The sequence below is a fragment of the Streptomyces sp. NPDC059371 genome, from assembly GCF_042751995.1.
In the GTDB taxonomy this organism is placed as follows: Bacteria; Actinomycetota; Actinomycetes; order Streptomycetales; family Streptomycetaceae; genus Streptomyces.
Genome location: NZ_JBHYXD010000008.1, coordinates 18,833 through 65,532, shown reverse-complemented (window position 1 = coordinate 65,532; position 46,700 = coordinate 18,833). Strand labels below are relative to the sequence as shown.

Annotated in this window: 35 protein-coding genes and 3 pseudogenes; 17 read left to right on the top strand and 21 right to left on the bottom strand. The window is 69.9% G+C overall.

Annotation, left to right across the window (positions count from 1 at the left end; translation table 11 throughout):
- Positions 1-143 precede the first annotated feature (143 nt).
- Positions 144-1,232, bottom strand: coding sequence for a phosphatidylinositol-specific phospholipase C domain-containing protein (locus ACFXGX_RS07195; protein WP_384785870.1), 1,089 nt, complete (start codon positions 1,230-1,232; stop codon positions 144-146).
- Between the two features lie 266 nt (positions 1,233-1,498).
- Positions 1,499-1,903, bottom strand: coding sequence for a Rieske (2Fe-2S) protein (locus ACFXGX_RS07190; protein ID WP_384785867.1), 405 nt, complete (start codon positions 1,901-1,903; stop codon positions 1,499-1,501).
- Here ACFXGX_RS07190 and ACFXGX_RS07185 point away from each other — a divergent pair.
- The 3 genes from ACFXGX_RS07185 (at position 1,865) to ACFXGX_RS07175 (ending at position 4,304) form a co-directional block, all read left to right on the top strand.
- Positions 1,865-2,029 carry a hypothetical protein gene (locus ACFXGX_RS07185; protein WP_384786175.1) on the top strand — a complete coding sequence of 55 codons (165 nt, stop codon included), beginning with the start codon at positions 1,865-1,867 and terminating at the stop codon, positions 2,027-2,029. The two genes, ACFXGX_RS07190 and ACFXGX_RS07185, sit on opposite strands and share 39 nt — an antisense overlap.
- A gap of 348 nt (positions 2,030-2,377) precedes the next feature.
- On the top strand, positions 2,378-3,742 hold the full coding sequence (locus ACFXGX_RS07180; RefSeq protein ID WP_384785864.1) for a hypothetical protein: 1,365 nt from the start codon (positions 2,378-2,380) through the stop codon (positions 3,740-3,742).
- 124 nt (positions 3,743-3,866) lie between these two features.
- Positions 3,867-4,304, top strand: a complete 438-nt coding sequence (locus tag ACFXGX_RS07175; RefSeq protein WP_266309316.1) for a VOC family protein — start codon at positions 3,867-3,869, stop codon at positions 4,302-4,304.
- A gap of 49 nt (positions 4,305-4,353) precedes the next feature.
- Here ACFXGX_RS07175 and ACFXGX_RS07170 read toward each other — a convergent pair whose 3' ends face one another.
- Complete coding sequence (locus tag ACFXGX_RS07170) at positions 4,354-5,544, bottom strand: IS110 family transposase (protein WP_384785859.1); 1,191 nt, start codon at positions 5,542-5,544, stop codon at positions 4,354-4,356.
- Positions 5,545-6,251: 707 nt separating this feature from the next.
- On the opposite strand from ACFXGX_RS07170, the gene ACFXGX_RS07165 reads away from it, so the two are divergent.
- Together ACFXGX_RS07165 and ACFXGX_RS07160 are read left to right on the top strand one after the other, a co-directional pair.
- The gene (locus ACFXGX_RS07165) at positions 6,252-8,228 is read left to right on the top strand and encodes a lamin tail domain-containing protein (protein WP_384785856.1); all 1,977 of its coding nucleotides are present in this window, start codon (positions 6,252-6,254) and stop codon (positions 8,226-8,228) included.
- A 105-nt stretch (positions 8,229-8,333) separates the two neighbouring features.
- A pseudogene (locus ACFXGX_RS07160) lies at positions 8,334-8,962 on the top strand (nucleotidyltransferase domain-containing protein); the annotation flags it as partial.
- Between the two features lie 47 nt (positions 8,963-9,009).
- Here ACFXGX_RS07160 and ACFXGX_RS07155 read toward each other — a convergent pair.
- From ACFXGX_RS07155 to ACFXGX_RS07145, 3 genes are all read right to left on the bottom strand, one after another.
- Complete coding sequence (locus ACFXGX_RS07155; protein WP_384785853.1) at positions 9,010-10,395, bottom strand: glycosyltransferase family 4 protein; 1,386 nt, start codon at positions 10,393-10,395, stop codon at positions 9,010-9,012.
- A 57-nt stretch (positions 10,396-10,452) separates the two neighbouring features.
- Positions 10,453-10,863, bottom strand: a complete 411-nt coding sequence (locus tag ACFXGX_RS07150; protein ID WP_384785849.1) for a DUF4913 domain-containing protein — start codon at positions 10,861-10,863, stop codon at positions 10,453-10,455.
- 502 nt (positions 10,864-11,365) lie between these two features.
- Positions 11,366-12,688, bottom strand: a complete 1,323-nt coding sequence (locus ACFXGX_RS07145; RefSeq protein WP_384785846.1) for a DUF1479 domain-containing protein — start codon at positions 12,686-12,688, stop codon at positions 11,366-11,368.
- Between the two features lie 85 nt (positions 12,689-12,773).
- On the opposite strand from ACFXGX_RS07145, the gene ACFXGX_RS07140 reads away from it, so the two are divergent.
- The 3 genes and pseudogenes from ACFXGX_RS07140 to ACFXGX_RS07130 form a co-directional block, all read left to right on the top strand.
- The gene (locus ACFXGX_RS07140; protein WP_384785843.1) at positions 12,774-13,916 is read left to right on the top strand and encodes an ROK family protein; all 1,143 of its coding nucleotides are present in this window, start codon (positions 12,774-12,776) and stop codon (positions 13,914-13,916) included.
- A gap of 40 nt (positions 13,917-13,956) precedes the next feature.
- A complete protein-coding gene (locus ACFXGX_RS07135; protein ID WP_384785840.1) occupies positions 13,957-14,814 on the top strand; it encodes a Cof-type HAD-IIB family hydrolase in 858 nt (285 codons plus the stop codon).
- Positions 14,815-14,840: 26 nt separating this feature from the next.
- A pseudogene (locus ACFXGX_RS07130) lies at positions 14,841-14,960 on the top strand (ornithine acetyltransferase); the annotation flags it as partial.
- A gap of 44 nt (positions 14,961-15,004) precedes the next feature.
- Here ACFXGX_RS07130 and ACFXGX_RS07125 read toward each other — a convergent pair.
- From ACFXGX_RS07125 to ACFXGX_RS07115, 3 genes are all read right to left on the bottom strand, one after another.
- Positions 15,005-15,748, bottom strand: a complete 744-nt coding sequence (locus ACFXGX_RS07125) for a hypothetical protein (RefSeq protein ID WP_384786172.1) — start codon at positions 15,746-15,748, stop codon at positions 15,005-15,007.
- A gap of 72 nt (positions 15,749-15,820) precedes the next feature.
- On the bottom strand, positions 15,821-16,735 hold the full coding sequence (locus tag ACFXGX_RS07120; RefSeq protein WP_384785837.1) for an endonuclease/exonuclease/phosphatase family protein: 915 nt from the start codon (positions 16,733-16,735) through the stop codon (positions 15,821-15,823).
- Positions 16,736-16,946: 211 nt separating this feature from the next.
- Complete coding sequence (locus ACFXGX_RS07115) at positions 16,947-17,666, bottom strand: hypothetical protein (protein ID WP_384785833.1); 720 nt, start codon at positions 17,664-17,666, stop codon at positions 16,947-16,949.
- A gap of 546 nt (positions 17,667-18,212) precedes the next feature.
- On the opposite strand from ACFXGX_RS07115, the gene ACFXGX_RS07110 reads away from it, so the two are divergent.
- Entirely contained in the window at positions 18,213-18,995 is a 783-nt protein-coding gene (locus ACFXGX_RS07110; protein ID WP_384785830.1) for a hypothetical protein, read from the top strand.
- A 94-nt stretch (positions 18,996-19,089) separates the two neighbouring features.
- On the opposite strand, the gene ACFXGX_RS07105 is transcribed toward ACFXGX_RS07110, so the two are convergent.
- Complete coding sequence (locus tag ACFXGX_RS07105) at positions 19,090-20,232, bottom strand: abortive phage infection protein (protein ID WP_384785827.1); 1,143 nt, start codon at positions 20,230-20,232, stop codon at positions 19,090-19,092.
- A gap of 470 nt (positions 20,233-20,702) precedes the next feature.
- Here ACFXGX_RS07105 and ACFXGX_RS07100 point away from each other — a divergent pair, with 470 nt between their 5' ends.
- The 4 genes from ACFXGX_RS07100 to ACFXGX_RS07085 all read left to right on the top strand — a co-directional run bounded on the left by ACFXGX_RS07100 (position 20,703) and on the right by ACFXGX_RS07085 (position 27,245).
- On the top strand, positions 20,703-21,647 hold the full coding sequence (locus ACFXGX_RS07100; protein WP_384785824.1) for a M28 family metallopeptidase: 945 nt from the start codon (positions 20,703-20,705) through the stop codon (positions 21,645-21,647).
- 714 nt (positions 21,648-22,361) lie between these two features.
- Positions 22,362-23,177: a hypothetical protein gene (locus ACFXGX_RS07095; protein ID WP_384785821.1), complete on the top strand. Its 816-nt coding sequence runs from the start codon at positions 22,362-22,364 to the stop codon at positions 23,175-23,177.
- Positions 23,170-23,556 carry a GntR family transcriptional regulator gene (locus tag ACFXGX_RS07090; protein ID WP_384785818.1) on the top strand — a complete coding sequence of 129 codons (387 nt, stop codon included), beginning with the start codon at positions 23,170-23,172 and terminating at the stop codon, positions 23,554-23,556. The genes ACFXGX_RS07095 and ACFXGX_RS07090 overlap by 8 nt, the downstream gene beginning before the upstream one ends.
- Positions 23,557-23,744: 188 nt before the next feature.
- The gene (locus tag ACFXGX_RS07085; RefSeq protein ID WP_384785814.1) at positions 23,745-27,245 is read left to right on the top strand and encodes an NB-ARC domain-containing protein; all 3,501 of its coding nucleotides are present in this window, start codon (positions 23,745-23,747) and stop codon (positions 27,243-27,245) included.
- Positions 27,246-27,388: 143 nt separating this feature from the next.
- Here ACFXGX_RS07085 and ACFXGX_RS07080 read toward each other — a convergent pair whose 3' ends face one another.
- The 4 genes from ACFXGX_RS07080 to ACFXGX_RS07065 form a co-directional block, all read right to left on the bottom strand.
- A complete protein-coding gene (locus tag ACFXGX_RS07080) occupies positions 27,389-29,605 on the bottom strand; it encodes a bifunctional serine/threonine-protein kinase/ABC transporter substrate-binding protein (RefSeq protein ID WP_384785811.1) in 2,217 nt (738 codons plus the stop codon).
- Complete coding sequence (locus ACFXGX_RS07075; RefSeq protein WP_384785808.1) at positions 29,605-32,034, bottom strand: bifunctional serine/threonine-protein kinase/ABC transporter substrate-binding protein; 2,430 nt, start codon at positions 32,032-32,034, stop codon at positions 29,605-29,607. The genes ACFXGX_RS07080 and ACFXGX_RS07075 overlap by 1 nt, the downstream gene beginning before the upstream one ends.
- Positions 32,034-32,645: a hypothetical protein gene (locus ACFXGX_RS07070; RefSeq protein WP_384785805.1), complete on the bottom strand. Its 612-nt coding sequence runs from the start codon at positions 32,643-32,645 to the stop codon at positions 32,034-32,036. The genes ACFXGX_RS07075 and ACFXGX_RS07070 overlap by 1 nt, the downstream gene beginning before the upstream one ends.
- A gap of 1,211 nt (positions 32,646-33,856) precedes the next feature.
- The gene (locus ACFXGX_RS07065; protein WP_384786154.1) at positions 33,857-35,656 is read right to left on the bottom strand and encodes a S8 family serine peptidase; all 1,800 of its coding nucleotides are present in this window, start codon (positions 35,654-35,656) and stop codon (positions 33,857-33,859) included.
- Between the two features lie 1,174 nt (positions 35,657-36,830).
- Between ACFXGX_RS07065 and ACFXGX_RS07060 the strand changes: the two genes are divergently transcribed.
- Positions 36,831-37,673 carry a CAP domain-containing protein gene (locus ACFXGX_RS07060; protein WP_384785802.1) on the top strand — a complete coding sequence of 281 codons (843 nt, stop codon included), beginning with the start codon at positions 36,831-36,833 and terminating at the stop codon, positions 37,671-37,673.
- A gap of 198 nt (positions 37,674-37,871) precedes the next feature.
- On the opposite strand, the pseudogene ACFXGX_RS07055 reads toward ACFXGX_RS07060, so the two are convergent.
- The 3 genes and pseudogenes from ACFXGX_RS07055 to ACFXGX_RS07045 form a co-directional block, all read right to left on the bottom strand.
- Positions 37,872-38,261 (bottom strand): annotated as a pseudogene (locus ACFXGX_RS07055) (transposase); the annotation flags it as partial.
- A 13-nt stretch (positions 38,262-38,274) separates the two neighbouring features.
- Positions 38,275-39,960, bottom strand: coding sequence for a ribonuclease J (locus ACFXGX_RS07050; RefSeq protein ID WP_384785799.1), 1,686 nt, complete (start codon positions 39,958-39,960; stop codon positions 38,275-38,277).
- Between the two features lie 508 nt (positions 39,961-40,468).
- The gene (locus ACFXGX_RS07045; protein ID WP_384785796.1) at positions 40,469-40,822 is read right to left on the bottom strand and encodes a hypothetical protein; all 354 of its coding nucleotides are present in this window, start codon (positions 40,820-40,822) and stop codon (positions 40,469-40,471) included.
- Positions 40,823-41,108: 286 nt separating this feature from the next.
- Here ACFXGX_RS07045 and ACFXGX_RS07040 point away from each other — a divergent pair, with 286 nt between their 5' ends.
- Together ACFXGX_RS07040 and ACFXGX_RS07035 are read left to right on the top strand one after the other, a co-directional pair.
- Positions 41,109-42,191 (top strand): AraC family transcriptional regulator, encoded by a 1,083-nt coding sequence (locus ACFXGX_RS07040; protein WP_384785793.1) that lies wholly within the window; start codon positions 41,109-41,111, stop codon positions 42,189-42,191.
- The gene (locus ACFXGX_RS07035; protein WP_384785790.1) at positions 42,188-42,568 is read left to right on the top strand and encodes a hypothetical protein; all 381 of its coding nucleotides are present in this window, start codon (positions 42,188-42,190) and stop codon (positions 42,566-42,568) included. Before ACFXGX_RS07040 ends, ACFXGX_RS07035 begins: the two co-directional genes overlap by 4 nt.
- A 140-nt stretch (positions 42,569-42,708) precedes the next feature.
- Here ACFXGX_RS07035 and ACFXGX_RS07030 read toward each other — a convergent pair whose 3' ends face one another.
- The 4 genes from ACFXGX_RS07030 to ACFXGX_RS07015 form a co-directional block, all read right to left on the bottom strand.
- Positions 42,709-44,373, bottom strand: a complete 1,665-nt coding sequence (locus tag ACFXGX_RS07030) for a hypothetical protein (RefSeq protein WP_384785787.1) — start codon at positions 44,371-44,373, stop codon at positions 42,709-42,711.
- 120 nt (positions 44,374-44,493) lie between these two features.
- Positions 44,494-44,649, bottom strand: coding sequence for a hypothetical protein (locus tag ACFXGX_RS07025; RefSeq protein WP_384785784.1), 156 nt, complete (start codon positions 44,647-44,649; stop codon positions 44,494-44,496).
- 788 nt (positions 44,650-45,437) lie between these two features.
- On the bottom strand, positions 45,438-45,881 hold the full coding sequence (locus ACFXGX_RS07020; RefSeq protein WP_384785781.1) for a hypothetical protein: 444 nt from the start codon (positions 45,879-45,881) through the stop codon (positions 45,438-45,440).
- A gap of 44 nt (positions 45,882-45,925) precedes the next feature.
- Positions 45,926-46,249, bottom strand: a complete 324-nt coding sequence (locus ACFXGX_RS07015; RefSeq protein ID WP_384785778.1) for a hypothetical protein — start codon at positions 46,247-46,249, stop codon at positions 45,926-45,928.
- 206 nt (positions 46,250-46,455) lie between these two features.
- Here ACFXGX_RS07015 and ACFXGX_RS07010 point away from each other — a divergent pair, with 206 nt between their 5' ends.
- The gene (locus tag ACFXGX_RS07010; RefSeq protein WP_382785311.1) at positions 46,456-46,659 is read left to right on the top strand and encodes a cold-shock protein; all 204 of its coding nucleotides are present in this window, start codon (positions 46,456-46,458) and stop codon (positions 46,657-46,659) included.
- Positions 46,660-46,700 lie beyond the last annotated feature (41 nt).

Below are 46,700 nucleotides of genomic sequence, written 5' to 3'. Positions count from 1 at the left end.
GGGGCCCTAGTGTCCGGCGGGGGCCGGGGGTTGTGGTGTGTGCCGGCGGGGGGGGCCGGGGGGGGGGGTCGCGGGCCGGCGGGCCCCCCCGGTGGGTTGAACGGAGGAGCGATTCAGTGGCAGTACCGCGAAACAGCCCTGGCTCAGCCGCGGGGCAGGACCAGTGACTGCACGTCCGGCAGGCCTCGCCAGTCGTTCGACGCGACCGTGGCGTGCGCCTTGGCCAGCAGGGCGACCCGGGCCGACGCGTCGGACGCCGACGGGCTGACGTCGTCGAGAGCCGGCGACACATTCTGCGAGTCCGTCATGAACAGCAGGTAGTGGTTGGTGTCGTACCAACTCGTGTCGATGCCGTTGTTGATGTAACCGGCCGCGTCACCGTCGAACGACACGAACCAGGGTCGCAGCGTCGTGTCGGAGTAGCGGGTGCGCGGGTCGCCCGAGGCGGCGTTGTGCACCGAGGGGAAGATGTTCGCCTGCGCGGTGGTCCCCGCGGTGTGCAGGTTGCGCAGGTACGTCGCGTACTCCTTGTCCGTCCACAGGGTGTCGGTCGGGTTGTTCTCCTCGACAGTGCCGGGGATGATCTCCAGCAGCACCTTGCCCGCCAACTGCGCCCGGGTCGGCCAGTTCCCGGCCTTGGCGGCCTCGTCCAGGGTGGCGTACTGGCCACCGCCGGGCTTGTTCAGCAGGTCGTTCGGCTTGTAGACCAGGCTGCCCAGGTGCGCGGTGATCGACTTGTCCAGCTTGGCGGGGCTCATCCCGAGGTTGGCCTGCAAGCCGGCCTTCATCTCCAGCTTGATGATCAGCGGTCCGTGGCCGGGATGCGCGCCGAGCCACACCCGGACGTCGTCCAGGCAGGTCTCCAGGTCCTTGTTGGCGCCGCCGGTGTAGAGGTCGGCGGCCGAGGAGGCGTTGACGCAGTTGTTGCTGTTGCTGGTCAGGCTGCTGTGACTGACCTTCCACTCCTGCGTGAAGAAGTCGTCCCAGACGTCCAGCTCGATCATCGAGGTACCCGTGTCGAGACCCTGCGCGAGGTAGGCGAACGAGCCGGGGTCGTACGTGTTGTGGATTCCGGACGTGGTGCTGCCGGACAACTGCAGCGAGTCCGTGTCGGCGGCCGAGGCGGTGGAGCCTCCGACTCCGCCGGCGCCGAACGCCAGCGACAGACTCAGCACGCCGAGCAGTCCGGCACGCAGTGCGAGTGGGCGGAGCGCGTGTCTACGGCGGTTCATCGAACCGGTCAAGGTTCCTCCATCGTGGGGGTGACTCTCCGTCTGGACGGTGACGGCCATGTATGAATCGACGGAGACATGACACGTAACGCGATCGAGAATCCCGCTGTCAGCTACGAATCCGGCCGATCTTCGCTCACCGCCGACTGACGCCCACGGCCGGTGCGTTCACGTTCCTGATGGCGTCGCCGTGTGCCGCCCGCCTCACGGCGGCGACAGGGCGGCCCTCAACTGTCCGCTAGGAGCTTGACGTTGTCGTCGCGGATCTATATCACGCGGCTGGGCAGGCCTGTTGTGGCCGGACCGTCGAGCACCGAGCCGTCCGCGAATCCGAAAGTGCCGCCGTGGCAGGAACATCCGATCTCACCGTTTCGGATCGTGCTGACCGGGCAGCCCGCGTGCGTGCAGAACGCCCGGAACGAGCCTGGTTCCAACTGGGTGACGACGACCCTCTCTTGCGCGAAGGTCCGGCCGCCGCCGACCGGGATCTCCGCCGTTCTGGCGATCGCCTCCCGGGCCGGGGTGTCTTCGGCGCGCTCCGCGGTGGCGCTCGTGCCGGTCGTGGGGGTGACAGACGGGGTCGTGCCGTTCGTGCCCGCGGGCGGTGAACCAGGTGAAGTCCGGTCACCGGCATGACCGTCGGTGGGATTCCCCTCCAGGTTCGAGGCCATCCCGTCGCGCAGCTCTGCGATGGGAGTCAGGTGCCGCTCACCGGTGCGTACGGCTTCCGGAGCGACGTCGAGTCGCGTGTGGACCGGATCGCGCCGCGGCTCAACACGCCGGCCGACCAGGCCTGACTGTCGGGACGCGCGTACCCGCGTAGGTCCACCGCGCCGATCCGGTGCAGCAGCCCTCCCAGCAGGTGACTTGGGCTGTCCCGTTGCCTTCGAGGTGGCAGGTGGCAGGTCTTTGACGTGCGAGGCTGTCAGTTGGCATCGGAATGGCGTCCGGTGGGGTTTTCAGGGGCGTTGCCCTTCGCGCAAGCGGGGCTCTCGCGGCTGGTGGAGTGCTGGTGGAGGGGCTGGGCTGCGAGTGCGGTGGACGTCGACGAAACGCGGCGGCGTAGCTCGGTTGTGCTTGGCCGGCGAGTTTGCGGGCTCTCCTCGGCGGGCCGGCGGGCCGGCGGGCCGGCGGTCTGATGCGGAATGGGGGACAGAAGCGTGGACGGGACGGAGTTCGACAGTCGGCTGAGGTCGGCGGTTCGGGCGGGGGACGCTGAGGCGGTGCGGGATCTGCTGGACAGGGGCGCGGACCCGGACGCGGTGGACGCGGGCGGGTTGCCGGTGCTGTGCGGGGCCGTGGCGGCTTGCGACGCGCCGGTGGCCGAGGCGTTGGTGGAGGGCGGTGCGGATGCCGACCGGGTGTTGCCGGACGGGACCACTCCGCTGTGGCGCGCCGTCGACGGTGGCTCTCCGGCGCTCTTCTCGGCGGTGCTGGGCAAGGAGCCCCGGTTGCGGCTTTCGGAAGCCGCCCGTGAACGGCTGCTCGCCTTGGCCCGGGACTGGTACGAGAGGGGCGCGGTCGAGGAACTGCGGCGCAGGACGGGCGCGCAGGGTCCGGCCGCGACGGTTCGCGTTCAGGACGGCGAGTACGACTGGGTCGATCTGGTCTCACTCGGCGGCCTGACCGTACGAGCCGGCCATGGGGCCATCCTGACGTCGCTGGAGTGGGCCTTCCGCATCCTGACCCCCGTCGACGAACTGATCGCCCGTGCCGTCGGCCGGTATGACGAGGACCATGTGAACTGGTCGACGGTCTGCTGGATCCTCACCGAGCGCCGCAGCCTTGAGACCTGGTCGGCCGTGGTGGCCCATCGCCACGACCGTGACCCGGCGCATCGCCGGTTCGTGGTGGATTACCTGCGGATGCGGGGGTTCCTCGATACCAGCCCCTACTACGAGAATAAGGAGGGCGAACTCCTGGGCGCCTGGGCGGCCGAGGAAACGGACGGCGAGATACTCGCGAAGGTGCTCCACGCCTTCACCGGCCGCGACCATCCGGGCCAGGAAGCCATCGGTCTGCGCTACTGCGACCATCCCGACCCGCGCGTACGCCGCGAAGTGCCGTACGCCCTCTCCACGGACGACGTTCCCCGCACCCCGCCGGCCAGGGCCGCCCTGCTCACCCTCATGCGCGACCCGGACGCCGAGGTGCGGCTCAGAGCGTGTACGGCGAGCATGCGAGACGACGCCCTCCTCCCGGAGATCACCCGAGCGCTGCTCCTGCTGACCGAGGACCCGGATGCCGGCCCACGGGGTGCGGCCGTGGCGGCACTGGCCGGCTCCCGGGACCGTACGCCCGCAGTCGCCGACGCCCTGGCAGGACTGCTCGACGAGGACGACCAACTCGTGCGTCTGGAAGCCGCCTACGGCCTCGCCCTGCGCGACGACCCGCGCACCGCCGAGGCCATCGAGCGGGTGGGGCCTCTCGGTGACGGCTTCGAGCACGACCACCGGGCCGACGAGCTCTGGAGGTGGCGGTGGCGGAAGGAGAACGCGGCTGCCGAGTGACGGCCGGTCAGCGCGAGCACCGATTCCTAATGCCGTTCGTCAAGCCGCGGCGCACGCTTGAGGTAGCGGGCAGGATGTGTCGGAGGTGCGCGGTACAGTCCGTTCATCCGACTGGGGAGGGCTCATGGCGACCAAGTGGAGCTTGACGATCGACTGCGCGTACCCGGCGAAACTGGCCGCGTTCTGGGCGCTGGCGTTGGGCTACGAGGAGAAGCCCGCGCCCGCAGGGTTCGGGAGCTGGGAGGAGTGGTTCTCGCATCATGAGGTTCCGGAGGACGAGTGGGATGACGGGGCGTACCTCTCAGATCCGGACGGCGTGGGCCCCACCTTGTCCTTCCTGAAGGTGCCGGAGCCAAAGGTGGCGAAGAACCGGCTGCATATCGACGTGCAAGTTGGTGGCGGCCGTGAAACCCCGTGGGAGGTGCGCTGGCCGCGCGTGGTCGAGGCGGTGGAGCGGTTGACCGCTGCGGGCGCGACCGTGGTCCGCGAGGACGAGTTGCAGGGCAGGCCGGATCACGTGGTGATGGCAGACCCGGAAGGTAACGAGTTTTGCCTGGTCTGACGGGGTCGGGTCAGGCCAACTGGCCGCGCGCAGCGTGTCGCGTCCCTGCCTATGCGGCAGCCCTTGCCGGCGGAGCCGGCTCGTAGCGCCGTCCGTCGCGCAGAAGGGCCCAGAGGACGTTGACGCGGCGGCGAGCGAGAGCCAGGACGACCTGGGTATGACGCCTACCCTCGGCACGTTTGCGATCGTAGAACCGCCGGGATTCCTCGCACGTTCGGATGCTGAACAAGGCGGAGGTGTAGAAGACGCGTTGGAGTCTGCGGTTGTATCGCTGGGGGCGCCGTAGATTGCCGCTGATCTTCCCGGAATCTCGTGGTGCTGGGGCGACGCCTCCGAAGCCGGCGAGGCGGTCGGGAGTGCCGAAGACGCTCATGTCGCCGCCGGTGGCGGCCAGGAACTCGGCACCGAGGATGATGCCCAGGCCGGGCATGCTGGTGATTACTTCGAAGTGGTGGTGCTCGCGAAACCGGGCCTCGATGAGCTTGTCGATCTCGGCGACTCGCTGGTTGAGGCCCATCACCTCCGCCGCCAGCGTATGCACCATCCGGGCGGTCAGTCCCTCGCCCGGCAGGCTGGTGTGCTGGCGCTCGGCCGCTTCAAAGGCGACCTCGGCCAGCTGGTCGGCGCGGAGGACCTTGCGGTTGCGCAGCCACGTCTCCAGCCTCTTGCGGCCGATCCGGCGGAGGGCGGCCGGCGTTTGGTAGCCGGACAGCAAGACGAGGGCGCCGACGTTGGTGACGTCGAGCGCACGCTCCAGACCGGGGAAGATGCCGGTGAGTTGAGCACGGAGCCGGTTGACGGTGCGGGTGCGGTCGGCGACCAGGTCCATGCGACGGCCGGTGAGAATCTTGAGGTCGGTGACCGTCTCGTCGCCAGCCCGTAAGGGGTGAAGGTCGCGGCGGATACGAGTCTGATCGGCGATGACGGCGGCGTCTTTGGCGTCAGTCTTGCCTTCGCCGCGGTAGCCCTCGGAGGCCCGGTGGATGGCCCGGCCGGAGAGGTAAAGACCGGCTGGCCGTGATTGAGGAGGAGCGTGATGGCGAGGGCGGCTCCGCCGTCGGCCAGATCGATGCCCCCAGGTCACCGTCTCGCCCAGGGCCAGGACGTCGGCGAGGAGTTGGAGAAGTTCGGGTTCGTCGTTGGCGACGCGCCGGGACAGCAGCCGACGGCCGCTCTCGTCGATCGCGACGCAGTGGTGATGGGTCTTGCCTGCGTCGATGCCGGCCCAGATCCTGGCCATGGTGCCTCCGTGCGGTGGGGTGTGCTGGTGCCTCCCGACGGACGACCTCGCTGTCGATTCCCTACGGAGCGATCATTCGCAATTCCTAATTGGCAGCCGAGTCGTCGTGGGGCATCGGGCGGCCAATCGATGGAAGCCACAGACGGCAGAACCTTGAAAGCCACACCCGACGCCCCTGGGTGGGCCAACCATACGAAGGGCTCGCCCGGTCCCGCAGAACAACGTAGGGAACCTTGACCGGTAGAGGCATCGCCGATGCCGCAGGGCAGCCGTCGCACCATCCGGCGATCGGTCACGTTCGACAGCGGTTCGCAGGCCTTGAGGGAGCAGATCATTCCGGCCCTGGGCGAGAGCGTGGCCCTCGAACGCCGGCTTCGCGCCGCGCGGCCGAAGGGCGGCTCTCGACGCCTGATCCGGGCCCTGACCGACCAGGCCTTCGGACACTTGGCCGTCGGTGCGAACTCGACGGCGGGTGGGAGCCTCCGCGAAGCTCATGACCTGTCCGCGGCCGCCGGGTGCGAACCGAACCGACCCGCCTTACGTCTTCCAATCCGCGGGACGAACGGGGTTGTTGGGACGCGGCGAGATCAGAGAGCACGATGCCAGGTCGACCAGCGGCGCCGAACGTCTGACGTTCCGGTGGCCAGAAGTTGCCGTTCAGCCGGAGTACACGCCGTTTCAAGATCGTCTAGCCAGAGTTCCCCCTCGTGCCTACCTCACCTTCGCGTGCCGGCGTCGCCTCTGTGTGCGCCGTGTCCCTGACGCTCTCCGGACTTCTCGTCACCGGATTGCTGGCCGCTCAGCCGGCGGCCGCCGCCGACCCGGTCGGCTATCAGAACGTTCGGATCAACGAAGTCACCTCATCGAACAACGACACGGTGGAGCTGTACAACTCCGGCTCGACCGCGGTGAGCATCAGCGGCTGGAAGATGTCCGACGACAGCTTCTCGCAGCAGTCGTTCAGCCCGTCCGCCGCCTCCATCCCGGCCGGTGGCTTCGTCACCTTCAACTCGCCCAAGGGGCTGGGCGATTCGGACAAGCTGGTGATCTACACGTCCGGCGGCACGGTGGTCGACCGCGTCGAGTGGGCGACCGGCAAGGCGAAGCCGGCGATGGCGCGTTGCGGCGGCGACGGCACCGGAGCCTGGGTGACCGCGACCTCGGCGGCCACCTTCGGCACCGCGAACGCCTCGGGCTGCCCCTCGTCGATCCCGGCGGCGAGCCGGGTACGGATCAATGAGGTCACCTCGGACGGCTCCGACACCGTGGAGCTGTACAACGGCGGAACGAGCGCGGTCAGCGTCGGCTCGTGGAAGTACGTCGACGCCGACACCTCCCACTCCGCGGTGACGATCTCGTCCTCCTCGCCGAGCGCGAGCAGCATCCCCGCCGGTGGCTACGTCACGTTCAACTCCACCATCGGCCTGGGCGACAACGACTCGGTCTTCCTCGTCGACAGCAGTGGCAACACCATCGACTCGGTGACCTGGACCACCAACGCCGCCAAGCCGTCGGACGAGCGCTGCGCCAATGGCACCGGCTGGTTCCAGACCGCCGCGACCGCGACGCTCGGCAGCGCGAACTCCTGCTCGGGCGGCTCGGGTGGCGGAGGCGGTTTGCCGACCGGCCAACTCCTGGGCGGGGGCGGCTCGCTCACCAGTGGGTGCGCGCCCGAGGCGCCTTCCGGTACGGGTTCCACCCCGACGGGCACCGCGGCATGGCCGGGCGGGCTGGACGTCACGATCGTGGACAACGTCTGCGCGTTCACCACGTCCACCGGCCCGGAAGGCCGGGATGTGAGCGGCCTGGCGTTCGACCCGGCGAACCCGTCCGTGCTGTGGGCCGCCAAGAACAAGAACTGGCTGTACAAGCTGGTCAAGAGCAACGGCAAGTGGATCCCGGACGCGACCTGGAGTGCGACCGGCAAGCAGATCCGCTTCGCGAGCGGCTCCGGCGAGCCGGACTCCGAGGGCCTGACCGTCGGCAGCAACGGCCACCTCTACGTGACGTCCGAGCGCGACAACACCAACAACACGGTTCCCAAGGACACGATCCTGGAGTTCGACCCGGCCGCGACCGGATCGACGCTGACGCCGGTCCACCAGTGGGACATGACCTCGCAGTTCCCGCAGCTCAACACCGGTAGCAAGGACGACGCCAACCTCGGTTTCGAGGGCGTCGGCTACGTGCCCGACAGTTGGCTGACCGCGAACGGCTGGGTCAACCCGCTCACCGGCGCCGCCTACAACCCGGCGAACTACCCGCTGCACGGTTCGGGTCTGTTCTTCGCCGGCCTGGAGTGGGACGGCTCGCTGCACGTCTACGGCCTGAACTCCGACGGTACGTTCACCACGTTCGGCACGATCGCCACGGGCAAGGCCTCCGTGATGGACGTGACGTACGACGCCGGCACCCAGCGCCTCGTCGCGACCTGCGACAACACCTGCGGTGAGACCCACACCTTCATGAAGGTCAACGCCTCCGGCGCGATCGTGCCGGACGTGACCTACACGAACCCGGCCGTCATGCCGGCCGACAACCTGGAGGGCTTCGCGCTCGCCCCGACGTCGACCTGCGTCAGCGGCTTCCGCGAGGCGGTCTGGAGCGACGACGGCATCTACGGCTTCGGCTCCGGAACCTCCTCCTACGGACACGCCCTCTACAGCGGCACCTTCCCCTGCTGATCGTGCCGAACGCCGGGAGGCGGCTCCTTCACGGGGCCGCCTCCCGCACTCATGTCCGGTTCCAGCGGGAACGATCGCAGTGGGCGGCCCCCGTAGCTTGTGGGGATGAACGACTCCTTGCCGCGTGGCGGCGTAGTACTCGAAGAGGACGAACTGGTTGCCCGGTGGACGGTGCCTGGCGGCCCGAACAGGTCGCGGAGCGACTGGATGCCGTCTCCGCCCCCTGGTGCGTCGCGGCGGGATGGGCGCTGGACCTCTTCCGCGGCGAGCAGTCACGACCGCACGGGGACCTGGAGATCGCGGCGCCCGCGGCAGGGTTCCAGGAGATCCGGGACCGCTTCCCCGGGTACGCGTGTGACGCTGTGGGTTCGGGACGGATCTGGGCCGGGGCGGGAGCCGAGGCTCTGGCCGCCACGCACCAGACGTGGGTCCGGGACCCGGTGAACGGTCAGTTCCTGTTCGACGTCTTCCGCGAGCCGCACGACGGTGGGACGTGGATCTGCCGACGGGACGAGAGCCTGCGGCTGCTGTACGACAGGGTCATCGAGCGGACGGTGGACGGTATTCCCTACCTGGTACCGGAGTTGGTACTGCTCTTCAAGGCGAAGGCGTCGCGCCCCAAGGACCAGGCGGACTTCGACGGCATCCTGTCACTACTGGGCCGCGTGCGGCGGGCCCGTCTGAGCGGGTGGCTGGAGCGGATCCACCCTGGGCATCCGTGGCTGGCGGAGCTGACCGGCGCGTACCCGGACCGGCCCACACGCCCGTCGGGCCGGTCCGTTCAGAGCACCGCCGGTTTGGCAGTGGGTTTGGGGGATCCCTGCACGGGGGCCGCCGCTGGCTGATGGTTCCCCGACTGCCCCGTGGTGGCGTTCGGAGAGGTGAGGCTCGCGGCACCGGCTACGAACTGCAGCTGACCGCCCTGCAGTTGCTTCGTGCCCCGCACGTTGCCGTCCTTGGCCTCCATTCCCGCTTGGACCAGTGCCGTCCCGGCGTTCTCCCAGGTGTAGTCCTTCAGCACGTTGTGCAGTTCGCGGGCGCCGATCTTGCGCTCCGACCAGTTGTCCGCGACGTTCCCGATGGCGTCCGCCCAGGCGATGTGGCGCTGCGAGGCATCCTCGGGCGTCATGACCACACTGTCCTTGCCCAGGTGGGCCGCACCGCGCGCGGGATCCTGGAGGAACTTGGCCGCGCCACTGTCCCGGTTCACCAGGATCGGAATGCAGTGCGCGGCGGCCTCGGTGGCCACCAGGCCGAAGCCCTCGGTCTTGGACGGCATGATCACCACATGGTTGGCGTGCATGTCGTTGACCAGGTCCTGCTTGTCCTTGGTGAAGGGCTTGACGGTGACCCTTCCCGGTCCGCCGGCCTGGCTGTCCGCGCGAGCTTGCGTCTCCTGGAGCTTCTCCGGATTCGCGCCGCGGATGGTGAGATGCACCTTCTTGCCGTTGTCGTTGAGGTGCTTCACCGCTGCCAGGGCGTCGCCGCCGCCCTTCATGGGGTCATCCATGCGCCCCATCAGCAGAACGTTGAACTGTTCCTTCGGCGAGGGCGGACTGAAGGTCTTGACCGTTTCGCCACCGGGCACGAGATCGTGCCAGCTCTTGGCCTCCGCGTTCATCGCCTGAATCCGCTGGACGTCCTCGGTCAGTGCTCCGCCGACACCGACACCGACGCGGGCCTTCCTGAGAATGTCCTTCTCGATCTTCACCTTGGCCTGGCCCGCGTCCGTCCGCATCTGAACCATGGCCGGGTCGTTCGGATCGGTGATCTTGGCCTGCTCCAGCTTCTCGGGCGAGGTGTGGAGAAAGTTCATGTGCACGGCGTCCGGATACCAGGCGGACTGCATGGCGGACGCCGCAGGTCCGGAGAACCGGCTGTGCCCGATGACGATGTCATACTGGCCTTCCCCCTTGGCCGGGAGGCCGAATTCCGTCGGATCCCGCTGCGCCGCTTTGAGGATCGTGTCCATCTTGTCCTCGCCCTCCACCGGGGGAACCGTGCGAACGGTCGCGGCTCCGTGGACCTGCGGCTTGTCCGTCACATAGAGCAGGTCAACTTTGTGGGCCTGGTTCTCCGCGAGCCCCTCGGTGATGAGCTTGTTGAACACGGGCACTCCGCCGAGCCCCATGCCACTCTCGTTGGAGACAACAAGGATGCGTGCCATGCCGGTTTCTCTTCTCTTCTGTGCTCGGAAGGTATGTGGTGGGGATCAGGACCTGGATCAGCCGTCGTACACGTCGACCCGTGGCGGGTCCTTCGGCCGGTGGCTGCCGGGCTTGCAGCCCGAGAACGGTCCCGAGGGATCGCGCAGAAACGTCATCGCCGGTCCCAGGAAGTCGCGGTGCCACATGGCGGGCCCGTTCATGCCGGCCTTGACGGAGGTCATTTCCTGCCATGCCATCCACAGGCCGTAGAGGTGGGCCACCGCGTCGGGGTGCTCCCACCAGCGCGGGCACCACGGGGCGCGGGACGACTCCTCTCCGGCGTAGACCGGCAGCAGGAGGTTGTGCACCCAGATGACGAGGCCGCGTTGAGCGGTCGTCAGGTCGTCACCCTGCTGGTAGAGGATGAACGGGGGTGGGCCCTGTCCCGCTTCCGCTCCCTCGCCGCCGCCGGTGGTGTCGTCGTTCATCCGGTACGCCTCTCCTCTGTCATCTCGTCGGCCCCGTCGGGCGCCGATGCGGCCTCGGACGGTCCCTCATGGCTCTCAGAGATGTGGGAACGTGGTTGGGCGTACTTCTGCGAGTAGAGGCGTCAGCTCGTCGGTCGCGGATTGCCGGACTCCCGTGTCGATGTACCGGCGCCGTTCTTCGGCAGCGGCAGTGTCGCCGCCTCGATGGCAGTCCGTTCGGTATCGGGCATGGACGTCCCTTCCCTCGGCGCGACCCTTCGGGTTCGCGTGATGCCCCACTGGTGCGGGGTGCTCTCGCAGGACTACAACGGGGCCGTGGTGCGGGGAGGTTCAACGCCCGGAGGGGCTTTCTTCGGCCCTCCCACGACCCCCGACCATCGCTGAACCAATTCCCCGGCGGACCCGGACGGAGCGATCGGAACGGGAACGCTTCACATGCTGTTCGCTGCGACTGCGAAGCCGATCGCCGACGGCATCGGGCTGGGTGGTGCCCCGCGATGCGCTAACCGACGATCCTCGAAGCCGGACCCTCGCTCAGGCCGAGGCCCCGACGGCCGGTTTCATTGAGCTGGCCGAGGGTGAATCGGCCGTTCCAGGCACGCTCGTAGTGCTCGTCGGGGAAGTCGCTCGGGCTGGAGCCGGTGGTGAACGCCTCCCTGACGTCGGCCGCGTATTTCTCGTTGCGGGGGCACCAGGGCGCGGCGGGTATGTACATGACGTTGCCCCAGCCCTGCTGGTTCTCGACGGGCGCGACGCTGTGGATCATGTCGCAGTGCCACCACACGGAGTCGCCGGCGCCGACGTCGGGGATCGGTGTCAGGGCCCGGTGGAGGACCGGGTGCCAGCGCTCGGTGACGGGGAAGACCTGGTTGGGTCGTACGCCGCACATGGAGTCCTCGGGGACGTCCGGCAGCAGCGGACGCAGCAGGAGGTAGGCCATCACCTCCGGGATCGGGACGGTGTGCAGCACGCCCTGGTCGGCGTCCATGTCGGACAGGGCGGTCCAGCCCTGGAAGGTGCGGAACGCGGAGCACATGGTGGAGCCGGAGTACTGGGGCCCGTCGGTGCGGTGGGCGGCGTCCCAGGGGTCGTACCGCTCGACATCGCCGCTGAAGAGATGGCGGAACGCCCTCTGGTACTCCTGGGTCATCCACAGGTCCAGGGTGCCGGGATCGCAGTGGGTGCCCAGGCCGGAGGAGTCCGTGCCCGGCGGGCGGCGCCTGATGCGGTCGGGGTAGAGGGCGCCGCGGTCGGGGTCGAACCACTGGGTGCCGTCGTCGTCGGTGTGCTTCCAGAACGAGTTCAGGAAGGACTGGACCGTGGCCATCCGGTCGGACTGGCGGGCCTGCATCTGCGCCTGCGACCAGTAGATGGGGTAGATCTCGGGCTTGGACCCGACGCTGCCGAAGAAGTCGTCACCCGGGCCCGTGTACGTCTCGAAGAACTTGTTGCGCTCGACGTAGCCGACGATGTCCTGGTCCCAGGCCAGTGCCTGTTCACGCGGGAAGAGTCCTCGCACGACGAGGCAGCCGCGCGTCTTGAGCTTGGCCTTCTGTGCGGGCGTGACGGTGCCGGCGGCGATGGCGTCGTAGTCCAGGACGGGCCAGACCTCCTCGCCGAGCCCGCGGTCGGCCTCTATCTCCGCGACGCGCGCCTCGATGCGCTGTTCGACGGCGGCGAACGCCTCCTCCACCGTGCGTCCATGGGCTTCGATGCGAGCGCGCAGGGCGGGCTTGAACTCACGGATGGCCGCGGCGATGTCCTCGGGGGTCCGGTTCCAGTGCGGCAGTGAGGGCACGGGGCGCCGCACGGTGGTGAACGTCATCTCAGCTCCTTTAGTCAGGACTCCTTACTAGAGCAACGTAGGCCCGGGTGCATGTTTAGGCAAGAGTCCTTACTAGAATGCTCGTATGACCGCGCCGAAACCGTCCCTGGAACTGCTGCGTGCCCTGACGGACGAGAACGTGCTGCGCGCCCTGATGGCTCACGACCGGCTCACCCGGGCGGAGATCGCCACCAGGACAGGCCTCTCCAAGCCGACCGTCTCCGAGAGCGTCCAGCGCCTTGAGCAGGCACGACTCCTCGTCGACACGGGCGAGCGCACCACCGGGCGCGGCCGGGTCGGCTCCTACTACGCGCTGGCCCCGCACCTCGGCAACGCCCTGGTGGCGAGCATCACCCCGCACGGTGTCGTCGCCGAGGCCGTGGACGCCCTCGGGCGCACCCACGGAGAGGTCCGCATCGCGTTGCACGCCGAGGCGGGACAGGAAGCGGCCGCCCGGGCGCTCGGCGAGGCAGCCGTACGGCTCGACAGTGAGGCTGGTGGCCCGCTGCGTCTTGCGGTCGTGAGCGCCGCCGACCCCGTCGACCGGGCGACCGGGCGACTGGTGCACCTGCCGGACGCTCCGTTCCTGGTGGGCGCACTCGATCCGCCCGCCGTCCTGGCCGGCACGGTGACCGGCCCGGTCCTGGTGGACAACGACGTCAACTGGGCCGCCCGAGCCGAGTACGAGCACGGCTGCGTGCAGGGCGTCGACGACTTCGTCTACCTCCACCTCGGGGAAGGCCTCGGCTGTGCCGTGGTCGGCGACGGCGTCGTGCGCCGGGGACATGGCGGTCTCGTCGGGGAGATCGCCCACCTGTACACGGCGGGGCCGGACGGACAGGCCATGGCCTTCACCGAGGTGTTCGCCGCGCTCGACCTGCGCCGGGCCTCCTCCACCGCCATCGACGTGCCGAGACTGCTGGAAATCCTGGAAGCCCCCGACGCCCCCGCCGAACGGGTACGCGTCGCACTGGCCCACGCCATCGGCGGTGTCCTGTCCGCGGCCCTCTCCTTCGCCGACCCCCGGACGGTCGTCGTGGGCGGAACCTGGGGTTCCCACCCCCTCCTGATCGCTGCGATCGAGGAACACCTCGCCCGCTCGCCACGGTCCGTCCCGGTCAGCGCGGCCGCGTTGCCCCTGCCCGAGCTGACCGGAGCGCGCGCCCGCGCCGTCGAGGAGCTCGGTTCCCTGATCGTCCGCTCCGCCCACCCCGCCACCCAGTGGTGACCGCCCTCAGCCCCTTTCCGCACCGACCCACCGGAACACGATGACCACGCAACCTGCCCTTGCCCCCGCCTCCGCCGCTGCTTCCCTCTCCGGCCGCCCCGACATCCGGCTCGTCGTCACCGACATGGACGGCACCCTGCTCGACGCCGACGGTCGTGTCCCGCACGGGCTGTGGCCGCTGCTCGCCGACCTGCGCCGCCGGGGCGTCGTCTTCAGTCCCGCCAGCGGGCGCCAGTACGCCACGCTGGCGCAGCTGTTCGCCGGCGCGGACGACGGCATGGTCTACATAGCGGAGAACGGCGCGTTCGTCGTCCGCGACGGCACGGAGGTGTCCTCGGACCCGCTCGACCCCGCTGTCTCCGCCCGCCTGGTCAAGTCCGTCCGGCAGCTTGCCGACGAGGGCGTGGACGCGGGCGTCGTCGTGTGCGGCAAGCGCGCGGCCTACACCGAACGCGGTGACCAGGCCTTCCTCGACGAAGTCGGCCGCTACTACAACGCGCACCGCCTGGTCGACGATGCCACCGCGGTGGACGACGAGATCGTCAAGGTGGCTGTCTTCGACTTCGGGCCGATCGAGCGCACCACGGCGCCCGCCCTGGCCTCCTTCGCCGACACCCACCAGGTGGTCGTCTCCAGCGAGCACTGGATCGACGTCATGAATCACAGCGCCGACAAGGGAATCGCCGTACGCCGCCTTCAGGAGCACCTGAACGTCTCTCCGGCCCAGACGATGGTGTTCGGGGACTATCTGAACGATCTCGGCATGCTCGACGCCGCCGAATGGTCGTACGCGATGGCCAACGCCCACCCCGCCGTCATCGCCCGCGCCCGCCACCTGGCTCCCGCGCACACCGACGACGGCGTCATCCGCACCATCAGGAGCGTCCTGGACATCTGACGCCGTCCCCCGACAGGGGCCAACGCGTCAGCGGGGTGTCCACCCGTTCCAGGCTGGTCGGGCCGAGTGCGCTGCTGGGCCGCGAGGCGGTCGCCGACGGCCGGGCGCGGGGAGTCGTGGTGCTCGCCCGCGACACCAACGAGGCATGCCACGGCCGGACTGACGCCACAAGACCCGATGATCCAACCTGTCAGGGCCCGAAGCGCTCAGGCCACGGATATCCCAACCGGCCGGCGAACTCGCGCGAACCACCGCAGACTTCGCCGGTCGCCCGGGGGTCGGCCTCGAGCAGATCGCGCAGCATGCGGTCGGCCTGGCCGATCGGAGCGTCGTCGGTGACGGACAGGACCTGGCGGAACTGCAACCAAGGCTGCTCGTCACTGCCGGCCGGTGGGCCGGGATGGAAGAAGGCCACGGTGACGCGGTCGCGCTCCGAGGGCAGGGCGCTGACCCAGGCGAGCCGACACCTCCATCGATCGAGCCACTGAGTCTGCCGCCGGAGGCTCTCTTCAAGAAGCCGGGCGACGGTACGGGCGGGCCATTCCCAACTATGGTCGGCAACGGCACGCTCAACCTCGGCCTCGTACGGCCGCATGTCGAACCGGTACGAAGGAAGATCCACGGCGCCGTCTGGGTTCCGCCAGTTGCTCCAGACGACGGCGTCTTCCTCGCGTGTGATCGTCACATAGACGGCGCCGCAACAGCCCTCCGTGCACTCGGCTTCAGCCAGCCGAACCTCCTTGGGCTCGTGCGACGGCATCAGTGGGCGGGAGGGCGCGAGGAGCTGTCCAGGGTCTTCTGCTGGGCCCTGGTCGAAGGCGGTGGCCAGGATGTCCTGACCGTCGATGATCGGCCGGACCTCGACCGCATCCCCGCGCTGAGTCGGGTCCGGTGCGACGACGCGGAGAGCAAGGTGATTCATTTCGGACGGCACGCCACGATGGTCGCTGGCCCACCGTCGCCTGTCACGTCGTTTCCCGCGGGGTGTTCCTGTCGGCGGTCCTCGTCAGCGTGCTTGGTCCAGGGTGATCCGGGCGATGACGGGGAGGTGATCGCTGCCGGTGGCGGGCAGGGTGCGGAGATGGCCGACGGTTGCCGAGCGGGCCATGACGTGATCGATCCGGGCCACGGGGAAGGCGGCGGGGAAGCTGAAGGCGAAGCCGCGCCTCGGCACGTTCATCTGGGAGGTCAGCGGATTCAGCCCGCGGTCGTCGAGCGTGCTGTTGAAGTCGCCGAGGAGTATGGCCGTGCGCAGTTCGTCGGCGGCGATGGCCTTGCCCAGCAAGCCGGCGCTCTCGTCCCGCCAGGACGAGGCGAGCCCGGTCGAGCGGATGCGAACCGAGGGCAGGTGCGCGACGTAGACCGCGATCTCACGGTGCTGGGCGTGGACGACGGCCCGTAGCCCGCGGCTCCAGGGTTCCGTGATCTCACCGGGTCTGATGTCCACCTTGTCGACGTCGGTGAGCGGGTGTTTCGACCAGAGTCCTACGGTGCCCTCCACCGCGCGGTAGGGGTAGCGCGGGGCGAGGGCCCTTTCGTAGACCGGCAGCGCCGCGGGCACCAGTTCCTCCAGGGCGATGAGGTCGGGCCCGGCGTCGGCCAGGGAGCGAGCCGTGCCCGCCGGGTCGGTGTTCTCGTCGCCGGCGTTGTGCTGCACCACGACCAGGTCGTGCGCACCGGACTTCGTCTCAGGCAGCAGCAGTCCGCCGAAGAGGTAGGTCCAGGCAGTCACCGGCAGGAGAAGGGCCACGAGCGCGAGCGACGAGCGGCGCAGCAGCGACAGGCCGAGCAGCACCATGATCGCCAGCCCTGACCAGGGCAGGAACGACTCCAGCAGGCTGCCCAGGTGTCCGGGGGAGTTCGGAACGACCCCGTGGAACGCGGGCAGGATTGCTGTCAGTACCGCCGCCGCGGCGAGCACCCGCCCCCGCGTCCACGACGTCCGGACCCGCCCCCGCGTCCACGACAACGGGCCCTTCGCGGTGCCGCGCCCCGGCCGTCTCCAGCTTGCCTTCCGCGGCGCTGCTGCTTCCTCCGTCGTCGAACCACCGGCTCGCTCTCCCATGGATGTCCGTCCCTTGCCTTGTTCCTTTCCCCTTCAGGACGAGCCGCCAGTGAATCGGGTTCTGTTTTCAGCCGGAGGGTTGGGCCGTCGTGGCGTTGTCCTGCGGTGGGAAGCCGCCCCACTGGGGGGAAGGGGACGGCGCCGGTGTGGTGATGGGTTGCCCCTTGGACCAGTCGCGGTACTTCACGGAGAAGGGGTCGGAGGAGTACTGGGACAGATAGTCCGAGTCGTCGTGGTGGAAGGGGACGGTCATCTCCAGGGACATCGGCAGGTAGTTGCTGGTGGTGGCGATCGTGAAGCTGAGTTCCTTGCCCGGGCCCGCCTTGGCGTAGGGGCGGTAGAAGAAGGCTCCGGTCGGGTCGGATGCCAGGGTCGCGAGGGAGACTCGGCCGGTGAGGACCCGTCCGGCGTGATCGGTTTCGCGGTAGTGATCGGCGTGCGCGATCAGCGCCGCGAGATGCTCCGGCGATGCCAGCCAGCGAGTCTGCAGGGCGTTGCCGACGTCGAGGTTGTCCGTCGCGGCGCCGGCATCGCCGACGTAGGAGGTCGGCCCGTACGTGACCGTGTCGGTGTTGGGGGAGTTGTCCGGGGTCACCCAGGCGTGGTTGCCGATCACCACGACGTCCGGGGGAAACCACGGGTCTTCGCCCGGCTCGTAAAGGACATGGGTCGCGGCGGCCTTCGTACCGCCGGAGGACATGTCGATACGACCTTGGCCATGGAATTGAGCGGGGTCGCTCAGATTGCGCGCGTTGATGTCGAAGGCGGTGACGGAGCGGCTGACCATGGCCTGCTCGACGGCGCGTGCGGCTTGTTCCTGCCGGGTCGGGCTTGACGAGCCGGCAGTTCCGTCCGCACCCGGAGCCGAAGGCACTGTTGAGGCGGTGCTCCCCTGCGTATCAGGCGTCGTTTCCGCCGCGCATCCGGTCGCCGTGGTGGCCACGACCACGGCAAGGCCGATCCATAACCCTCGTGCACGCACCGATATCCCCCGTTGTCTCATGCTTCAACTGCCTGCCTGCCTGCCTGCCTGCCTGCCTGCCTGCCGACGTACCGGACAATGCCGGTGATACGCGGTCGGGGCATGAACCTATAGCCCAGATCCCCTTTTGATGCGGGTATAGCGAAATGCGCGGTGTGACGCGGACAGACCTGCAAGGGGCAAGGGGCAAGCGGCTCGGACGCTGTGGCGCGGGGCGGGCGTGGACCGGAGTCACGGAAATCCAGGGAACCTTCCCCATATCGTCAGTGTGACGATATGATGAGGACTCGTCGGGCAGGCCCGTCCGCACGCCCGTCCGCGCTGCCCTGAAACCGTCCTTCGGAGGATCCTGTGACACTCGGCGAAGACACCCCCGGCACGGTGGACGTGCGCTGCGAACGGCTCGTACCGGGCGACCCCGCGTGGCTCTGGCACTTCCACCGGGCGCAGACCATGCTCCTGGCCCCCCTCGCTGCCGCGGCCGAGGAGCAGCCGACGCAACTGCCGGACGGCGTCGACCCGGTGGCGGCCCTGGCGGCGTGGGAGGCGGTGTGTGCCACGCTCCCCGAAGCGCTGCGTAACCACGTCCCCGAGCCCGTCGAGTTCACCGAACCCGAAGAACCCACGGACCCGGCGGAACCGGTGGTCGACCGCGTGGTTCGGCAGGCCGAGGAAGAGCGCGACCGGGTCGCCCGGGGCAGCGGCCTGTGGGGACCCGACGGACGCGAACACATACCCGTGCACCTGGTGGAGATCGCGGAGCGCGACCTGGACACGCTCGCGGCCGTCCTGGACCGCCTGACGCAGGCTCTGGCCGGGCGGCTGCGCGGGGCCGCGCTGCTGTACCGGATCGCCGCACTCCACCCGTACCCGCTCGGCCCGTCCACCGCCTTGAGCCTCTGCGGCAACCTGCGGATTCTGCTGGACACACTCCGTCCCGAGCCGGCGCCGGAGGATCTGGCACTGCTGCGGCCGCTGCTCGCACCGGCCGCGCGGGCGGACGCCGGCGAACCGGCCGCGCGGGTGCTGACCACCGAGCAGGAGGCCGCCTACCGGCGCTTCGCGTACCGGGTCGCCGACATCGTCTGCCCGGGCGACATCCGGGAGAGTGCCTCCTTCGCCTGGCGGTACTGACGGAACGCTCCGTGACCCTCTCCGAGGTCAACTCCCGTGGCCCCGCCGTTCGCCCGAACCGCCTCGGGTGACGGTACGACACGATCGCCGGGCATCAGCCGCGGCGGGCGCGCCCGTACTGGCGGGCCAGTGCGTGGAAGGCCTCCTTCGGTTCCCAATGAACGCCGGAAGCCGGGTCGCCGGGACGGTCCTCGATCGTCTTCACGATGCTGTAGCTCGCCATGTCGAGGTCGTGGCGCGGGTCATGGGGGCGGTGCGGTGCGTCGCGGCTGACGAAGGTGTACGCCATCGCCGAGTACAGCCCCATCGCCTCGAACGCCGCCAGCACGTCCGTCAGATACGCGGCCTGAGCATGCTCGCCGCGTACGAGACCGGCCTTGATCTCCGGAGGTTCCTTCGTGTAGTCGACGACGTCCCAGCCCATGCCGCCCCGCTCGGGCGCGCCCTCGAAGGTGCAGCAGCCGAACTCCATGACGGCGACCGGCTTCCCGAAGCGTCGGTAGGGGGCGAGATCGCGAAGGTAGTCCGAGGGCCGTCGGAAGTACGAGTAGTAGTCGATGCCCACGAGGTCGAAGAGCCCCCAGTCGACGTCCTCGTCCTGGGCGGCGGAGTACGTCAGACGTCCATGGAAGACGGACCGGCCCACCTTCGCGGCCTTCGCGGTGAACCGGCGCAGTCGCCGGGCCGTCAGGACCGGGTCGAAGTCGCCCTTGAGCAGGTTCTCGACGCGCTCCCGGATGTCCGCGCCGGGCACGATGCCGGGGACGTACAGCACGAACTCGCAACCGACGCTCAGATGCACCCCGGCACCCTGCCGGCGCAGTCGTTCGGCATGCCGGCCGGTCTCCGCGAGATGCTCCAGGATCTCCCGCTCGGGCACGTCCCCGAGCGCCGGTTCGAGCCAGACATTCAGTCCGCGCTCCGCCGCCTCGGCCGCGGTCGCGGTGAGCCGTTCGACACCGTCCCCGGTGACCTTGACGGAATTGGCGTGCAGATCACGGGAGATGGCCCGAAGGTCCCCGCGCATGTCGTGGACGTTCCACGCCGTCGCGGGCGTCTCCCCGGCGCCGACCTCGTACACCACGCCCCGGTAGCTCAGCCCGCGTCGGCCGTGCGTCACCCGCTCGTCCGAGGCCGGTGCCTGCCCCGCCGCCCCGACGGGCAGCGCCACCGCGCCGCCGACCGCCGCGGCCATTCCCAGAAACCGTGCCCGGCTGATTCCCGGCGTCCCCTGCATCGCGCCTCCCGACTCCCCGCACCGGCGTCCTTCGCCTCGGAACCAGTCTCGGAAGCCGTCGACGCTCCCGCCGTCCGCCGAAGGCCTACGAACCCGGTCCGAAGGTCTACGAAGTCGGTCCAAAGGTCTGCGAGGCCGGACCGAAGGACTGCGAGGCCGGACCGAAGGAATACGAGGCCGGACCGATGGACTACGAGGCCGGACCGAAGATTCGCGAGGCGGGACCGAAGGTCTACGAAGTCGGTCCGAAGGCAGGAATCCGGGTGCGCTCCGCCCTCGTGTCGGACAGGGCTCGGCGCGCGGAGGCCGGGCTGTCCGGAATATGAACGGCCGTGACCGGATACTGCTCTTGACGGTCAGTCAGTCCCACCTTCACCATCCAGGCACCCCATTCACCGTGGAATCCCCGGACACCCCACGCCCCCTCGTGGGAACTCCGCCCGGATTCCCTGGAATTCGGAGCCCCCCACATGAAGCTCTCCATTCCTGGGCGTGCCTCGGCGACCGCTGTCGTCGCGGCCGCCGCGCTGCTCACCGGCGGTTCCACAGCCGGGGCGGCCCCCGCCCCCGTGGCAGCCGCCGCACCGGACATCCCCGTGGCCAACGTCAAGGCCCACCTCACCCAGCTCCAGTCCATAGCCACCGCCAACGGCGGCAACCGCGCGCACGGCCGCACCGGCTACAAGGCGTCCCTCGACTACGTGAAGGCCAAGCTGGACGCGGCCGGGTTCACCACGACCGTCCAGCAGTTCACCTCGGGCGGCCGCACCGGCTACAACCTGATCGCCGACTGGCCGGGCGGCGACACCGGCCAAGTCGTCATGGCCGGCTCCCACTTGGACAGTGTGACCGCTGGGCCCGGCATCAACGACAACGGCTCCGGTTCGGCGGCCGTGCTGGAGACGGCACTCGCCGTGGCCCGGTCCAACTACCAGCCCACGAAGCACCTCCGGTTCGCCTGGTGGGGCGCGGAGGAGCTGGGCATGGTGGGCTCGCGCTACTACGTGAACAGCCTCACCACCGCGAACCGTTCGAAGATCAGCGGCTACCTGAACTTCGACATGATCGGCTCGCCGAACCCGGGGTACTTCGTCTACGACGACGACCCGGCCATCGAGAAGACCTTCAAGACGTACTTCACCGGGATCGGCGTCTCCACGGAGATCGAGACCGAGGGCGACGGACGCTCGGACCACGCGCCCTTCAAGAACGCGGGCATCCCTGTCGGTGGCCTGTTCAGCGGCGCCGACTACATCAAGACGTCCGCCCAGGCCGCCAAGTGGGGTGGCACCGCGGGCAAGGCCTTCGACGCCTGCTACCACTCCTCGTGCGACACGTCGTCGAACATCAACGACACGGCGCTGAACCGGCACGCCGACGCGTTGGCCTACGCGGTGTGGGACCTGTCGGCGTAGACACGCGCCGACCGCAGGTCATCCGTACGGTGGGCCGTCGGTCCCCGTGAGTTGTTCCGCGAGCGCGGGTAGGGGCCGTCGGGCCCGTACCCGCGCTCTGCCCGGTGTTCGGCGCAATCGTCGAGAGCGTTCAGCGCAATCGTCGAGGGTGTTCGGCGCAGGCATCGAGCCGGGGTGCCGGTATTTGTACAGGCGGCAGTTGTTCGTGCTGCGGCATGATGGCGACCATGGGCAGACACACTTCCGACTGGGTGACTCTCTTCCGTTTCGAGAACGTCCCTGGCCGCCCGCGACCCGGTCGGCTCATCGCGGTTTGACTGCGTGACCGGGGGATCGACTGGTACCCCTTCGCCGAACACGACGTTCTGATCGACCATATGTGCGGCGTGCGGGCCGACGGGCACTGGCACGGCACGATCGTCGTCCGTGTTCGCGCGGACGTCCTGCGAGGGCTCGGACTCCACCCCGATCAGCCGACATCGGGGCCGGCCGACCCACTGCCGCCCAAGTGGTGGGGCCCGTGGGCGCGTTGGGGGAGGAGGCCGGATCCCGGGTCCTGATGAAGTCGAGGCCGGATCCCGGCCCTGATGAAGTCGATCGCAGGTGACAAGGAACCCCCGCACGCCGGAATCCGTCTCCCTGTGCGTCATCTTGTATCGAATGTTTGACACAAGATTCCGCCTACGGCATCTTGTACTAGCAGCTTGATACAAGATGACCCGAGGGGACCTCTCCATGCTCGACGCCGCCCCGCTCCAGCGCCGCTTCCTCGAGCATGCCGACTACTACGCGCGCTGGTCAGGCCTGGCCATCGGCATCATCGCCGCACAGGCGATGTCCACAGTGGGGCAGCATGTGGAGTTCGAGCAGCGCGTCGTGTTCTGCATCACGGCCTTCGGCCTGTGTGCGGTGGCGGGTGTCCTTCTCGCCGACGCGCTGACTCTGGTCCCGCAGGACGTGGTGCGCACCGCGAGTCTCGCCCCGCGCCTGGTCAGAGACCACGTGCCTCCGCGCATGGGCCCCCTGATCGCCCTTCAGGGGGTCTCGCTCGCCGTGCTGCTGACGATCACGGCCGCCACCGCCTCCGTCGACCCCGACCGCGTCTTCAGTACGGGGAAGGTCGTCGCCGTCACCTGCAACGGGATGCGGACCTCGCTGGGCCCCTGGCCCGGCCTCTACTACAGCCTCCCCATGTTCGGCGCGCTCGCCATAGCCACTCCGACCTGCGTGTGGGCCCTGCGCCGGATCGCCGACGGGCCGGGTGGGGACCAGCAGCGTCGCGACCGCGCGTGGGCGGTGACCGGGGCCTGGGGGCTGTTGGTGTCGAGCCAGCAGTTGTACGCCGTACTCATGGTCTCCGTCTCGCTGACGGACACGGGCTGCGCCGGTGCGATGGGCGCACTCACCTTCTGGGTGTTCTACCCTCTGGCCCTGCTGAACCTGTTCACCCTCGTCTGGTCCCTGGTCACCTTGGTGGCACCCCGAGCCGTCGGCGACAATACGGCGGAGGAGTTGTCCGGCAATGAATGAGCTCGCCGTCCGCGTCGACACGACGAGTCAGGTGCCGCCGTACGCGCAGATCCGCGCCCAGCTCGGCGCGCTGATTCTCACCGGACGGCTGGTCGAGGGCGACCGGCTGCCTACTGTGCGCCAGTTGGCCACGGACCTCGGCCTCGCACCCGGCACCGTGGCCCGCGCCTACCGCGAACTGGAGGCCGCCGAGCTCATCCGCACCCGCCGCGGAGCGGGCTCCCGGGTCGCGGCACCCCCGTACGGCCCGACCCGCCCGCACGCCTCCCAACTCACCACCCTCGCCCGCGACTTCACCTCCGCCGCCCGCGCCCTGGGCGCCGACACGGAGACCATCCTGGCCGCGGTTCGCATGGCCCTGGACGCGGACCGTCCCTAGGCGTTGTCCGACGCGTTCGGGCAGCCGTGGTCGGCCCGCAGCGGAACCGGGGACGAACGGACTGGGGCGCCGTCGGATGTCACGGATGACTGACTCATCTCGGGCACTTGTGCCCCATTGTTCCGGTTCGGTGTCAGGCGCGCCAAGTCGCTGGCCGGGGGTGTGCGCGGCGGCGAGGATCATTTGTCATGACAGACGGGGGTCGGCGGCTCGGACAGGCCATGGTTGCTTCGAGTGCGGCCGCCGGGATGTGGCTGTTGGCGACGGCACTCCGCGGTGGCTGGGACGCCGCCGATCCCGTCGCAAGTGTCCTGGGTGGCGGTGCGGGCATCGTCGCGCTGATGGTCTCCTTGGGGTTCGGCCCCGGTGCCGCGGGGGCGGTGGGAGATCCGCCGCCTCCGCCGGCGCCCGCCATTCCCGCCTGGGTCGTCGACCGGGACGAGATGGACGAGGTCGTTGCCGCGGTCTGTGGACGGACTGGAAGGGGTGGGGCGTTCGGCCGTCGGCGCGGGAGGCGGGGGCATGGTGCACCGGTCGGCATCACGACCGGGTTGCAGGGGGCGGGCGGCTTCGGCAAGACGACGTTGGCGCACATGGTGTGTGCCCATCCGAAAGTCCGCCGGGCCTTCCGGGGTCGCATCTACGTCGTCACCGTGGGCCGCGATGTCCGCGGCCGGGCGGCGATCGCCGCGAAGGTGGCCGAGGCGACGCGCTTCATCACGGGCGACACCCTCGAATCCGGTGAGGACCCCGGCCGGGCGGGCGACCATCTCGGCCGCCTGCTGGCCAAGCGGCCGCGCACGCTCCTGGTGATCGACGACGTTTGGGAGCCGGAGCAATTGGAGCCGTTCCTGCGCGGGGCTCAGGAGCGCTGTGTACGACTGGTGACGACCCGCAGACCCGCGGTCCTGCCGCCTGACGCGATACGGGCTGTGGTCGACCGGATGTCGTTCGCGCAGGCGAAAGCCGTGCTGACGTATGAACTGGCCCCTGCCCTGCCGGATCCCTTGGCGGTCGACTTGGTCAAGGCGACCGGAAGCTGGGCCTTGTTGCTGCGGCTGGTCAACCAGTTGATCGCGGTGCAGGCCGCCACGGGTGTACAGCCCGCCACGGCTGCGCGGGCGATCCTCGACCGGCTGCGGGCACTCGGGCCGACCGGTGCCGATCCCGATGTGCCGCTGGACTTGGACGACCCCGCCCGACGCAACACCGCCGTGCGGGCGAGCATTCAAGCCGCCACCGAACTGCTGCCGGGACACGGTGGCCGCAGATTCGCCGAGCTCGGGATCTTCGCCGAGGACGAGGCCGTTCCGTTGCCCTTGGTCGCCATGCTGTGGCGGGCCACCGCCGGCATCGGCGAGCCCGCGGTCCGTCGGCTCCGTATGCAGATGGCCGATCTGTCGCTGCTGACCATCGACCGTTCCGTCAGCGGTGGCGCCATCGCCCTGCACGATGTCGTTCGCGACTACCTGCGTGTCGAACTGGGGGCCGCTGTGGCCCAGGTGAACTCGGCACTGCTCGACGCGGTCGCGGCGGAGCTGCCGCCGACCAACGGCAGCGCTCCGCGGCCGGCGTGGTGGCGGACGACCGACGGCTACTTGCAGGACCACTTGGTCGAGCACCTGCTGGACGCTGGCCGCACGGCGGAAGCCGAGTCGGTGGCCGGCGATGCGCGGTGGATACACACCAGGCTTCGCCGACGTGGCCCCACAGCACCCTGGCGCGACCTCGACCGTATTGCCAGTCCGACGGCCCGGGCGCTGGCCGGGGACCTGGCCCGTGCCGCCCATCTCCTCTCGCCCACGGACCCGCCACACGCCCTCGACTCGGTACTGCGCAGCCGGCTGGCCGCCCTGACACTCGTCAACGTCCGGCCGCCCGCCGCCGCACACCCCGCCCTGACCAACCGCTGGCGCCCCCCTGACCTGCCCGATCGATCTCTGCTGCGTTCCCTCACCGGAAGCAGCGGCGAAGTGCGGGCGGTTGCTTTCAGCCCTGACGGGACGATGCTGGCCACCGTCGGTGACGACCAGTGCGTACGGTTGTGGAACCCGGTGACCGGCGTGGCCCTACGCACTCTCACCGGGCACGAAGGCAGGATCAGAGCGGTGGCCTTCAGCCCCGACGGCGCGCTCCTCGCCACGGCCGACGACAGCCGCGTACGGGTCTGGAATTCTGCCACCGGCGCGGCCCTGCAGACACTGAAAGGTCATGAAGGCCATGCGAACGCGGTGGCCTACAGTCCCGATGGCAGATTGCTCACCGGCGTTGCCGAGGACGGCTGTGTACGAGCATGGGATCCGGCGACAGGAGACGCGGTACGTCGCCTGACCGACCGCGTCGGGGGTATCCGGGCCGTGGCCTTCCACCCGGATGGAACGCTGGTCGCCACCGCCGACGATGACGGGTGTGTACGTATCTGGGACGCGGTCACGGGAACCGTAGTGCGCTCTCTCAGCGATCAGATCGGCGGAAGGTCGGTGGCCTTCAGCCCCGACGGGGGGATCCTGGCGACCGCGGGTGAGGACCGGCGCGTACGGCTCTGGAATCCGGTCACCGGCGCGGCGATGCAGACCCTTCCAGCCCACGAGGGGTATGTGAATGTGGTGGCCTTCAGCCCCGATGGAGCGCTGCTGGCCACGGCGGGGTATGACAGAGCTGTACGGATGTGGAATCCGATGACCGGTGCCGTCCTACGGACCCTGACCGGTCACGAAGGCGGCGTGAACACCCTGGCGTTCAGCCCCGATGGGACTCTGCTCGCCATCGCCGGGCAAGATCGGGCCGTACGGCTTCGCGACCCGGCGACCAATATCCCCTCGGGCAGTGCAGTGGGCATACGGGAGTTGGCCGTCGCGGCGGGCCCGCGGCTCGCCACGGCCGATGACGACGGGTGTGTACGGATCTGGGACTCGTCCACCGGAAGACCCCTGCGCATCCTCACTGAATACATCAGAGGTGTTCGAACCGTGGCCTTCAAGCCGGACGGGACGCTGCTCGTCACCGTCGGGGAAGACGGTCAGATGTGGGTCTGGGACCCGGAATCGGGCATGACCGTCCCGGCTTTCGGCAACGACGGCATCCGGGGTGTCCGGGCCGCGGCGTTCAGCGCCGACGGCGGCATGCTCGCCACGGCGGACGGCATCGGGAAGCTGTACCTCTGGGACGTGGCCGACGGCCGGGTCCGGAACACCCTGACGAGTGCCCCGCGAGGAGTGCGTCTGCTGGCCTTCAACGCGGACCGGAGCACACTTGCGGTCGTCGGCGACCAGGGTGCCGTCCACCTCTGGGAATTGGGCACGAGCACCATGGGGCATGTACTACGTCATGACGGGGCGCAGACCGTGCGGGCGGTGGCCTTCAGCGCGGACGGGAACCTGGTCGCAACCGCGGGTGACGACGGAACCGTACGCCAGTGGAACCCGATGTCGGGCGCTGTGCAGCACACACTCACCGGGCACGAAGGCTCCGTCAACTCGGTGGCGTTCAGCGGCCCGCGGTTGGCGTCGGTCGGCGAGGACGGAAAGATACAGGTCTGGGACCCTGCCACCGCGACGGTGGTGACCCAGATGCGCGCGGACAGTCCTCTGCGGTGCTGCGCGTGGAGCCCGGACGGCCGGACCCTGTTCGCAGGCGGACGGGGTGGTCTGTTCGGCTACGACTTCGACCCTGGTTTGAGGGGGTCATGAAATGAACACACCCGCACGCGCGTCGCGTCGACGCGGTGCGAAAGCAAGGAACGGGAGGCCACGCCCCAGCAAGGGAGTGGCGTGGCCTCCCCGCAGGCATCCCGGCCCCGTGTGCCGCCCACCGGCCTCACGGCCGTCCCGCTTCACGACACCGCGGCGTCCATGTAGTTCCCCAAGTACCGGAACGCTCCGTCGACGACCTTGAACTCGAACATCCCGTCGTGGCTGTAGCCGAACCCCGCCTCGTACTTGACCTTGCGGGTGATGCCGGAATAGGAGATCGCGGTCATCCGGCGGGCGATCGCGCCCCGTTCCGTCAGCGTGGCGCCGTCCTTGTCGCAGGCTCTGGCCAGGAACATCGCCGCGTCGTAGGCCTCCGCCGCGTACCAGCCGGGGTGGGTGCCGTAGCGGGCGCGGTAGGCCGCCGTGAACGCGCGGCCGGAGGCGCGGGCCGTCGGGTCCGTGAAGGACGCGGCGAAGACCCAGCCCGTCGCGGCGGCGCCGGCCGACGCGAGGAACCGTGGGTCGAGGGCGCGCTCCGTCGCCACCCGGGCGCCGGTGAACCGGGCTGCGGTCAGCGCCGACGCGAATCCGGCGGCCCGGGCCGCGTCTCCGGTGAAGACGACCGAGTCGGCGCGGGCGGCCTTCACCTCGGCGGCGAGCGACGCGTAGTCGATCCTCCCGGCGCCCACACGGCTCACCGTGACGTCGCGGCCGCTCTGCCGCAGCGTCTGCTCGGCCTGGTCGCATACGGTCCAGGCGAAGTCGTCCTGAGCCCGGTCGTCCACGAGGAACACATGACGGGCGTCGAGGTGGTTGCTGAGATAGCGGGTGCAGGGGGCGGCGAGAAGTTCGTACGTGACGTGAAGTGCCGCATGGCAGTGGAAGATGTTCGTGTCGAATGTCGAACTCCGCGTGTCGACGCCCACCGAGACGGACACGACGGGCATCACCGCTTGGGTGTACGTCTTCTCGCTGGCCCGGAAGCAGGCGTCCGTGGTGGGGCCCAGCACGCCGAGCACCTTCGCGTCCCTCGCCAGCCGGGCAGCCAGCTCGTCGGCCCGCCCGGCGTCACCTCCGTCGTCGTACGACCGCAGCTTCAGCCGGAACGTACGGTGGCTCCGCGCGTTGAGCTGTTCGACGGCCAGCCGGGCGCCGTTGAGCTGGGCCTTCCCGGTCTCCTTGTGGGCGCCGGTCAGATCGCCGTGGAAAGCCACGACCAGTTCTGGGCGTGGACGGCCGGTATCGGACGCCGTGGACGTTCCCGGCTTCGCCCGTGTGCTCCACCACCAGGCCCCGCCACCGCCCGCCGCGAGGAGTCCCGCTGTCGAGCCGAGGCGCAGGAAGCCGCGGCGGCCGAGCCCGCGCGGGGTGGGGCGGGCGGCGGTGACGGCCGTGAGCGTCGCGGCCCCGGGCGACGCCGTGTCAGAGGTGGCCGCGGACAGCTGGGTCGGCTCGATCGCTCCGATGCCGAGCACGGCGGCGGACCGGTCGTTGATCAGCCGGGTGACCGACGCGGGCAGCCAGTCGGACGGTTCGGCGGAGCCGGCGGTCGTTTCCTCCCCGAGGGTCGCCCGAAGGTGCGCGAGGCTCGGCCGGTCGGCCGGATCCTTGTGCAGACAGGCCCTCAGCAGAGGTGCCAGACCGTCCGGCAGCGCCGCCGGATCGGGCTCCTCGTAGATCGTGCGCAACAGCACCCCCGCCGCCCCGCCGCCGCCGAAAGGGCGCACCCCGGTCGCGGCGAACGCCAGCACGCACCCCAGCGAGAACACGTCGGTGGGCGGGCCGATCTCGCCGCCCCGCGCCCGCGCCTGCTCGGGCGACAGGAAGCCCGGCGAGCCGACGATCACGCCGCTGGAGGTGAGCGCGGTGGCGTCCGGCGCGCGGGCGATGCCGAAGTCGATGAGCCGTGGCCCGTCCGGCGCCAGCAGCACGTTCCCCGGCTTCACGTCGCGGTGTACGAGACCGGCCGCGTGCACCGCCTCGAGCGCATCGGCGAGCCGTGCGCCCAGCACCCGTACGGAAGCGACCGACAGCGGTCCGAAGTCCTCCACCGCCTCGGCGAGCGAGGGCCCCGGCACGTACGAGGTCGCCAGCCACGGTGTCTCCGCGTCGGCGTCCGCGTCCAGCAGCGGGACCACCCAGGGGCTGCCGACCTGCCGGGCGGCCTCGATCTCACGGCGGAATCGAGCCCGGAATCCGCTCTCGTCGGCGTACGACGGCCGGACCGTCTTCACCGCCGTGATCGCGCCGCCCGGCGCACGGGCCAGGAAGACCACGCCCATACCGCCGGCGCCGAGCCGCCGCAGCAGACGGTAGCGGCCGATCCGGGACGGGTCGCCAACCCGCAGCGGCTCCATCAGGCGGTGAGGGGCGCGGGACCGTCGTACACGAAGCGGCCCTGGTCCACTCGCCAGAGGAAGCCGCCGGTGCCGTCGATCACCATCATGCCGATCTTGTCGAAGGCGAACGTCTTGGTGATGCCCTGGTACTTTCCGGCCCGCACGGCCGTGAGCAGGTTCTGCCGGGTGCGGCTCTTCGACGGCAGCGCGGCCAGGGCCTTGAGCAGCATCCCGGTCACGTCGTAGGCCTCCGCCGCGTACCGGGGCGGCGCCTCCTTGAAGCGCTCGCGGTAGGCGGCGGCGAACGCGCGCGCCTCGGGTTTGCGGGTCGCGTCGATGACCGGCGCCACCATCACCCAGCCCTCGGCACTCTCCTGAGCCCACGTCAGGAACTTCTCGTCCAGCAGCGCCGGGCCGGAGACCCGCGCCCCCGTGAAGGCGCGTTCCCGCAGGGTCGCGGCGATCAGCGCGGCCCGGTCGGGCAGACCGGCGAAGAACACGGAGTCGGCACCGGCGGACACCACCGCGTCCACCGCGCCGCCGAAGTCGCGGCGCATCGCGCTGACCACTTCCGGCACGGACGGATACGGGATGCTGCCGAGCGCGTTGCTGAGGGAACTGGCCAGATTCGTCCCGTAAGTGCCGGCCGGCCGGTCGACGACGATGCCGACCTTGCGCGATCGCGCGGTGCCCCGCAGGTAGGCGCTCACGTAGATGGGCAGAACGGCGTCGGGCAGCCGTGCGTGCAGGAACGAACGGAACCCCTGGATGGACAGGGCGGTCGTGCCGGGGGACACCCCGACGACCGGCAGCAGCCCGGCGTCGTACGTCGCGAGCGCCGTCTGCCCGGTCTCGTCGGTGGTCGGGCCGACCACGGCGAGGACCGCCGGATCGTCGGTGAGCTGCGCGGCGACCCGCGCCGAGGCCCGCGGATCGCCCCCGTCGTCGACGGCCTTGACCTTCACGGTGAACGGGGCGTCGTCGCGCGCGTTGAACTCCGCGGCCGCGAGCCGCAGTCCGCGTTCCTGGGCCCGGCCCGTCGCCCGCTGCGGGCCGCTGAGATCGCCGTGCAGCGCGATGGTGTGCGTCGGCCGGCGCGAGGACGCGGCGGCAGGGCTTTCGGCTCCCGAGCCGTCGTCGCCGCGGTCGACCGTCCACCAGAGCCCGCCTCCGCCCGCCGCGAGGGCCACGGCCCCGCCGGCGAGCAGCAGGAAGCGACGCCGGCCGGCCGCGTGGGAGCTCTGCGGTTCCGCCGCCCCTGACGTCTCGCGCGTGTCGGGCTCCGCCGCGTCGGCGTCGGACGGTGTGCCGGACGGCGCCAGCGTGTGCTCGATGTCCGGCAGCGCGAGCGCGGCGGCCGAGCGCTCGGCGATCAGCCGGGAAACCGCCTCGGGCAGCCACCCGGCCGGTTCGTCGTCCCGCGATGTCGCCTTGGACGCCTCTTCGTCCCGTGCTGTGACCTCGGAAGCTTCTTCGTGGCCCGGTACGGTCTCGGACGTCGCCTCGTCCTGCGGCGTGATCTCGGACGCTGCTTCGTGGCCCGGTAGGGTCTCGGTCGTCTCCTCGTCCTGCGGCGCGACCTCGGACGCCTCCGCGCCCCCGGGTGCGGCGCTGGACGCCCCTTCGTCCCGGGCAGCGCCGTCGGCAGTCAGCTCCCGCACCAGCTCACCGGCATCCGGCCGCCGGGCAGGATCCTTCTCCAGGCAGCGGCCCACCACATCCAGCAGCCCCTCCGGCACCCCTTCGAGGTCCGCCGGGTCGTGGACGGCCCGGTACAGCAGGGCGTCGACCGCCCCGCTGCCGAACGGTGCCCGGCCGGTCGCCGCGAACGCCAGGACACAGCCGAGGGAGAACACGTCGCTCGCCGGGCCGATGCCGTCCCCGCCCCGCCCCTCGGCCTGCTCGGGAGACAGATAGCCGGGGGTGCCGACCACCATCCCTGTCGCCGTGAGCGTCCGGTCCTCCGGCGCGCGGGCGATGCCGAAGTCGATGAGCCGCGGCCCGTCATGGGCGATCAGCACATTGCCCGGCTTCAGGTCCCGGTGGACCAGCCCGGCCCGGTGCACCTCGCCCAGTGCCTCGGCCAGGCGGGCGCCGAGCAGCCGCAGACCGCGCTCGGACAGCGGCCCGTACGCGGTCACGGCCTCGGCCAGCGACGGTCCGGGCACGAACGCCGTCGCCAGCCAAGGAGCTTCGGCGTCCGGGTCGGCGTCCACCAGCGGCACCACACAGGGGCTGTCGACCCGCCGGGCGACCTCGACCTCGCGACGGAACCGCTCCTTGAAGCCCGGCTCCTCGGCGTACTCGGCGAGCAGCACCTTCAGCGCCACCAGCGCGCCGCCCGGGGTGCGCGCCAGGTACACCACGCCCATGCCTCCGGCACCGAGCCGCCGGAGCAGGCGATGGTCCGCGATACGCGCGGGATCCGACGAACGCAGCGGCTCCATCAGCTCTCTCCTCCGAGCTCGAACTCCACGCGGTTCAGCATCGCGACGGTGGCGCGCGACCCGTACGTTCCCAACTCGTTGTCCGAGTAGCCCTTGGCGCCCTTCACCGACACCGTCAGAGTCACCGTGCCGAGCCGCGTGACGTACCAGTAGTAGGTCTGCTCGCCGCTTCCGGCGAGATACTTGCCCATCTCCACGACCTGGTCGTCGGAGTAGGTGTTGCTCCCCTGGCCGTAAGGAGTGGCGGTCGAGATCAATTTGACGATCCGCTCGTCGGTACGGACCTGCTGCTGTCGGCAGCGCAACGGCTCCTCCAGCGTGGTGGCCAGCCGCTCGTCGGCCTCGCGCACGGTGGTGTGCACGGTGACCGCCGCGCTCACCTTGAGCTCACCCTTGCCGCCGGCGGCGGGGATCTCGCTGTAGCGGGACAGGGAAGCCAGGACGCCCTGGGGCAACGCACGCCGTTCCCATCGGCACTGCTCGTCCAGCACGGCGGCGGTGTGCGGGGCACTCACGGCCGGCCGCTGCGCCCGGAATTCCGCGCCCCACTCGGGCGGTTTCAGCGCGACGGCCGCCGCCAGCGCCTCGGCCCGGCTCTTCGTCCTGGGCACCTTGGCGGGGTCAGCCTGGAACGGTGTCTTGGACGACGCGTCACCACCTGAGGAGGACGCGGACGCGGCGGCCGCGGGAGAGCCGGACGCGGCCGCGGATTTCGAAGGGGCCGAAGAGCTGGGCCCGGCCGCTTTGCCGTCGTCCCCTGAACTGCAGCCGCCGAGCACCACTCCCGCGACCGTGGCTAACGCGGCGATCCGCCAAGGCCAAGTCCCCCTGCGCACAACGATGCTGTCACCGTTCATCCCCCACCGCCCCCTCGGTCACGAGCCCCCGCTCGCGTGTGGTGATCGTATCGACGGTGGCGAGGATCGGGAGGGCGGTTGCACGAAAGGGGGTCGAGCCGAGTAAATCGACCGTGGCGGTCGCTACTGGGATACCGCAGCGGTTTCTCACCTTCGCCGGCAAGACGACTGCGAGTCGGCGGGCCTGGCCGATGCAGGAGCTCTCGCCGCCCACGGCGAGCGAGGCCCCGAGCGGCAGGGCAGAGCCAGGCCGTCCACTGCCTATGCCCGCATGGGATTCATCCATCCTGCTCCGTTTCTGGCTCCCGCGGAGTACCCCCTCAACGTGGCGCGTACGCAGCGCAGCCCGTTGCCTCTGGCACAGCCAAGAGGACGCAGCCCTCATAGATGTTGAAGGGTGCCTGGCAGACACACACGACACGGCGGGGCAGTCTCGTCGACTGCCGATCGCTGAGACCGTCACTGCAGACCCTGGGGCTGGGGCCATGTACGGCTGACGGGGTGGTGCGCCCGCGAGCGCTTCCATCAGGTCGCCGGGTGATCCTGCCGGGGCTCGACGCCGCCGGACAGAGCTTCCGGGGCGCCGGTCAGACCCTCGGCCGCGCCCTCTGCGCCGCCGCGCGGGGGTCAGCAGGTCGAGCCGGCCGGCACTCCTCGGGGCCGCGGCGCGCGCAGCCGCGGCCCCGCTGCCCGTGCGGGCAGCGCGGACACGGCCCTGCGGCTCCTCAGGGAGGCGCACGGTGAACTGGACGCCGGCCCCAGGCCGTTCGCGGCCTTCCTGGAGGTCTCCGGCATATGGGCCCCAACCGCGGCGTTCACCGCTGCCGAGGCCCATATGCCCTCTGCCACCCGGCAGTTCGGAGCCCTGGCCGAACAGGCCGCAGCCCGCCTTGTCCGTGGCCGCGGGCAAGGAGCTGCCGCCGCGGCGCAGTGCGTGTTGTACGCGGGCGTCGCCGGGCCCTGCGCTAGAAGGTCAGGCTCCAGGCGTCGATCTTGCCTGTGTCGGAGGCGGCGTTGTCGTTGACGCGCAGCTTCCAGGTGCCGTTCGCGACCTCCGAGGAGGCGTTCACGGTGTAGGTCTGGGCGATGTTGTCGGCGCTGCCGCCGGCGTGGTTGTGCAGCGTGTAGACGGTGCCGTCCGGCGCCACCAGGTCGACCTTCAGATCACCGATGTAGGTGTGCTTGATGTCCACACCCACCTTGAGGGTGGCCGGGGCGTTGCCGGTCACGCCGGTTATGGCGATCGGGCTCTCCACGGTCGCGTTGTCGTTGATGGCGAAGTCCGCGAGGTTCTCGAAGTACTTACCGGGCGGCGGGGTGGTTCCGACGGCCTTGAGGGCGTCGACTTGTCCTTCGCCGAAGAACGAATTGTCGGCCGTCGTGCCCGTGCAGCGGCTGTCCGAGGGGCAGGCGATGTCGTTGGCCTGGGCGGCCAGCTTGGCGCGGATCTGCGCCGGGGTGATGCCCGGGTTGGCGCTGGCGATGAGTGCCGCCACGCCGACCACGTGCGGGGTGGCCATCGAGGTGCCGCTCTTGCTGCCGTAGCCGCCGCCGGGGACGGTGGAGTACACGTTGCTGCCCGGTGCCGCGACGTCGATGACGTCCTGCCCGTAGTTGGAGAACGAGGCCTTGGTGACACCCGTGCCGTTGGCCGCGACCGTGACCACGCCCGGCAGCTCGGTCGGGATGTCGAGGCAGGCGTTGGTGATCGTGCGGGTGACCGGCGTCGAGTCGTTCGGGCTCGCGGAGTCGGTCGTCTTGTGGGCGAGGTCGTAGTTCTCGTTGCCCGCGGCGGCGATCTGGAGGGAGCCCTTGCCCTCGGCGTACTCCTGGGCGCGCTTGACGCCCTCGATGATGGCGGCCTGGTCGATGTTGTCCGGGCAGTTGAACTGCCACGGGTCCGTGTAGTAGCTGTTATTGGTGACCTTGAAGCCGTGGTCACCGGCCCAGACGAAGCCGCAGATGGTGTTCTCGGCGAAGAAGAAGGAGTTGCCCGGCTCAGCGACCCGGACCGCGGCGATCTTCACCCCGGGGGCCACGCCGACGACGCCCTTGCCGTTCTTGGCCGCGGCGATGGTGCCCGCTACGTGGGTGCCGTGCGTGTCGACGTCCCGCCAGGCGCCGACACGGGTGTCGGGCTTGCCGTAGGCGCAGGAGACCGAGTCGGCCGCGTCGAAGTTGGGCGCCAGGTCCTGGTGCTGGTCGTCCACACCGGTGTCCAGGATGCCGACTGTGACGGAGGCGGAGCCCGGGTTCACGGCCCAGGCCTGGTCGGCCTTGATCTGGCTCATGTCGGCCCGGACCGGTTCTCCTGCCGGGGTCGAGGCCTGGGCCGGATTGGCCGGGAGCGCCGGGTTGTAGGCGTCGGCCGGGACGTCCGAGGTGCGCGTGGCGCCGACCTGCTGCACGCCGGCGACGCCGCGCATGGTGGCGGCGAATCCGCTGGACGCCGAGTGGGCGACGATCACGCCGATGGCGTCGAAGTTCGAGAAGACGGTGCCGCCGTTGGCCGCGATCGCGGAACGGACCGCCGAACTGTCACCGGGGGCGGTGATCACGAGGTAGGCACGCGTGCCGGCCACCCAGGCCGCACTCTGGGAAGCCGGCACGGCGGCCGGAGCGTGGGCCTTGGCGGCCGGCGCGGTGGAGGGGCCGATGGGGAGCGTGCCCGCGAGGGCGCCCGGGGCGCCGAACGTGAGGGCGGCACCGAGCGTGGCCGCCAGGACCAGCGTGCGTCTAGTCCGGCTGGATATGTGGGGTATCAAAGCGTCCTCCGGAGACGGCCCGGCCGTGCCGAGGGCACCGGCCTGGCCGTACGAAACGAGTGGTGAATGCAAGATGTCAGGCGCGTGCTCCCGTACGGAAGTACCTTTCCGTACAGGGGCGTTATAGGGGAATGGCTGAAAAAAGACGTACTCCGGGCGTCGGAGGGTCGGGATCCACCGGGAGCTCGGCGACGTCGACCGCACCCCGGCGTACGCCGCCGACCTGGTGCCGGCCATCGACGGGGTGGACCGGCTGCTGGCATGGCGGCTCACCGAGGTGCGCCCGCGGTTGGTGACGAGCCCGCCGGCGGGCAGGCCGTGCTGCTGCCCAGCCGCCGGCACACCCTCGAGGGCGAGCGGCGTCCGGCCTGTCCGGTCACCCTGCGCGACGGAGACCAGCGTCCGGAACCCGTCCCACTGGGGCTCCATAGCGCACCCCGGCCGTAGATCGGGCTCGGGCACGGGGGGCACAGCATCGGGTCTGGCAGCATCCACGTCGCAGTGGATGCCTTCCACCAGGTGTCCCGGTGCTGACCTCTTGTCTTTACGCGGGGACCGAGGCGAGGGCGTGTTCGTCGCCCAGCGCCCACGTGGAGTTCGGCGTCCAGGGCGGCCTGACAGCCGCTGGCGGCGGCGGTGATGGCCTGGCGGTAGGTGTGGTCGACGACGTCACGGCGTCTACGCCGGCGGCCTCGACGCGCTCCTGCGCACGGTCACCGCCGCATGACCGCACCCCGGACGCCGGACACCGAACGAATTGTGGGGAAGGTCGGTGACATCCCTCACGTGCCTGGTCCCTATCAACGTGCCGCGATAGTACGTGGCGTATGGCCGATATAAGCGGATCTGGCATATGGAAGCAGGGCATACGCGGCACCTCGGCCGGGGTCGCCGGTCCGGGTCACTGGCATCGAGCCGCAGGACCGCCTCTGCCGTCCTTCTGACGAAGTGTGAGGCACCATCGGCGTCCGGCGCGGCGGCCCGGCACAAGCCAGGGCCGGATTCAAGGGCGCCCCTCGCCTACTAGGCGAGGTAGTGGAAAGCCCCCGTTGCCGTGCCCTCCCGCGGCTTTTAACAATGACGGCCCGCAAGGCGTCCCCGCAGGTCAAGCGCAGTGTCTGTGCGAAACCGAGCCCGCCGGAGGCGCAAGGAGAGTCGACCGAACGAGGTCCGCATGAGGAAGCACCGCAGGAAGACGCGCCGCCAGCCAATAGGCGTCGCCGTCCTGGCGATGGGCGCGGTGGCGGTGCCGTCGGCCGCCATGGCGTGCATGGGCGACGAAGGAGCCGATGCCACCACCGCCACGTCCAGCAGTCCCTGGACGGACGGGAGGAAAGCGTCCTGGGACGGACACCGGACGGACGGGAGGAAGGCGTCCTGGGACGGACACCGAGGGCGGTACGTCCGGACCGCGAAGCCCACGGCAACGGCTTCGCCCTCGGCCTCTCCGACGACCTCTCTCAAGACTGAGGCCCCCGCCCCGGAGAAGGCCAAGGCGCCCGTCTCGAAGGCGACCACCCCGCCCGCCCCGCCGAGGACCGCCACCGCGCCGAAGCCGACCGCCGTGCCCCCCTCGACGACCGCCGCACCGAAGCCGCCCACCACCACGGCCCCCGCCGCAGGCACGGCGTCCCCCGCGTCCGCCGCCGTCGCCCGCGTGGTCGCCCTGGTCAACAGCGAGCGCGCCAAGGTCGGTTGCTCCCCGGTCGCTCTGAACGCGAAGCTCTCGCAGGCCGCCCAGGCCCACAGCGCGGACATGGCGAGCCACAACACCATGTCGCACACCGGTTCCGACGGGTCCGACCCGGGACAGCGGATCACGCGCGCGGGTTACCTCTGGAGCAGCTACGGCGAGAACGTCGCGTACGGGTACTCCACGCCCGAGCAGGTCATGGCCGGCTGGATGGCCAGCGCAGGCCACAAGCGCAACATCCTGGACTGCGGCTTCAAGGAGATCGGCGTGGGGGTGGCCCAGCCCGGCAACTACTGGACGCAGGACTTCGGTACGACCCGCTGACGCTCACGACGCCCACGCCCGTCACGGCCCGCCGACCATCACGCCAGCCGCGGTCGCTCCGCTCGCTCCGGAGCGGCCCGCAGCCGGCGTGGAAGCCGTTCTGTCCAGGGCTCAGGTACTGCCCGAGTCCGGGGCGCCAAAGAAGAATGAAACGTGAGGGCCCTGATGGTGGGCACCGAAGAAGCCCGGCTGGTCGTGGTCCGCGGCCCAGCGTTTCGGGATCGGGGTGAATCCCCTGGCACCGGGGGTGCGTTGAGTGATTTCCATGTCAATACCGAGGGTGGCCGCGTGTTCGACGAGGTGCTGGCGGTAGCCGCCGTCGACCCACACCTCGCGGATGCCGGGGTGTTCGGCCGCGACCTGGTCCAGGAGTCTGGCGCGGGCGACGGGGTCCTGCTTGCTCGCCGCTGTGACCAGCACGGCAAGCAGGAGCCCGATCGTGTCCGTGACGATGTTCCGCTTTCTGCCCACGATCTTCTTCGCGGCGTCGATGCCCTGGCCGGCGGCGGGAACGCTGGTGGACGTCTTGGCGCTCTGGGCGTCAATCACACAGGCCGATGGTTCGGCATCCCGTCCCTCACTCTCCCGCAGGAGCTGGGACTCAGGCGTCGATGATGACGGGGATGATGAGGGGCCTGCGGCGGTAGGTGCGAAACGCCCAGTTCGCCACGGCGCGGGCGATGAGCTGTTCGAGTTGGATCGCGTCCCCGACACCTTCGTCGGCGGCGGTGGCCAGGGTCTTCTCGATGACGGGGATGACCGGCTCGAAGGTGGTGTCGTCATGGGCGAAGCCGCGGGCCAGGAAGTCGGGGGCTTCGGCGAGGGCGCCGGTGTCGGCGTCGACGATCGCCACCACCGTGACCACACCCTCTTCCCCAAGCGTGCGGCGGTCCTTGAGGGAGGCTTCGGTGACGCCGCCGACCTCCATCCCGTCCACGTAGACGTAGCCTGCGGGGACCTTCCCGGTGATGGACGCGCGGCCGTCAACGAGGTCGACGACGACGCCGTCCTCGGCGATGACGACCCGGTCCGGGTCGACACCGGTACGGATGGCGAGGTCGCCGTTGGCCTGCAGGTGGCGCCATTCGCCGTGCACAGGCATGACATTGCGGGGTTTGACGATGTTGTAGCAGTAGACGAGTTCGCCGGCGCTGGCGTGCCCGGAGACGTGGACCTTGGCGTTGCCCTTGTGGACCACGTGGGCGCCCCACCGGGTAAGCCCGTTGATGACGCGGTAGATGGCGCTCTCGTTGCCGGGGATGAGGGAGCTGGCGAGCAGGACGGTGTCGCCCTTGCCGATACGGATCTGGTGGTCGCGGTTGGCCATCCGTGACAGCGCGGCCATCGGTTCGCCCTGGGAGCCGGTGCACACCAGAGTGATCTTGTGGTCCGGGAGCTTCTCCAGCTCCTTCGTGCTCACGACCAGACCGGACGGGATCTTCAGATAGCCCAGGTCACGGGCGATGCCCATATTGCGGACCATCGACCGGCCTACGAAGGCGACCTTGCGGCCGTGCTGGTGGGCGGCGTCCAGGACCTGCTGGATGCGGTGTACATGGCTGGCGAAGCTGGAGACGATGACGCGGCGCGGCGCGGTGCGCAGCACCTGCTCGATCGCCGGGTTCAGCTCACGCTCGGAGGTGGTGAAGCCGGGTACTTCGGCGTTGGTGGAGTCGGTGAGGAACAGGTCCACGCCCTCCTCGCCGAGGCGGGCGAAGGCACGCAGATCGGTGATGCGGTCGTCGAGAGGGAACTGGTCCATCTTGAAGTCGCCGGTGTGCAGCACCATCCCGGCGCCGGTGCGGATCGCGACCGCGAGGCCGTCCGGGATGGAGTGGTTGACCGCCACGAACTCGCAGTCGAAGGGCCCGAAGCTGCGCCGGTCGCCCTCCCGCACGCGTACCGTGCGCGGCCGGATGCCGTGTTCCTTGAGTTTGGCCTCCAGGAACGCCAGCGTCAGCTTGGAGGCGACGATGGGAATGTCGGACCGCTCGCGCAGCAGGTAGGGCACGCCGCCGATGTGGTCCTCGTGGCCGTGGGTGAGGATCACGGCCACGATGTCGTCCAGCCGGTCCCGGATGGAGGTGAAGTCCGGAAGGATTACGTCTACGCCGGGCTGGGTCTCTTCGGGGAACAGCACGCCGCAGTCGACGATGAGCAGCTTGCCGGCGTGCTCGAAGACGGTCATGTTGCGGCCGATCTCGCCCAGGCCGCCCAGGGCGATGACCCGCAGCCCTCCTTCGGGAAGGGGCGGAGCGGCTTTCAGCTCGGGGTGTGGATGACTCATACCTGGACGTTACCCGGAGAGTGGGACGAGGTGATCCATTGCCTGGGCGATCTCTGCCTCCTGCCGAGCGGATCGAGCAGCTGGCCAACGACCGTCCTACCGGCCGTCTGCTGGGCTCCGGCTCCTAGTGCTCCGGCAGCGGTTCGCTATTTGGCCTGGTCAGAGGCGTTGTCGGTAGTGACAGTGCCGGGCCACGCCCTGGGTGATGTGCCTCATCCAGCCGATGTAGCGGCGAACTTCGAACTGGTCCAGGCCGCATTCGTTCTTGGCGGCCTGAAAGCATTCCTCGATCGCCCACCGGCGCCCGGCAACGGTCCGAGACGCTGCCCAGAACTCGCAGCAGCTCAAGCCTGACCAGCATGTTGTGTCCCGGGTGCTCCTCGACCGGTTCGCCGAGTCGGTGGGGTCCACGACACGGTCCGCAACGCCATCGTGCTGCACCTGGTGCGGAGCATCCCCGCCCTGATTCTGTCCGACCCGGACACCGCCGCACCTACCTCGGAGCAGATCAAGGCTTCTGCACAGGCGCGGCTGGACGCCTTGGCTCCATCGATCCGGGCGGGACGGACGGGTGTGACGGCCCAGACGGGTGCGGCACTCCCGACGAGAGCGACGGCCCGGACCGGTCGGCCGTCCGCGGCGGCCCGGACGGGTCGGACGGGGACGGCGCCCCGGGCAGGTCTTGGCAGTCGCAGGCGCGTTCGTCGCGGCGCCGCAGGGAGGTCATCCATGTGCCCAGCCCGGCCGCGACCAGCACGACGACGACGACCAGCGCCAGCTGGTTGGTGTCGGCGACGACGATGGCGAGCAGACTTCCCGCGCTGACGGCCATCACGGCGCCGCCGCCCCGCACCACTTTCATCGGCCGCTCACTCCCAGGTCCGCTCCCCATGGGGAACGGTTCGAGGCTAGCCGCGGAACCGGTCGGGCGGGTACGGCGAAGGGAGCGCCCGGCAGGGCATTTGCGCAGTTCAGAAGCATGTATGAGCCGTCTGGGCGGCGTAGGCCGTCCCGACGGGGTGCGCACGTGTCCCGAAAGGGTCATGCCACTGGGTCCGCCGAGTGATGTCCGCATCCGTCCGGCGCCGCACGTTTGATCTGGGGCGCCCGGGAGCTTAGCTGGAGGACCAGCACCCCGGAGTGTGTCCATGGAACCTCTCGTTCGCAGCGCCGCACTGACCGGCTACCCGGAGCTGTGCCGTGCCCTCGGGGTGGATCCGAGCGCGCTGCTGCGCCGGGCGGGCGTGGACTCGCACGTCCTCGCCGACCAGGACCGCTGGCTGCCGGCCTCGGCGGTGGCCGGGCTGCTGGAAATGGCGGCCGACGCCTGCGGCCGGCAGGACTTCGGTCTGCGGCTGACCGAGCAGCGGCGCCTCGCGAACCTGGGCCCGGTCAGCCTTCTGGTGCGGGAGGAGCCGGACGTGCGCAGCGTGGTCCTCCTGCTGATCCGCTACCAGCGCATGTACAACGAGGCCCTACGCGCCGATCTGCACGAGGACGGCGCGACGGCGACGTTGCACATCTCGCTGGACATCCCGGATGCGCGGATCCGGCAGGCCACGGAACTGGTCGTCGGCGCCTACCACCAGATCCTCGCCGGTTTCCTCGTGCGGCGGCCCCGGCCGTACCGGGTCTGCTTCACGCATCCGGCGCCCGCCGATCTCACCACACACCACCGACTGTTCGGTACGGCCCCCGTATTCGTCGCGGCCTTCAACGGGATCGTGCTGCCCACGGCCGCGCTGGAGGTGCCCAACACCCACGCCGACCCGGTGCTGCGCCGCTATGCCCGGGAGTACGTCGACCTGCTGGCACAGGGCGAGGACCCGTCCGCCCCGGAGCGGGTGCGCCGCATCATCGAGATCCTGCTGCCGACCGGCCGGTGCAGCGCGAACCAGGTGGCGCGCAGCCTCGGTGTCGACCGCCGTACCGTGTACCGGCGGCTCGAAGGGTCCGGCGAGACGTTCTCGTCCGTCCTGGACGCCACCCGCGTCGACCTCGCACGCCGGTTCGTGGCCGACGAGAACCTGCCCCTGACCGAGGCCGCCCGCCTCCTCGGCTTCGCCTCCCCGGGCGCCCTCTCCCGCTGGTTCCGCACCCGCCTCGGCACCAGCCCGACCCGGTGGCGCGCCAGCCCGGGCGTCCGGCCCGGGCATCCAGACCCGCCGCACGGTCGAGTCCTGCCGACTCTGGCCTCGGCATGTTCGGCGTCGGTCATGCTGGACCAGTGACTGACGTTTCACCGGGTGCCTCTGTGGAGGACTTTGCCAATGGCCTCGACCCGTACATGCGGCGGATCCTCGGCGCTGCCGAGGATCCGATCGGGGTGGTGGGGGAGGTGATGGGGCAGCTGATCGAGCCGCCGTACATCGAGCAGCTCCGGGGTGTCGGCGAACTGTACGGTGTCTGGGGCGAACTCTCGGACATTGTGGATGGTTACCCCGTCGACTACGGCCCGGACGCTGAGACCATCGCGGTGCGGGAATCCCGGCAGGCTGCTCAGGACTGGCTTGACATGCCGCACACCACAGCCGGGCTCCAGGAATACATCGAGCAGTGGCTTGACCGCCTCAGATCGATGCCGGAGCGCTATCGCGCCAACGGGTAGCCGCGCCGGGGTCGGTCAGCCGCTCGCGCGTGCAGCCGACTCCGGTCATCTCGCACCGTGTCGCCCTGGCGGCCGGCCCCGTACTCACCGGGCCGGCCGGACTGTCAGTGCGGTGCGTGCTTGATCCGTTGTGACGCGGGTCAGCGAACGTCGACGTAGTCGGTGACCCTGGTGCTCGTGAGGTAGTGGCTTCCGGTCTCGCGGCTGAGGGCGAGGGCCCAGGTGCCGTCCTGTTTGGCGGTCACCAGGCCGGTGAGGTGGCCGTTGTGGTCGCTGGCCAGTTCGCAGACGTAGCGGTAGGTGGTGGAGCCGCGGGGCTTGAAGTAGAGGGTGGGCGAGCCGCCGGAGAGCGGCTTCCAGGTGGTGCCCTTCTTGTACTGGAGGATGCCGCCGAAGCTGATGGACTGCCCCTTGCGCACGGTGTCGGAGGAGGCGTGGAAGCCGGTGATGCGGGTGGCGTAGCGGTAGAGGTGCACCGGCTCTGTGGTGCTGGTGCCCAGGTCGGGGTTGCCGTTGAAGCGCGCCCGCCAATAGGCGTCGGTGTCCGGCTTGGTGAGGGTGCGGGCGAACGTCTCGTCGAACAGGGGTCTGTTGTGGTGGATCGGGACGGGAACAGTGGCGGCGTCCTTCCAGCCGCTCTTGCCGTCCTTGGAGTACTGCAGGGTGACGGTGGGGTTGGCGGGCCAGTGGGCGCGGGTGTCTTCGAAATAGACGTAGCCGTGAGTTTGCAGGGCCCCGTCATCGTCGAGTGATGCGCTCAGCCCGATGTGCGTGGTGTAGGCGACGTGGAGGCTGAGGGGTTCGGTGGCGGTCAGCTGGAAGGGCATGTCGTACGTGCCTGCGACGAGTTCGCCGCTCGTGGCGCCGCCGCCCGAGGAGGGGACTTGCAGGGTGTAGTTGCCCTGACTGTCGGTGGTCGTCTGGCCGGCCAGATGCGCCCGGTCCTGCAGCGTGATCGTGGTGTGCGGCAGCGGTTGCCAGCCCGAGGTGGTCTGGATCTCGGCGTGGCCGGTGACGGTCCCCGTCGCGCCCTGTTGCAGGTTCAGGGCGTGGGTGCTGGCCGTGAAGCGGATCGGTGCCGGTGCGGTGTGCAGATCCAGAGGGTCTGACCCCAGATCGATCGCCCCAGGGTAGCTGTCGGACGCCTCGGGCGATGTGTACAGCCGGAAGGTCTGCGTCGTGGGGACGAACGCCGCAGTGAAGCGGCCGTCGGTGCCGGTCGTCGTGGTGGTCCAGGTGCGCCCGGGGCCGCCGACGACGATGGGGATGCCGGCGGCGGGAGCCGGGGTGCCGGGGTCGCGTGGGTCCCGGGCGACGGCGGCACCGCTGACGGAGACTTCCTGGTGGAGGTAGTCCGGCACGCTCGGGGTGGCGGTGAGGCCGGTGACGGTGATGACGGTCTGGTAGTGCAGGGTGTGCGGCGAGAGGGCCCCGGTGACGGTGGCGCCGGAGGCATCCTGCAGATCGACGGTCACCCGGTAGTCGCCGAGTTCGGCCAGGTGCACCGGCGCCCGCCAGACGCCGGAGCGGGCGTCCTGCCCCGAGTACTGGGTGAAGTCCTCGGTCGATCCGGCCTCCGGGGCTCCGTCCGGTGCGTCCAGCGGGGAGAAGTGGGCTGTGATGCGGGTGAGCGGGCTGTCGGAGTGTGCCGTGACGAAGAGCAGGCCCGGTTCGTACCAGCCGTCGGCGTCGGACAGGACCGGACCGTCGGTGGTGCCGTCCGCGTGGGCCGTGGCGGTTCCCGTGAACAGGGACGCGGACAGGGCGGTCGCCGTGGCCGCGGCCAGGAAGGTGCTGCGTCTCATGAAGGTTCCCAGGGCAGAGGTGGGTTGCGTGGGCGGAGCCGGATTCCGGATCCGTGTCGGGCGCCGCCCGCATCCGGGGGAGTCCGGGTGCGGGCGGCGGTACGCGATGACGGTCAGGTGTCAGTTGAGCTGGGCGACCTTGGGCAGGTCATCGGCGGACGCGGCGTCGGCCGGGGGAAGAGCAAAGGGATAGACGCGGACGTTGCTGATCGCGCCGTTGGTGTATTCGCCGTAGGTCCCGGAAGCGAGTCGTACAGGCCGACGAGGTGGGTCCACCGGCCGGCGACCGGCTTGCCGCCGTACGTGGCCCGCCAGACGGCGCCGCCGGCGTCGGTGCTGTGTCTGCCGAAGGCCCAGGACTTGGCGCCGTGGGAGTAGTACACAGCAACAGCGCGCCTTGGGCGGTTGCGTATCGGAGGTCTCAACACCTCGCGGGCTTCCTTCGGTTCGAGGGGCAGCGGGTTGAAAGAGCCCGGTTGCCGCAGTGATCTGAGAAGTGATCAATTCCGGCACAGAAACTACACAGCATCTTTCATAGGCATGCATGGCTTCTCCCTGGAAACGGCAAAGTGTCTTGAGCTGTGATCATGAAGCTACCTAGCCTCCGGTTCGATCACTCACCTGTGATCGAACGGTGTAACGGCCCCTCAAGAGGGCCGTGTCGTCGGGGGTTTACGCGTGAGTGGCAGACGGCGCTGGTTCGCGGGGACGTGGCACCGGAAGTTCCTCGGCGGACTCGGGCTGTGGACGCCCCGAAGGGTTCGGCCGATGCCGCACCCCAAGCAAGATCACGAAGTACGGCTGGAGTAATAGGAGCACCTCGGCGGCCGCCCACCGATCGGGAATCGTCCGTGTCGTTGCGACGTCCAGTGGCCCACGTCGGGAAGGGGTGCGGCCCGGCCCTGCCAGAGCGCGGACACGGGCCGGGCCAGGGCTGAGAACCCTAGATCGGGCAGCGGTATCCAGGTGCGCAACGTTCACGCATCAGGTCCACTCCCACGTATGCGACCTTTCGGTGCAACGATCTGTCCCGGCACGACAGTGTGCCGTCAGTCGGATGTCTCTCAGTCGGTGGTGAACAGCTCGCATTCGAGGAGGCCGGGGGCTGCGCTGGCCGACCAGCGGTCGGCTTCGGCCAGTTGGTTGGCGGCGGCGTGCATGAAGGAGAGGTAGACCTGGTAGCGGTGGGGCGTCCAGTTGCTGTCGGACCAGACCCGGGCGGCGACCGAGCCGTCCGCATCGTGGCCGCTCTCGCGGCCGACCGCGGCGGCCATCTGCCGCAGGCGTCTGGCCAGTACGCGGTCGAGGATGAGCGGGCGCGGTCCGTGGGCGGGGCGGTACGGCGGTGCCGGTGAAGTAGAGGAACTTGGTGAAGAAGGCCGGCCCGAGCCGGGAACCTGCCGGTGGAGTGCGGCGTATGCCTGTGGGGAGCCGTGATCGCGCCGTGCGGTTACCGCGGCGGCCAGCGCCGCGTCGAGGCCGGCGAGGCGAGGATCCCGTCCCCTCACGGTGTGAAGGCGAGGATCAACCAGGTCGTGGCCATGCCGAACGTCTAGATCCAGTTGGCCCATCCGAAGGTGAAGAGGTAGGACCGCCAACAAGCGTCCACACCTCGGATGCCTCGAACGAACATGACCGCAAGGGTCATCAGGAACAGCGCGCCGAAGACTCCGACCACGAGGCTTCCGGCAACGGGACCCGCGAAGAGGCCCAGGACCACACTGGCGGCGATCACGACGGCGACCCCGAAGTGCGCTGCGGGCATGTCGGCACGGGCGGCCTCCCTCAACGCCGCCCGCGTGGTCCGCATGTCGGACTCGTACCGCTCCCGCGCCGCTTCCGGATCGGCCGCGGATCCCTCAGGCCAATGTCGCACCGTCATTCCTCCCGTTCATCGGTCGCCCCGACCGGCCGCACGGTTCTCCAAACGCCTGGTAGATCATGATCCACGTCACTCTCCAGCCACGTTTCATGGTGGCTGCTTTGTGGGGTAGAACGTAGGTCGGGTGCTGGCCGGTGACGGGCAGCCCCGTCTCATGGACCAGCCGGGGATGTTCCTCGGCGATATCGAAGGACAGCAGTATGGCCAGCGGCACCGTGAAGTGGTTCAACTCCGAAAAGGGCTTCGGTTTCATCGAGCAGGACGGTGGCGGCCCCGACGTGTTCGCCCACTACTCGAACATCTCTGGCAACGGCTACCGGGAACTGGTCGAGGGCGAGAAGGTCTCCTTCGACGTGACCCAGGGCCAGAAGGGCCCCCAGGCGGAGAACATCGTCCGCGGCTGACCCAGGTCGGAGCGGAGAGCGGGCCCGGCTGTCGCCGGGCC

Excerpts from the sequence above, each read along its gene's own strand:
- ACFXGX_RS07010 (WP_382785311.1), top strand. The coding sequence starts at position 46,456 with ATGGCCAGCGGCACCGTGAAGTGGTTCAACTCCGAAAAGGGCTTCGGT.
- ACFXGX_RS07140 (WP_384785843.1), top strand. The coding sequence starts at position 12,774 with ATGACCGCGCCGAAACCGTCCCTGGAACTGCTGCGTGCCCTGACGGAC.
- ACFXGX_RS07155 (WP_384785853.1), bottom strand. The coding sequence starts at position 10,395 with ATGGCACGCATCCTTGTTGTCTCCAACGAGAGTGGCATGGGGCTCGGC.
- ACFXGX_RS07195 (WP_384785870.1), bottom strand. The coding sequence starts at position 1,232 with ATGAACCGCCGTAGACACGCGCTCCGCCCACTCGCACTGCGTGCCGGA.
- ACFXGX_RS07105 (WP_384785827.1), bottom strand. The coding sequence starts at position 20,232 with ATGCAGGGGACGCCGGGAATCAGCCGGGCACGGTTTCTGGGAATGGCC.
- ACFXGX_RS07135 (WP_384785840.1), top strand. The coding sequence starts at position 13,957 with ATGACCACGCAACCTGCCCTTGCCCCCGCCTCCGCCGCTGCTTCCCTC.
- ACFXGX_RS07100 (WP_384785824.1), top strand. The coding sequence starts at position 20,703 with ATGAAGCTCTCCATTCCTGGGCGTGCCTCGGCGACCGCTGTCGTCGCG.
- ACFXGX_RS07080 (WP_384785811.1), bottom strand. The coding sequence starts at position 29,605 with ATGGAGCCGCTGCGGGTTGGCGACCCGTCCCGGATCGGCCGCTACCGT.
- ACFXGX_RS07170 (WP_384785859.1), bottom strand. The coding sequence starts at position 5,544 with ATGGCCAGGATCTGGGCCGGCATCGACGCAGGCAAGACCCATCACCAC.
- ACFXGX_RS07185 (WP_384786175.1), top strand. The coding sequence starts at position 1,865 with ATGACCGTCGGTGGGATTCCCCTCCAGGTTCGAGGCCATCCCGTCGCG.
- ACFXGX_RS07095 (WP_384785821.1), top strand. The coding sequence starts at position 22,362 with ATGACCCGAGGGGACCTCTCCATGCTCGACGCCGCCCCGCTCCAGCGC.
- ACFXGX_RS07030 (WP_384785787.1), bottom strand. The coding sequence starts at position 44,373 with ATGAGACGCAGCACCTTCCTGGCCGCGGCCACGGCGACCGCCCTGTCC.
- ACFXGX_RS07090 (WP_384785818.1), top strand. The coding sequence starts at position 23,170 with ATGAATGAGCTCGCCGTCCGCGTCGACACGACGAGTCAGGTGCCGCCG.
- ACFXGX_RS07190 (WP_384785867.1), bottom strand. The coding sequence starts at position 1,903 with ATGGCCTCGAACCTGGAGGGGAATCCCACCGACGGTCATGCCGGTGAC.
- ACFXGX_RS07175 (WP_266309316.1), top strand. The coding sequence starts at position 3,867 with ATGGCGACCAAGTGGAGCTTGACGATCGACTGCGCGTACCCGGCGAAA.
- ACFXGX_RS07145 (WP_384785846.1), bottom strand. The coding sequence starts at position 12,688 with ATGACGTTCACCACCGTGCGGCGCCCCGTGCCCTCACTGCCGCACTGG.
- ACFXGX_RS07180 (WP_384785864.1), top strand. The coding sequence starts at position 2,378 with ATGGGGGACAGAAGCGTGGACGGGACGGAGTTCGACAGTCGGCTGAGG.
- ACFXGX_RS07075 (WP_384785808.1), bottom strand. The coding sequence starts at position 32,034 with ATGGAGCCGCTGCGTTCGTCGGATCCCGCGCGTATCGCGGACCATCGC.
- ACFXGX_RS07150 (WP_384785849.1), bottom strand. The coding sequence starts at position 10,863 with ATGAACGACGACACCACCGGCGGCGGCGAGGGAGCGGAAGCGGGACAG.
- ACFXGX_RS07115 (WP_384785833.1), bottom strand. The coding sequence starts at position 17,666 with ATGGTCAGCCGCTCCGTCACCGCCTTCGACATCAACGCGCGCAATCTG.
- ACFXGX_RS07040 (WP_384785793.1), top strand. The coding sequence starts at position 41,109 with ATGGAACCTCTCGTTCGCAGCGCCGCACTGACCGGCTACCCGGAGCTG.
- ACFXGX_RS07060 (WP_384785802.1), top strand. The coding sequence starts at position 36,831 with ATGAGGAAGCACCGCAGGAAGACGCGCCGCCAGCCAATAGGCGTCGCC.
- ACFXGX_RS07050 (WP_384785799.1), bottom strand. The coding sequence starts at position 39,960 with ATGAGTCATCCACACCCCGAGCTGAAAGCCGCTCCGCCCCTTCCCGAA.
- ACFXGX_RS07045 (WP_384785796.1), bottom strand. The coding sequence starts at position 40,822 with ATGAAAGTGGTGCGGGGCGGCGGCGCCGTGATGGCCGTCAGCGCGGGA.
- ACFXGX_RS07085 (WP_384785814.1), top strand. The coding sequence starts at position 23,745 with ATGACAGACGGGGGTCGGCGGCTCGGACAGGCCATGGTTGCTTCGAGT.